The sequence below is a fragment of the Streptomyces sp. NPDC050988 genome, assembly GCF_044456225.1.
Classification (GTDB): Bacteria; Actinomycetota; Actinomycetes; order Streptomycetales; family Streptomycetaceae; genus Streptomyces.
The window spans coordinates 1,003,800-1,061,470 of record NZ_JBITFQ010000001.1; the positions used below are offsets into that span (position 1 = coordinate 1,003,800).

The window sequence follows — 57,671 nt, forward strand, 5'->3', positions numbered from 1 at the left end:
CCAGCGGGTGCAGGGCGAAGGCCTTCACCGCCGTCGCGCGGGAACGCGACTCGGCGGCGGCGAGCACCTCGCGCTCCACCGCCTTCACCGCGCAGACCAGGCCGGTCGCGTGGTCCGGGAGCGGGGCGACGGCGACGGGGTGGGCGCCGTTGGCGTCGACGAGGCAGGGCACCTCGATGACGGCGTCCGTGTCGAGCACCGAGAGGGTGCCCTGGTTGCGGACGTTGAGGATCAGCGTGGTGCGCTCGTCGCGGGCGATGGCCCGCATCAGGGCGAGCGCCACCTTCTCGTAGCCGCCGGAGAGGTCGTCGGCGTCACGCTCGCCCGCGCCGGCCGTCTCCCGGTTCTCCGACATGTACGTGGCCTCGCGCTCGGCGCGCGTACGGTCCCAGGCGGTGAGCGCGGCGGCGTCCGGGCGCTTCATCTCCTCGTAGAAGTGCTCCTGCTGGTCGCGGAGGAAGGCGCCGCGGGTCTTCTCGGCCTCGCTGTAGGCGCGGACCGCTTCCCGGTTGAAGTAGTAGTAGTGCAGGTACTCGTTCGGGATCGCGCCGAGCGACTGGAGCCACTCGGTGCCGAAGAGCTTGCCCTCCTCGAAGGACCCGAGGAGGTCCGGGTCGGCGAGCAGCCGCGGAAGTTCGTCGCGTCCTGCGACGTGCAGGCCGCGCACCCAGCCCAGGTGGTTGAGGCCGACGTAGTCGATCCAGGCCTCACGCGGGTTGGCGCCGAGCACCCGGGCGATACGGCGGCCGAGGCCGACCGGCGAGTCGCAGATGCCGATGACGCGGTCGCCGAGGTGGCGGGACATGGCTTCGGTGACCAGCCCCGCCGGGTTGGTGAAGTTGATGAGCCAGGCGTCGGGCGCGAGCCGGGCCACACGCTGTGCGATGTCCACGGCGACGGGCACCGTGCGCAGGCCGTACGCGATGCCGCCGGCGCCGACCGTCTCCTGGCCGAGGACGCCCTGGTCGAGGGCGACCCGCTCGTCGGCCGCCCGGCCTTCGAGGCCGCCGACGCGGATCGCGGAGAAGATGAAGTCGGCGCCGCGCAGCGCTTCGTCGAGATCGGTGGTGGCGGTCACGGTCGGTGCGTCGGGGACGTCCGCGGCCTGCTCGGCGAGGACGCGGGCGACGGCGGAGAGCCGTCCCGCGTCCAGGTCGTGCAGCACGACGTCGGTGACGCGGCCCTCGCCGCGGTCCCCGAGGAGCGCCCCGTACACGAGCGGCACGCGGAACCCGCCGCCGCCCAGAATCGTCAGCTTCACGCAACTGCCCTTTCGATGTTCGTCGAGGTCATTGAGCCCCTCGATGTCCGTGAACCGGCGCGCACGCCGTTCACGTCAGCACCACGCGCACGCCCGCCTCCTCCAGGGCCGACCGCGTTCCGGCGTCCGCCGGTCCGTTGGTCACCACCACGTCCAGTTCCTCGGGCCCGCAGACCTTGGCCATGCCCGTGCCCGGGAACTTGGCGCGGTCGGCGAGCAGCACGACCCGCTCGGCCGCCTTGATCATCGCCCGCTTGACCGGCACCTCGACGACCGTCGTGTCCATCACCTGCCCGCCGGGGCGCACTCCACTGGTGCCGAGGAAGAGCCAGTCCGCGTGCAGCTGGCGCAGGTTGTCCTCGGTGAGGAAGCCGACCAGTGAGCGGTACTCGCGGCGGACCATGCCGCCGAGCAGCACCAGTTCGATGCCCTCGTCGTCCACCAGCTCCTCGTAGACCACGAGGTTGCTGGTGATCACGGTGATCCGGCGGCCGTGCAGCTGCCGGGCCAGCCGGTACGCGGTGGTGCCGATGTCGAGCAGCACCGACTGGCCGTCCTCGACCATCGCGGCGGCGCGTTCGGCTATGGCGTCCTTCTCGGCCACGCGCACCTCGGCGACCTCGGCGAAGGGCTGGTCGCCCTCCTCGGCGACCGCACCGCCGTGCACGCGGGTGAGCAGCCCCTCCTCCTCCAGTTTGAGCAGGTCACGCCGGACTGTGGCGGGGCTCACGCCCAGCTGCTCCGAGAGGTCGGTGACGGCTGCGGGGCCCCCGTTTCGCAGGGCCCGCAGGATGAGTTGATGTCGTCGCTCTGCCAGCACGCGCTGAACAGTACTCGTCATTCGCAATCATTTCTATGCTCAGTTCTGCTCGACTCTTGCCAAATCAGCCGGAGGCGCGCACGATCCTGTCCACCGAAACACGATCCCGTGCATCGAAAGTGAAGAGTTTTGACGAGAGGATGCGCTCGTGGGTGACGAACGGCCCGACGCGCGGCCCGATGTGCTGCTGACCGGGCTGCTCTTCTACGACCTCGTCCTGACCGGTCTGGGCAAGCCGCCGACCCCCGGCGAGGAGATCTGGACCGACGGGATGGGCACGAGCCCGGGCGGGATAGCGAACCTGGCCGTGGCCGCGGCCCGCTACGGCCTGAAGACGTCCCTGGCCACGGTGTTCGGCGACGACTACTACGGCGCCCACTGCCGTGAGGTCCTCGCGGAGCAGGAGCACATCGACCTCTCGCTCTCCCGTACCGCGGACGGCTGGCACACCCCGGTCACCGTCTCGATCGCGTACGGCCACGACCGCGCCCTGGTCACCCATGGCCAGGAACCCCCGTACTCGCAGGACGCGCTGATGGGCGACCCGCCCGCCGCGCGCACCGCCCTCGTGCACATCGAGGCCGAACCCCGCGAGTGGCTCGCCAAGGCGGCGGCGAACGGTACGAGGATCTTCGCGGACGTCGGCTGGGATCCCACCCAGCAGTGGTCCTCGGCCCTCCTCGACCAGCTCGCCCTGTGCCACGCCTTCGTCCCGAACGACACCGAGGCGATGGCGTACACCCGCACCGACACCGCGGCCGACGCGCTCTCCAAGCTCTCCGAGCTGGTGCCGGTGGCCGTGGTCACGCGCGGCCGTGACGGTGCGATCGCCGTCGACCAGACGACGGGCGAGTACGCCGACGTACCCGCCCTCGCCACCGAGGTGCTGGACGCGACGGGTGCCGGAGACGTCTTCGGCGCGAGTTTCGTCGCGGCCTCCCTCGAGGGCTGGCCCCTCGAAGAGCGGCTGCGCTTCGCGGTGCTGGCCGCCGGACTGTCCGTACAGCGGCACGGCGGGGCTCTTGCCGCGCCGGGCTGGTACGGCGTTCATCAGTGGTGGCGGTCGGTGCCGAACACCGGTACCTCCGAGAACACCGAACTGCGGCGCGCGTACGGCTTCCTGGCCGACCGCATGCCCGCGGACCCCGGCCCGCCCGTCCCCCACGCCCCGGTGACCCCACCCGCCCCCCACGGCATTCCTGATCTCCCCTGATGTCTCCCTTGATGCGAAGACCGAACACATCCGAAAGGCGGTGGGAGCTGTGCGGCTCTCACGAAGGGGCCTGCTCCGCGCGGGTCTGGCCGGTACGGCCGCCACGGCGCTCGGCGGCCTGGCGTCCGGCTGCGCCGTCCCGACCGGTTCGACCGGCCGGAACATGGTCCTGTGGTACTGGAGCGGCGGGCTGAGCGACACCGTCGTCAAGAAGGCCAAGGCGCGCTACGACTCGTCGGTCGACCTGGACGCGATCCAGATCGGCGGCTACTACCGCTCCAAGCTGATCACCACGATGACCGGTCAGGCCCACATCCCCGACATCGCGGGGCTCAAGGGCGAGGACATGGCGTCCTATCTGCCGAACGCGGACCAGTTCATCGATCTGCGGACCCTCGGCGCCGAGAAGCTCAAGAGCCAGTACCTGGACTGGAAGTGGCAGCAGGCGGTCGCACCGGACGGCAGCCTCATCGGCTTCCCCATCGACGTGGGCCCGGTCGTGCATTACTACCAGCCGGCGGTCTACGAGAAGGCCGGACTGGCGTACGAACCGGACGACGTGTCCTCGGAGATGAACACCTGGGACAAGTTCTTCGCGGCCGGTGAGCAGCTCAAGAAGCGCATCCCCGGCACGTACATCCTGACCGATGTCGGCAGCGTCTTCGAGATGTCGATCGGCCAGGGGACCACCCGGTACGTGGACCGGGACAAGCACTTCATCGGTGACGGCGAGCACGTACGCGACTGCTGGGACCGTGCGGTGGAGGCCAAGCGGCGCGGGATCGTCTCCGACCTCGTGACAGGCACCCCCGACTCCATCTCGGCCACCGAGAAGGGCCGGCTGCCCAGCCAGCTGAACGCCTCCTGGGCGGCCGGCGACCTCAAGCTGCAGTACCCGAAGACCAAGGGCAGGTGGCGGGTGGCGAACTGCCCGGGCGGCCCGTCGAACGTCGGCGGCTCGTTCCTGGCGATCACCAAGGCGTGCCGCGAACCCGAGAAGGCCTTCGAGATCATCACCTGGCTGCTCAACGCGGAGAACCAGGCCCAGGGCTTCGTCGACGCCGGACTCTTCCCGTCGACCCCCGCCTCGTACGAGATGAAGAAGCTGCGCGAGCCCGACCCGTTCTTCGGCGACCAGATCACGATGGACGTCTACGGGCCGGCCGCGGAGAAGATCCCGGTCGCCTTCAACAGCCCGTTCGACGTGGCGCTCGGGCAGCCGATCAAGGACGAGATAAAGAACGTCGGCGTCCTCGGCAAGGACCCCAAGAAGGCCTGGAGGGACGCCATGAGCAAGTGCCGGCGCATCGCGGACCACCTGGGGGTGAGTCACTGATGGCTACCGTGCCCCTGGTCGAGAAGCCCCCGGCGCCCGCCGTGGAGCCACCCACCCCCAACCCCAGGAAGAGCATCCTGAGCTACTGGCGGCTGTACGCCGCGATCTCCCCCTTCTATCTGCTCTTCCTCGCCTTCGGCCTGATCCCGGTCGGCTTCTCGCTGTATCTGTCGTTCCACCGCTGGGACGGCCTGGGCTCGATGGAGTACGCCGGGCTGTCGCAGTACAAGTACCTGCTGACGGACACCGACTTCTGGAGTTCGATCGGCAACACGATCATCATCTGGGCGCTGGCCACCTTCCCCATGATCTTCCTGGCGATGGTGACGGCCGTGATGCTCAACTCGGCGGTCCGCTTCAAGAAGATCTACCGCTTCGCGTTCTTCCTGCCCAACGTCACCTCGGTGGTGGCCGTCGCGATCATCTTCGGCTCGGTCTTCTCCACCAACTTCGGCCTGGTGAACGCCCTGTTGCAGGCGGTCGGACTCGACCAGGTGGCCTGGCTGAACACCCCGTGGGGCATCAAGGTCGCCATCGCCACCCTGATGACCTGGCAGTGGACCGGCTACAACGCGATCATCTTCCTCGCCGGACTCCAGACGATCCCCGGTGAGCTGTACGAGGCCTCGCGCGTCGACGGCGCCGGACCCGTCCAGACCTTCTTCCGGATCACACTGCCGATGATGCGGCCCGTGCTGCTCTTCGTCCTCGTGATCTCGACGGTCACCGGACTGCAGAGCTTCTCCGAACCCCAGGTGCTGCTGCAGACCACGGCCAACGAGTCGACGTTCTCGGGCGGTCCCGACCACGCCGGCCGGACGATGGTCCTCTACTTCTTCCAGCAGACCTTCGACAACAACGACTTCGGCTACGGCGCCGCCGTGGCCTGGGGCATCTTCCTCGTCGTCGTCATCTTCTCGATCATCAACTGGCGCTTGGTGCAGCGCCGGGGCGAGGACTAGGGAGGCCCGTCACCATGACAATCACCGATGTCAAGCCCACCGAGTCCGAGCCCGGCAAGGCCAGGCACAGTAAGAACAGGCGCATCGAGGGCACCCGGCGCAGGGGCATCGCCCTCCACGTCTCACTGATCCTCGGCGTGCTGCTCTCCGCGTTCCCGTTCTACTGGGCCGTGATCATGTCGACGCACTCGTCGACCGAGATCTTCTCCTATCCGCCGAAGCTGCTGCCCGGCTCGCACCTCGGCGACAACCTCAGCAAGCTCTTCGACAGCATCGATTTCTTCGGGTCGATGTTCAACTCGCTGCTCGTCGCCACCTCGGTGACGTTCCTCGTGCTCTTCTTCGACTCGCTGGCCGCGTTCGTCTTCGCGAAGTTCAGCTTCCCGGGCCGGGGGGTGCTGTTCGCCATGATGATGATGATCTTCATGGTGCCGGCGCAGCTGCAGGCCATCCCGCAGTTCGTGATCATGGCGAAGCTCGGCTGGATCGGCTCGATGACCTCGCTGGTCGTGCCGGCGGCCGCGAACGCGTTCGGCATCTTCTGGATGCGGCAGTACATGAAGAGCGCGATCCACGACGAGCTGCTCGACGCCTCCAAGCTCGACGGGGCGAGCTTCATGCGCCAGTACTGGCACGTGGCCCTGCCGGTCGTGCGGCCCGGTCTCGCCTTCCTCGGCATCTTCACCTTCATGGGCCAGTGGAACGACTACGCCTGGCCGTTGATCGCCCTCACCAACCCGGACAACGTGACCCTCCAGGTCGCGCTCTCCCAGCTCAACGGCGTCCACGGCACCACGGACTACGGGATGGTCATGACGGGTGCGGTACTGGCCCTCATCCCGCTGCTTATCGTCTTCGCGATCGGCGCCAAGCAGATCATCGCGGATCTCGGCAAGGGAGCCATTCGCTGATGCGACGCGATCACCTGATCGCCCTGCGCCCCTGGGAGGCACCCGAGGTGACCTCCTGGGGGCGGCTGGCCATGAACGCGGTGGACCGGCGCTCCGGTGCGCTGTCCCTGGACGGCTCCTGGCACTTCCAGCTGCTGCCCTCGCCCATGGGCTGCTCGGGCGAGTGGACCCGGATCGAGGTGCCGGGCACCTGGACCACCCAGAGCGGCGACGACCTCCCGCAGTACACCAACGCGCGGATGCCGTGGGGCGAGATCCCGCCCGCCTCGCCCGCCGCCAACCCGACGGGCATATACGAGCGTTCCGTCGACATCCCCGCCGACTGGGCCGGACGCCGGATCGTGCTCCAGGTCGGCGCCGCCGAGAGCGTGCTCCTGGTCCATGTGAACGGCCATCCGGTCGGCATCTCCAAGGACTCCCACCTCGCCGCCGAGTTCGACCTCTCCGACGTCGTACGCCCCGGAGACCCGGCCACCGTGCGGCTCACCGTCGTCAAGTGGTCCGACGCCTCGCACATCGAGGACCAGGACCAGTGGTGGCACGCCGGGATCACCCGCTCGGTGCTGCTGTACGCGACCGACCCGCTGTATCTCGCGGACGTGACCGTGCGGGCCCGGCGGGACGGACGGCTCCGGGTCGACTGCCAGGTGCGCGACGCGGCGGGACCGCTGCCCCAGGGGTGGTACGTCACCGGGGCGCTGGAGGGCCAGCTCCTCGCCCAGGACACCGAGTTCGACCGTTTCAACGCCGAGGACATGCGAGTGTCCGACTTCCTCGGCGAGGCCCGGCTGCGGGGCACCGTCGAGAACGTATGGCCGTGGACCGCCGAGACACCCGAGCTGTACGACCTGACCGTGCGCCTGCACCGGGCCGACGGCTCGGTCGCCGACACCTCCCAGCACCGGGTCGGGTTCCGGGACGTCGAGATCTGCGGCCGGGACCTGCTGGTCAACGGCGAGCGCGTCTACATCCGGGGCGTCAACCGGCACGACTTCCACCCGCTGACCGGCCGCACGGTCACCGCGGACGACATGCGCGCGGACCTGGTCGTCATGAAGCGCTTCGGCTTCAACGCGATCCGCACCGCCCACTACCCGAACGACCCGGCGCTGTACGACCTCGCCGACGAGCTGGGTTTCTACGTCGTGGACGAGGCGAACATCGAGTCGCACGACCACGCCCACGAGATCGCCGACGACCCCCGCTATCTGCCCGCCTTCGTGGACCGGGTCTCGCGCATGGTGCTGCGCGACAAGAACCACCCGTCGGTCATCATCTGGTCGCTCGGCAACGAGTCCGACTACGGCGCCAACCACGACGCGGCGGCGGGCTGGGTCCGGCGCCACGACCCGACCCGGCCGATCCAGTACGAGGGCGCGGCCAAGCTCGACTGGGCCGACCTCACGGTCGCCTCCGACATCGCCTGCCCGATGTACGCGCCGATCGAGGACTGTGTCGCGCACGCCCGGTCCGGGAAGCAGACCAAGCCGGTCATCCAGTGCGAGTACTCGCACGCCATGGGCAACAGCAACGGCACGCTCGCCGACACCTGGGCCGCCATCGAGTCCACCCCAGGTCTTCAGGGCGGCTTCATCTGGGAGTTCTGGGACCACGGCATTCTCCAGCGTGTGAACGACGGAAGACCTGCCGGGCGTGGGGGCGCCGGGCTGTACGAGCACGGAGTCGCCGCGCCCGGCCATCGCTGGGCCTACGGCGGCGACTTCGGCGAGACCATCCACGACGGGGCGTTCATCGCCGACGGCGTGGTGTTCCCGGACCGCACGCCCAAGCCCGTGATGTACGAGCACCGGGAGATCGCGGCGCCGGTCCGCCTCACCTACGGCCAGGGCGTGCTCCTGGTCCACAACCGGCAGCACTTCCGGAGCCTGGAATGGCTCGCCGCCGAGTGGCACCTCGTCCTCGCGGACGGCACCACGGTGACGGCACCGGCCGAGCTGCCCGACGTACTGCCGGGCGAGTCCGCGGCGGTGCCGCTGCCGTTCCCCGTCCCAGAGGGCGAGTCCTGGCTGACGCTGCGGGTCGTCACCGCGGACGACGAGGCCTGGGCGCCGCTCGGCACCGAGGTGTGCCTGCCGCAGGTCCGGCTGGGCGAGGCCGACTCCGACACGACGCCGGAGCCCGCGTCCGACCCGGCCGTCACGCTGGACGCGGACGCGCTGCTGGTCCATCCGCTGCTGACCGCCGCGCCCGTGCTCTCGCTGTGGCGGGCCCCCACCGACAACGACGAACTGGGCGGCATGGCGGCCCGCTGGCGCGACTGGGGGCTCGACGAACTCGTACGCAAGGTCGTGGACGTACGTGAGGAGGGCGCCCAGGTCGTCGTGGTCGCCGAGTACGCGACCGGCGCCGGGCCCGTCCGCCACGAGCAGGTGTTCACCCCGGTCGCCGGCGGCCTCCGGGTCGAGGAGTCGGCCGAACTGCCTCAGGGCCTCGACGACGTGGCCCGCGTCGGCACAGTCTTCGAGACGGTCCCCGGGCTCGATGTCCTGGACTGGTACGGGCAGGGCCCCTGGGAGTCCTACCCGGACCGGAGCACCGGCGCGCCCGTGGGACACCACTCGCTCCCGGTGGACGAGCTGTTCACCCCTTATCTGCGGCCACAGGAGAGCGGCGGCCGGCACGGTGTGCGGCGGTTCACGCTGTCGGCGCCGGACGCCACGGGGCTGACCGTGGAGCTCGGGGTGCCGGGGCAGGTCTCCGTCAACCGGTACCGGGCCGAGGACCTGGCCTCCGCCACGCACCACGACGAGCTGGTGCCGCGGCCCGGCTGTGTCGTGCACCTCGACACCGCGCACAGGGGGCTCGGCACGGCGTCGTGCGGGCCCGACACCTCGGCCGAGTACCTCGTCGCGCCGGGCACCCACCACTGGGCCTGGACGCTGCGCGTGCTCTGATCCCTGCCGCCGGCCCCTCCCGACCGCCGCCCTCTCCTGGTCGCCACCCCCCTCCCGAGTCACCACCCCCCTCTCCCGAGCAGTCCCCCTTCTCACGGAGCAGACGTGTGTACTTCGCATGAGCACGACCCGGCCGAGGCCTGCCCGCAAGCCGGCGCCGGACGACGGAACTTCCTGCGGGCGACCGCGCTGATCGGCGCGGCCACGGCGGCGGTCGCGCTGCCGACGGCCACCGCGCAGGCGGCGCCCTCCTCGGGCACCCGCTGGAGACCCGACCCCGACAGCCGCCGCTTCACGCTCGCGGTGATGCCGGACACGCAGTATCTGTTCGACGGGCCCAGCATCGACAAGGCGCCCGTCGAGGCGTCCCTGCGCTATCTGCTGGAGCACGGGCGCGACGAGAACATCGTGTTCCTGTCCCACCTCGGCGACCTCACGCAGAACGGCGCGAAGGAGGAGTGCGCTGCGATCGGCGACGCCTTCCGGCTGCTCGACCGGCGAGGCGTCGGCTACAGCGTCCTCGCGGGCAACCACGACGTGAAGTCGTCGACGGACGACCAGCGCGGCTCGACCCCGTACCTGGACGTCTTCGGACCGGACCGCTTCAAGGGCAGGTCCACGTACGGGGGCGCCTCGCCGGACGGTTACAACACCTTCCACCTCTTCCGGGCCGCCGGGCGGGAGTGGATGGTGCTCGCGCTGGACTGGCGACTGTCCGCGAAGGGCTTCGCCTGGGCCAAGGACATCATCGCCCGGCACCCGAAGACGCCGGTGATCCTGACGACGCACGAGCTGGTCGACCAGGACGACTCGCTCTCCTCGTACGGACAACAGCTGTGGGACCAGTTGATCGAGGACCACGACCAGATCTTCCTCACCCTCAACGGGCACTACTGGCCCGCGGCTCGGGCAACCCGCAAGAACGCGGCGGGACATGACGTCCACCTGCACCTGACGAACTATCAGAACCGTTACTTCGGCGGTGCGGCGATGATCCGCCTCTACCGCTTCGACCTCGACCGGAACACCGTGGACGTGGAGACGGTCTCGCCGTGGATCCTCGGCCGGGCCGCGAAGGGGCTCAACGAGCTGGAGCGGCAGGAGAGCGAACTCAGCGGTGACACCGACCGGTTCTCGGTCGGAATCGACTTCGAGGAGCGCTTCGCCGGCTTCGCCCCGGTGCCCGCGCGCCCGGCGCGTCCCACGTCGAAGATGCTGATACCGGGCACGGTCGCGTACTGGCGCTTCGACGGCAAGGACGACGGGGCCGCCGTGACCGGCACGGTCCGCGACGCGTCCGGGCGCGGCAACGACCTCTCCCTGGTCACGGTCGCGGGCGGCACGCTCACCTGGTCGTCGGACCACCACCCGGACCAGCCGGGCCACGGGAGCCTGGACTTCCACGGCGGGAAGCCTCCGCTGAAGGGTGCGTACCTGCGGACGGTCGACGGCGCGCCGCTCAACTCCGCCACCTTCAAGGCGGGTTACACCATCGAGGCCTTCTACCGGCTGCCCGCCGACTGGGATCCCGGGCGTGACGCGTGGGCCGGGCTGCTCGGCCGCACCGGCACGGGCGGCGCCGCGGGGAAGACCGTCGACGACCCGGACGAGCCCATCGCCACGCTGTCGCTGTCGAACGACCGCGAGCCCCAGTGGGCCATGCGCCCTCTCAACCAGCAGGGAATCGCGACGAACTGGGGCCAGGAGACACCGCTGGAGACGTGGTGGCACCTCGCCGTCGTCAACGACGGACGGCACACCACCCTGTACGTCCAGGGCTGCCCGGTAGTGCGCAATCCGAGGGCGTCGTCCGTCGGCATCACCTCGGTCGGCCTGCCCTGGATCCTCGGCGGCTACGAGTACGCCGGGAAGATCGACCAGATCCTGCACGGACGGCTCGGTGACGTACGCATCGTCGAACGCGCCCTGCCCGTCACGTCGTTCATGAACCACTGATCCATCGAGCTCCGAGGGACTCACCAGACCATGACCGAGCAGCAGCTGCCCGCCTGGGCAGATCCGTCCGTCTCCCCCGCCGCCCTCGACGCGCAGGGCGTGTCCCGACGTCAACTCATGTGCCGTGCGGGCCTGTTCGGCGCCGCCTTCGCCGCCGGATCGCTGGCGACACCCGCCGTGGCGAGCGCGAAGGGCTTCGGCGGCAACGACCCGCGCCTCGCCTACCTCGTCGGCGACCACCATGTGCACTCCGTCTACAGCCACGACGCGAAGTACACGTTCTCCCAACTGGCCCAGGCGAGCGCCAAGTACGGCCTCGACTGGATGGTGTTCAACGAGCACTCCAACTTCGGGCACGCCCAGTACGGGGCGAAGCTGGAGCACGAGGAGATCCTCAAGGCCCGTGCGGCGAACCCGCGTCAGCTGATCTTCCAGGGCCTGGAGTGGTACATCCCGGGCGCCGAGCACTGCACGATCTTCGCGGCGCCCGGCCGCCACGAGGTGGACCTGCTCACGAAGTTCGAGCTGGCCTACGACGGCAAGCTGCTCGGCTACACGGCGGGCGGCCCCACCCACCCCGACACCCCGCGCAACGAGGCGCACGCCGTCAACGCCATCAAGTGGCTTGCCGCGCAACGCCGTTCGGGCTACGTGGACGACGTACTGGTCTTCGCCAACCACCCGATGCGCCTGGGTATCGACTCCCCGCACGAGATGCGGAACTGGCGGGACGCGGCCCCCGAGATCATGATCGGCATGGAGGGCGCGCCGGGTGCGCAGGGCGGTGCCATCCCCGGCTGGCGCGGTCCGACGTCGATACGCGGCGAGTACGAGAACAAGCCGTCGGCGGACTCCTGGCCCGGCTATCCGACGGACGCCTACGTCACCTACGGCGGCTTCGACTGGATGACGGCGACCGTCGGCGGCATGTGGGACGCCATGCTCTCCGAGGGCAGGCTGTTCACGATCACCACCAACTCCGATGTGCACCGGGTGGTGTTCGACACCTGGAAGAACGGCGACTGGCTGCCGGGGCAGAACTTCGACAACACGGGCCGGCTGCCCGACCCGGTCAACACCACCGAGCCGCAGCCGGGCGGCGACTTCTGGCCCGGCCAGTTCAGCCGCACGCACGTCGGCGTGTCCCGCTACGGCTACCGCGCGGTGATGGCGGGCCTGCGCGCGGGCCGCGTCTGGCTCGACCACGGGCATCTGCTCGACGGTCTCGACGTACGGCTGAAGCGGGACTGCGACCACGGCCGGGGTGTCACGCTCGGCAGTCGGCTGCGGGTGCGCAAGGGCGAGAAGCTGACCCTGAGCGTGACCGTGACGACGGCCTCGCGGCCCAACCCGCACGACATCCTGCCCGAGTTGGCCCATGTGGACGTCATCCGCGGCGCGGTGCGCGGTCCGTCGGCCGACCGGGACGACTGGCGGGCGCCGGCCACCAAGGTCGTGCACACGGCGGACGTGTCCGGCCGCAAGGGCACGTACACCCTGCGCATCCCGCTGACCGCCGGGGACGAGTCCTTCTACGTGCGGCTGCGCGGCAGCGACGGCAACCGGCACGGCGCCGGGTACCTGGGCGCGTCGGTCGACCCGCACGGGCCCATCCCGCACGCGCCCGGCGACGGTGATCCGTGGCTCGACACGTGGTTCTACTCCAACCCCGTCTTCGTGGAGGTCGCCGGCCACCGGTGAGGCCGGTCCGGGGGCTGCACGTACTGGGGCGGCCTGTGCGCCCGTACTACCTGGTCACGAGCTGATCGACGGGCGTACCGTGGGCCGGTGACCACTGACGAGGCGCTGCGGCCCCAGTCCCTCATGCTGTCGTTCCTGGGCGACCAGGTGCTCGGTCGTGACGTCTGCGTGTACTCGGGGAGCGTCATCGACGTCTTCGGGCGCGCGGGCGTCGGCGAGCACGCGACCCGCTCGACGCTGACGCGCATGGTGGGCCGCGATCTGCTCAGGCGGCAGCGCGAGGGACGCCGTATGTACTTCGGGCTGACCGAGCGCTCGGAGGCCGTGCTACGGGACGGCGAGCAGCGGATCTGGGAGGAGGGGGCCGTCAACCGGCAGTGGGACGGCTCCTGGACGCTGCTCGGCTTCTCGCTCCCGGAGTCCTGGCAGCGTCAACGGCACGATCTGCGCGCGCAGTTGACGTGGAGCGGCTTCGGCCCGCTGTTCGGCGGGCTGTGGATCGCGCCCGGCGAGGTCGACGTCTCCGCGCTCGTCACCGAACTCGGCCTGTCCGCCCATGTGAAGATCTTCCGGGCCCACGCGGACGCGGGCATGGACATCGGCGCCATGATCGAGGAGACCTGGGAACTGGACGAACTGGCCACGCGCTACGAGGCGTTCACGCACCGCTGGCAGCACTGGGAGACGACGGAGCCCGCCGCCGACGAGGCGCTCGCACTCCGCCTGCGCCTGTCGACGGAGTGGCTGCAGATCATCCGCGGGGATCCGCGCCTGCCGGTCAAACACCTCCCGGACGACTGGCCCGCCGAACAGGCCGAGAAGACGTTCCACACGGTGTACGCCCAACTGACCCCGCTCGCACGGGAGTCGGCGGACCGGCTACTGGACCTGGTGCCGGTACGACCGGGCGTTTGAGCGCCCTTCAGGGGCGCGGGGAACTGCGCGACAAGCCCCCACCGGCCCGCAGCCGACACACGACCCGTCGTCGCCCGGCACCAGCAGAGCCCTCACACATAAAACCGGGACAAACTCTGCAGCACCGCCGCAGGCTTGGGCGCACCCTCGATCTCGATCGTCCCGTCAACAGTGATCTGCACACCCCCCGGCACGTCCTCGACATCCGCCAGCCTCCCCACGAGCCGAATACGCGAGCCAACCTTCACCGGCGAGGGAAACCGCACCTTGTTGAGACCGTAGTTGACCTTGGTCGTGACGCCCTGCACGTCCAGCAGCTCGGTGAAGAGCGGGATGAACAGCGAGAGGGTGAGATAACCGTGCGCGATGGGCGCGCCGAACGGCCCCTCCTTGGCCTTCTCCTCGTCGACGTGGATCCACTGGTGGTCGCCCGTGGCATCGGCGAACGTGTTGACGCGCTCCTGGGTGACCTCGATCCACTCACTCGTGCCGAGGTCGCTGCCCGCGAGCTTCTTGAGTTCGTCGATGCCGTTCACGGTGATGCTCATAAGTGCCTGTTCCTTGAGGGGAGTTGGGAGGGTCATCGCGTCCCGTACCGCTTACGCACCCGGGACTTGAGGAGCTTGCCGGAGGCCGTCCGCGGCAGTTCGTCCGCGAGCACCACCGACTTCGGGATCTTGTACTTGGCGAGGCGTCCGGCCAGGGACGCGAGGACCTCGTCGGGGTCGAGCTCGACGTCCTCCCGGGGCACGACGACCGCGCGCGGCACCTCGCCCCACTTCTCGTCGGGCACGCCGATGACCGCGCACTCGACGATGTCGGGGTGAGCCAGGAGCTGGTCCTCGATCTCGGCGGGGTAGATGTTCTCGCCGCCCGAGATGATCATGTCCTTGAGGCGGTCGACGATGGTGACATAGCCGTCCTCGTCGATCCGGGCGGCGTCCCCGCTGCGGAACCAGCCGTCGTGGAACACGGCCGCGGTCTCGTCGGGCAACCCCCAGTAGCCGGGCATGACGTGCGGTCCGCGTACGACCACTTCCCCGGTCTCGCCGATCTCGGCGGGGGCCAGGTCGGGCCGTACGACACGGACGTCGCTGAAGAAGTGCGGCACGCCCGCCGAACCCGCCTTGCTCACCGCGTGCTCGGCATCCAGGAAGAGCACGCCGGGCGAGGCCTCGGTCATGCCGTAGCCCTGGAGGAAGGTGAGGCCCCGCTCCTGGTAGGCGGCGATGAGCGGAGTCGGCACGGGTGAGCCGCCGCAGCTGAGCATGCGCAGGGAGGACAGGTCGGCGTCGGCCCAGCGCGGATGGCGGGCCACGTGCTCGAACATGGTGGGCACGCCGAACATGAAGGTGATCCGGTGCCGTTCGATCAGGTCGAAGGTGGCAGCCGGGTCGAAGGCCTCGACCAGGACGCAGGTGCCGCCCTTGAGGAGGACCGGCAGGGTGAGCATGTTCAGCCCGGCCGTGTGGAACAACGGGGCGGAGACCAGGGCGCGTTCGTCGGCGATCAGGTCCTGGTCGACCAGGACGTTGACGGCGTTCCACGTCAGGTTGCCGTGGGTGAGCATCGCGCCCTTGGGCCGGCCGGTCGTGCCCGAGGTGTACATGATGATGCAGGTGTCGTCGGCGGTGACGGGTTCGTCGATCGCCTCGTCGGGGGCCCCGCCGAGCAACTGGTCGTATTCGGCGCCCACTTCGACGTACGTACGGACGTCGCTGTTGCCCGGCAGTCCCGCGACCAGGCCGGCGAACGACGGCCCGTACACGAGGGCCTTGGCCCCGGAGTCCGTGAGCTGGTAGGCGATCTCGGGCCCGGCGAGGCGGGTGTTGAGCGGGACGAAGACCGCCCCGAGGGTGCCCGCCGCGAACAGTGTCTCCAGGTAGGAGGGGTGGTTCGGGCCGAGGTAGGCGATCCGGTCGCCGCGGCGCACTCCGGAGGCGCGCAGGGCGTGCGCGAGGCGGGTGGTCCGCTCGTACAGCCCGGCGTAGGTGACCGTCGTGTCGCCGTGGATCAGGGCGGTGCGGTGGGGGGTCTTGCGGGCCCGGCGTGCGGGCCACGACCCCAGTCCCTCGTTACGCATGTCCGTGCCCCTGTCCTTCGTCGCACATGGGGTGCCTCTGTCCTTCGTTGCACATGGCTGCCCGTTATGGCTTCGTCAGCCCGAGCAGCCGGGCCGCGTTCTCCTTGAGGATCTTCGGCCTGACCTCGTCCTTGATGGAGAGCTTGGCGAAGTCGGCCAGCCAGCGGTCCGGGGTGAGGACCGGGTAGTCGGAACCGAACAGCACCTTGTCCTTGAGGAGCGTGTTCGCGTACTGCACGAGCTGCGGCGGGAAGTACTTCGGCGACCAGCCGGACAGGTCGATGTGGACGCCCGGCTTGTGGGTCGCGACCGCGAGGGCCTCGTCCTGCCAGGGAAACGACGGGTGCGCCAGGATGATCTTGAGGTGCGGGAAGTCCGCGGCGACGTCGTCCACGTGGAGGGGGTTGGAGTACTTCAGCCGGATCCCGCCCCCGCCCGGGACGCCCGCGCCGATGCCCGTCTGCCCGGTGTGGAAGAGGGCGATCGTGCCGGTCTCCTCGATCACCTCGTACAGCTCGTACGCGACCGACCTGTCGTTGGGGAAGAAGCCCTGGATGCTGGGGTGGAACTTGAAGCCCTTCACCCCGTACTCCTCGACCAGGCGGCGGGCCTGCTTCACGCCCGCCTTGCCGCGGAAGGGGTCGATGGAGGCGAAGGGGATCAGTACGTCCGCGTTGGCGGCGGCCGCCTCGGCGACCTCCTCGTTCGGGACGGGCTCGGTGCCGGTGGCGGACTCGGCGTCGACCGTGAAGATCACGGCGGCCATCTTCCGCTCACGGTAGTAGGCGGCCGTCTCCTCAAGCGTCGGCTTCCGCTTGCCCTCGACCTTGAAGTAGGCGCTGGAGGCCTCGTGCAGGTCGTCGTCCAGGGAGGAGGTGCCCTTGGAGGAGACCTCGGCGTGGGTGTGGACGTCGATCGCGACGAGTTCCTCGACGTCGATGGTCGTCATGGGTCACGCCTCCGGGAACTTCGGGGCGGGGATGCCGACCGACTGCGGCTCGGCGCCCAGCGAGGCCGGCCAGACGTGGGCGAGGGAGTCGGGGGTCCAGCCACCGTCAGCGTACGCCGCCTTGATCTCCTGGGGGTGGGACCACAGGGCGACCTTGTCGCCGCCGATGCCGATGGCCTGGCCGGTCACCCCGCGGGCGGCCTCGGAGGCCAGGAACGGGACGAGCACGGCACAGTCCTCGGGGGTGCCGAAGCCCTCGCCCTTGCGGAGGAACTCCGGCAGCGGCTCGCCGCCGCGCATGGCCTCGATGTAGGGCGCGAAGACCGGAATGGTCTCGGTCATCGCGGTCGCGGCCACCGGCACGATCGCGTTGACGGTGATGCCCGCGCGGCCCAGCTCCATCGACCATGTACGGGCCATGGCGGCGATGCCGGCCTTGGCGGCGGAGTAGTTGGTCTGGCCGAAGTTGCCGCGCTGGCCGGCCGGGGAGCCGACCAGGATCAGCGTGCCGCCCTCGCCCTGCTCGCGCATGCGTACGGCGGCGGCGCGGGCGCAGGTGAAGGTGCCCTTGAGGTGGGTGGTGATCACCGCGTCGAAGTCCTCGTCGGTCATCTTCCACAGGACCTTGTCCCGGAGGATGCCCGCGTTGGTGACCAGGACGTCGAGGCGGCCGAACTCCGCCACCGCGCGGCCCACCAGCCGCTCCGCGGCCTCGGTCGTACCGACCGGGACCACCTCGGCCACGGCGGTGCCGCCCGCCTCGGTGATCGCCTTGACGGCCTGCTCGGCGACGGCCTCGTCCACGTCGTTGACGACCACGGAGGCGCCGGCGGCGGCCAGGGCATGCGCATAGGCCAGGCCGAGGCCACGGCCGGAGCCGGTGACGACGGCGACCTTGCCGGTGAGATCGATGCTGGGCACGACGGTCCCTTCGAGAAACGGATCACCTGCGGAAGGCAGGACGGCTACGAGATCGGAGCAGTACGAGATCGAAGCTAAAGACAATCATTGTTATCGTCAATAGTTGTTGCCGACTCGTCCGTGCGGCATGCTGTGAGCAACACGTACGCACCGCCCCCGCGGGGGCCCGGCCCAGGGAGCCCGCCATCGCCGGCCAGCAGCACGCCTCGCCCCCCGCCTCCATCGACGCCCAGGAGCCGTGGATGCGCGGACTGCACGCGGACACCGGCTACCTGCTCTACCGGCTGGGACTGCGGTCGGGGCAGCTGTTCAACACGTTCCTCCAGGAGTCGGGGCTGCGGCTGCGGCACTACGCGCTGCTGCGGTTCCTGGCCACCTCCGAGGGCGCGCTCCAGCGGGAGCTGAGCTCGCGGCTCGGCTACGACCCGAGCGCGATCGTCGGTCTGGTCGACGACCTGGAGAAGCTGGGCTTCGCCGAGCGCCGCCCCTCGCCCGACGACCGCCGCAGCCGCATCGTCGTACTGACCGAGGACGGCCGCGCCTTCCTGCGCGACACCGACGAAGCGGGCCTGCGGGTGACGAACGACCTGCTCCAGCCCCTCGACCCCGCCGAGCGGGACACCCTGCACACACTGCTGCAGCGGGTCGCCGAAGCGGAGCTCGACACATGACCGGCCCAGGCTCATGACCGGCCTCGACTCATGACCGGTCCCGGCCGATGACCGCGCCCTCCGCCCCCGACCGTCTCCTCGCCGTGCTCGCCGCCTTCGACCACGACCACCCGGCGCTCTCCCTCACGGACATCAGCCGCCGGGCCGGGCTCTCCCTCACCACCGCCCACCGGCTGGTGGGAGCGCTCAGCGACTGGGGTGCCCTGGAGCGCGACGCGTCCGGGATCTACCACGTGGGCCTGCGCCTGTGGGAGATCGCGGCGCTCTCCCCGCGCGGTCTCGCGCTGCGGCAGATCGCGTTGCCGTATCTGGAGGACCTGTACGAAGCCACGCACGAGAACGTGCAGTTGGCGGTCCGGGACGGCTCCGAGGTCGTCTACATCGAGTGGATCTCCGGCCGTTCGGCCGTGGGCGTGAAGATCCAGGTGGGCGCCCGCTGGCCACTGCACGCGACCGGCGTGGGCCTCGCGCTCCTCGCGCACTGCGAGGCCGGCTTCCAGGAGACGTACTGCGGCGGACCACTCGCCGGATTCACCCCGCACACCATCACGGACGCGGCCACCCTGCGCCGCGTCCTCGCCGAAGTCCGCCGCGCGGGCGTGGCGGTGAGCATCCGTCAGATCACCGACGACGCCCTGTCGGTGGCCGCACCCGTCCGCGGTGCGGACGGCTCGGTGGCCGCGGCCGTCTCGGTCGTGGTGCCCGAACGCGACGCGCAGACACCGGCGTTGATCCCGGCGGTACGGCTCGCCGCACGCGGCATCTCGCGTGCGCTGGGGTGGCAGCCGGAGCGGTCGTGAGCACACGTCCGGTACGGGATTCGCGACAGATGCCCTGACCTGCCCCCACGTCCTCCGCCCGACCGCCCGTCGTGGCCCGCGGCGACAGCGGCCCGCCAAGTGACTCTTCGGGAGGGGCGGGCTTTTGCGGGTTTGGGTCTGAGCATCAGGTTTCGTACGGAGCTATGACAGATCCGTGTCAACTGTGCCCGGACCGCGCGGAGCCCCTGCTTGGCTGGCGGCAGTCTCCAGCCGTTCCACGTACTTGAGAAATTCCACGTACTTGAGAAAAGGGTGAGTGCTCGACATGGTTTCGCGCCGCACGTTCCTTGGCTCCTCGATAGTTGTGGCCGGTACCACGACGGGCCTGTCCGCCGTGGTACCGGCCGCCCACGCTGGCACGACCGCCGCCGCGGCCGTGCCGCCCGAGGTGATCGTCAGACCCGGCGACACGCGCTACGCCGAGCTGGCAGGGCGCGGCTACAACACCCGCTTCCGGGCCGCCCCGGACGAGATCTGGCTGGTGCACAACGCCTCCCAGGTGGAGAAGGCGGTCGCCCAGGCGATCCGAAAGGACCAGCGGATCACCGTACGCAGCGGCGGCCACTGCTTCGACGGCCTGGTCGACGACCCCCAGTTCCGTCTCCTGGTCGACACCTCGGAGATGAAGCGGGTCTACTTCGACAGCTCGATGAACGCGTTCGCCGTCGAGTCCGGCGCCCGGCTCGGCGAGGTCTACAAGGCACTGTACGAGGGCTGGGGCGTGACCCTGCCCGGCGGCGTCTGCCCCGAGGTCGGTGTCGGCGGGCATGTGTCCGGCGGCGGCTACGGACCTCTGTCCCGGCGCTACGGACTGTCGGTCGACCATCTGTACGCGGTCGAGGTGGTGGTCGCGGGCAGCGACGGCAAGGCTCGTACGATCGTCGCGACCAGCCGTCGCAGCGACCCGAACCGCGACCTGTGGTGGGCGCACACCGGTGGTGGCGGCGGTCAGTTCGGCATCGTGACCAAGTTCTGGTTCCGTACGCCGGGCGCGTCGGGAGCCCCCACCGCGCTGCTGCCCAAGCCGCCCGCCCGGATGCGCAAGTCCCTTGTGACCTGGCAGTGGTCGGACATCACGGAGGCCGGCTTCACCCGGCTGCTGCTCAACCACGGTGCCTGGCACGCGGCCAACAGCGGGCCCAACTCGCCGTACGCCACCATGCACAGCTCCTTCCAACTGCGTTCGTCGCTGGTCGGGTCGTTCGTGCTGGAAATCCGGATGGACGCGACGCTCGCCGCCACCCCGAAGCTGTTCGACGACTACCTGGCCGCGGTGTCGGCCGGTGTCGGTGTCACGCCGACGGTCGACACACGGGAGATGCCCTGGGTGGAGGCAGCGACCGAGCCGACGCCCCCGTTCGGCACGTACTCCCGGCACAAGTCCATCGGCGGGCATCTGCGCAAGCCGCTGACGGCAGCTCAGGTCGGCGTCGTGTACCGGTCGTTGACGGATCCCGAGCACTCCACCGGGGCCGGTCTCGTGTACCTCGCGGCATACGGCTGCAAGATCAACACGGTGTCGTCGGCGGCGACCGCGGTGGCCCAGCGGGACTCCATCTTCAAGGTCTGGTACTCGACCAACTGGTCCGAGCCGTCGGCCGACGCGGCCGAGGTCGAGTGGATCAGAACGCTGCGCAAGGGCGTCCACAGCGCCACGGGCGGCTTCCCAGTCCCGAACGACCAGCAGGACGGCGGGTACGTCAACTATCCCGACGTGGACATCAGAGACCCGTACCAGAACTCCTCGGGTGTGCCCTGGTACACGATCCTCTACAAGGACAACCACCCCCGGCTGCAGCAGGTCAAGAACACGTACGACCCGCTCAACGTCTTCAGGCACGGCCTCTCGTTGAACCCGTCCTGACCCCCCACGCCCTCATTCACCAACCGGAGGACCCTTCCATGACCAGCAGCAACCCCGCCGAGATCAGCTCTTCCCCCACGGCTCGCGCGGGGCGCGGACTGCCCCTGTGGCAGGCCGCGGTGGGCAGTGCCCTCGTCGCGACGGCCGTCAACCTGATCGTCCTGTTCATCGCCGACGCGGCGGGGGCCTCCCTGACCCTGGAGCTCAACGGCAAGGCGGACGACATCGTCGCCGGCGGTGTCATCTTCGCCTCGTTCGTACCGCCGGCGCTCGGCGTCACGGCCGCCGCGTTCGCGGCCCGCTGGAAGCCGGTGCTGCTGCGAGTCGGTCAGATCGTGTCCGGAGCGCTCGGCGTCCTCACCGCTCTCGGCCCCCTCACGAGCGAGACCGACGGCGGCACGGCGGCTTCACTCGCCGTAATGCACGTCGTCGTGGGCGCGGCCGGAGTGCTGGGACTCGAGGCGGTACGGCGCGGGCGTAACGCATAACCCTCCGGCGAAGTGGGCCGGCGCGGCGCCGGACAACGGCACCCGGTGCACCCGGGTGAGCGGGGTCCGGCGCTCGCGCCTGTGCGTGTGCGGCCGCCGGGGTAGGCAACATGGGCAGCTGCCCAGGCCTCGGAGACGGCACGATCGGGCCTCCTGCGCGAGCGGGTGGCAGCGAGGGATCCCTCGCCCGAGGGGCGAACCCGAGCGTGCTCACTCATCCACGTGGGCGGGCCGAAGCAAGGCGTCTCCGCGCCGGCGTGGCGGTCGAAGTCCTCGGTCCGCACCGGCGGTACGCGGTTCGGACGGTGGCGTGACGGCCGCCGCCGGAGGACGAATGTGGCGTGGAGCCTGTGCACTTCTGGACCGGGGTGCTGTCCGAGTGTCGTGTCATCCGAGGACGGGCCCCGACCAGCAGAGGTGGTGTGGCCGCCACGGGTGTTGTGTAGGCGGCGTGCCCATGGAACCGAATGCGGTGCGAGGCGGCGGCACGGCCGCGTCGGCGTCGGCGTCGGCGTCGGCGTCGGCGTCGAGCCATCGGTCACCAGGGGCCCGCGTTGCCGGCCGATCGGATCGCGAACGTGGAGGCCGGGGCGGAGCCGGATGCCGGTTCCTTCCGCCCCGGCCTCCACGTTCGCGATCAGGAAGACACCCGCCGAGGCCGACTCGCGGCAGCCGGTAGGCTCCCTGCCTCATGCGACGAGCCCGCGTCCCATGGGGCCGCGGGCTCGTCGTTTGCGCCGGTGCATGTCGGCGAGAGTCTCTCCGAGAGTTCATGTTATGCGTCGGGCGAAAAGAGACCGCTTTCTTCCCGAGCGATTATTTTCGAATTCACGGAAATACACGGGATCAATTTACGCATGGCCGAATCGGAAACCGACACCGCGGGCCGTGATGATCCAGCTGCTGGATCCGAGTTTACTGCGGAGGCTACTGACATGCGTGTCGATCGTGCGACCCGGCTGGGATCGGGAATCGCCCCAGACCAGGGTCATGATTTGCTTTCGGGAAACGACGCTGCCCGGCCGGGAGGCCAGCAGATAGAGCAGGTCGAACTCCTTGCGCGTCACTTCGACGGGCTCGTCGCCGAGCCGGATCTCACGGGTGCGCGAGTCGATCCGCAGCGGGCCACTGCTGATCACCTCGGTGGTCAGCGGCAGCGGGCGCACCCGCCGCATGACGGCTTCGATACGGGCCATCAGCTCGGGCAGGCTGTAGGGCTTCACCACATAGTCGTCCGCGCCCGCCTTGAGGCTGAGCACGCGGTCGAGTTCCGTGTCGCGGGCCGTGACAACGATGATTCCGACCCCGGACGCGGCCCTGACGAAACGGCAGATCTCGATGCCGTCCAGGTCGGGCAGGTCCAGGTCGATGAGCAGGACATCCGCTTCCCGGTACTTCTGGAGCGCCTTACTTCCGGTGTCCACGCTCACGGCCTGGTATCCGTGCCTGACCAGGCTCAGAACCAGGGACTGGGCCGCGGGCGCCCCGCTCTCGACAACGAGGACACGCAACACCCCTCGCGCCTTGCGGAGCTGAGGCTGGGCCTGGATGGGCGGTAGTTGCTGGGCCTGTATAGGCGGATGTGTCTGGGCATGTTGGCTCACTGGGCGCGACGGCGTTGGCGCGCGGCGATTGGCCAGTTGCTGCGGAATGGCGGGCTCGAGAAATTTCGTGGACTGATTGCTCATCCGATACTCCCCCATGTTATGCCAGATAAGCGGGCATCGAGTCGCGCTCCCAGAAGGCTACAAACCGCTCGATGAAAAGTCAAATAATAGCTATTGACATGCCAGCGAGAATGAGGGAGCCGAACCATCCGGGAAACATGAGGCAATATCAGAAGTGCATATTCGGCCAGAGTGGCCGTGATCGATTGTTGATTGCGGGATTACTCGGGTAATCAGTGCCGCATGCGGTCACCTGGAATTCTTGAAGCGTGAACGGGCTCAGTGCAGGGTACCCAGAAGGCCCATGTGGAAGGGCTGGAGTTCCTCGGTCCGGCCGCTCAGGATCTTCGTGATCCACTCCGGGTCGCCGAGCAGTGCGCGGCCGACGGCCACCAGGTCGAACTCGTCGCGCTCCACCCGGTCGAGCAGCGCGTCGATCCCGGCGACCGAGCCCGGCTTCCCCTGGAACACCTCGATGAACTCGTTGTCGAGGCCGACCGAGCCGACGCTGATCGTGGGCTTGCCCGAGACCTTCTTCGTCCAGCCGGCGAGGTTGAGCTCGGATCCCTCGAACTCGGGCAGGTGGAAGCGGCGGGTCGAGCAGTGGAAGGCGTCCACCCCGGCGTCCGACAGGGGGGCGAGCAGGGCTTCGAGCTCCTGCGGCGATCCCGCGAGCCTGGCCTGATAAGCACCCATCTTCCACTGCGAGAACCGGAAGGTGATCGGGAAGTCCGGGGCGACCGCCCCGCGGCAGGCGGCGACGATCTCCGTGGCGAACCGGGTACGGGCGCCCAGGTCACCGCCGTACGCGTCGGTGCGGTGGTTGGTCTGCTCCCAGAGGAACTGGTCGATCAGATAGCCGTGGGCCGCGTGCACCTCGATGCCGTCGAAGCCGGTCCGCTCGGCGGCGGCCGCCGCCGCGGCGTAGGCGGCGACGACATCGTCGATGTCGGTCCGCGTCATGGCGCGGCCGACGGGCGTGCCGTCGACAGCGATGCCGGAGGGGCCGATGCTCGGGGCCTCGGGTACGGGCGGGGAACCGGCCTTCCGGTCCAGGCCCACGTGCCACAGCTGCGACAGGATCTTCCCGCCCGCGTTGTGCACCGCCTTCGTCACCTCGGCCCAGCCTGCCAGGGCCTGCTCGCCGTAGATGTGGGGGACGCGGTCGCTGGTGCCGGCCGAGTCATGGCCGATGTACGTCCCCTCGGTGATGACGAGGCCGGCGCCGCCCGCCGCGCGCCGCGCGTAGTACGCCGCCACGTCGTCGCCCGGTACGCCACCCGGCGAGAACTCCCGGGTCATCGGTGCCATCACGATCCGGTTGGCGAGAGTGAGGCTGCCCAGGGTGAAGGGGCGCAGCAGGACTTCCTTGGCGCGCTCGGCGGAGGTGGTCGACATATGAAGGGTCTGCTTTCGGTCGGGGCGCGGGGGCGCCTGACGGGATCGGTGGGAAAGAAGAAGAAGGAGGACGCGGAGCGAGAACGTGGGGTGTCAGTCCGTGGTCGTCGCGGGGACCTGGGCAGGCCGCGAATCCCCGGCGGGTTCGGGGGTCTTGGGGGCCGGAGTCCCACGGACGAACCAGGCGAGGGCGAAGGCGACGGCCGAGAGCAGGGCGGTGCCGATGAGGACGCCGTGCAGTCCGCTGGTGAAGGCTTCTTGGACGACAACGCGCACCTGACCGGACATCCCGTCGACCGACGACGGGGTCAACTCGCTGCCGGAGGTGAGCTGTTCGGCCCCGCGCTCGCCCAGCCGGCCACTGAGCTCGTCCGTCATACGGCCCAGGTGCACGGCTCCGAGCGCGGCGACGCCGAGTGAACCACCGATCGTGCGCAGCAGCGTGACCGTTCCGGTGGCGGCGCCCATGTCGCGCGGCGGTGCCGTGTTCATCGTGGTGAGGAGCGTGCTCTGCATCAGGATGCCGACGCCGATGCCGAGCACCAGGGTGAGGGCCGAGGCGACGAACACCGGGGTGTCCGTGTCCAGCAGGAGCAGCAGCAGCGCGCCGACGACCGTGACGGCGCCCCCGGTGATCGGCACCACCCGCTCCAGGCCGCCGCGGTCCATCAGCCGCCCGGTGGTCAGCTGCGCCGCCAGCATGCCCATCATCAGGGGCAGGATCTGCATGCCGCTGACGGTGGAGGTGGAGCCCTGCACGAACTGCATGTACTGGGGCAGGTAGTTGATCACCGAGACCAGTACGGCGCCGACCAGGAAGCTGAGCGTCTGGGCGAGGGCGAAGTCACGGCTGCGGAACAGCCTCGGCGGGATGACGGGTTCGGCCACCCGCTGTTCCACCCGGACGAACGCGGCGACGGCCAGGGCAGCGACGACGGCGAGCAGCACGATCTGCGCCGAACCCCAGTCGTAGCGGGTGCCGGCCCAGGTGGCCAGCAGGGTGAGCGAGAGGATGGCGGTCGTCAGCAGCGCCGTACCGGGGTAGTCGATCCGTCCGCCGGAGCGCTCCTTGGGCAGCCGTACGCCTCTGGCGACCGCGAACAGCGCGAGGACACCGAAGGGCACGTTGACGTAGAACACCCAGCGCCAGTCGAGGGCGTCGGTGATGAAGCCGCCGAGCAGCGGTCCGCCGACGAAGGCGACCGGCAGCATCACGCCGACCATCGACTGGACACGGCCGCGCTCGTGCGCGGGAACCAGCACGCCGATGACCGAGAGCGCGCCGACCATCAGTCCGCCGGCGCCGAGGCCCTGGACGGCACGGAAGGCGATGAGCTGTGGCATGTCCTGGGCGAGTCCGCACAGGACGGTGCCGACCAGGAAGAGCAGCACGGACCACATGTAGGCGCCCTTGCGGCCCTTGAGGTCGCCGAGCTTGCCCCAGATCGGGGTGGCGGCCGCCATCGTGAGCAGGTAGGCCGTGACGGACCAGGAGAAGTGGTCGAGGCCGCCGAGATCACCGACGATGGTCGGCAGGGCGATGCTGACGATCTGTCCGTCGAGGGTGGCCAGGAAGATGCCGAGCATGAGTCCGAAGATGCCGAGGTAGGGCAGCTTCCCGGCGGCCTGCGGGGGCGTGTCCGCGGTGCCGCCGGTCTCCGTCGTGTCGCTGGTCATGGCCGTCTTTCGTCTCAGCCGGTGTACGGGCGAGCGGTGCGGGCGTCCCGAAGTGCCTCTCCCCACCAGGCCAGTTGGTCGAGCAGGGCCTTGGCCGCGACGTCGCAGTCCGGGTCGAGGGGCTTGCCGTCCGAGTCGAACTTGTCGCCGTAGTTGTGGAAGCTCACGGTGTTGCGGATCGTCATGGCGTTCAGTTCGGCGAGGACCAGCCGCAGGTGCTCGACGGCGCGCAGGCCGCCGGAGATGCCGCCGTAGGAGACGAAGGCGACGGGCTTGGCGTGCCACTGCGGGTTGTGCCAGTCGATCGCGTTCTTCAGGGCCGCCGGATAACTGTGGTTGTACTCCGGCGTGATGATGATGAAGGCGTCGGCCGACTCCATGCGCGGGGCGACCGCGCCGAGCAGAGCCATGTCCTCGTCCGGAAGTTGCTCCCCGAAAGCCGGCATGACGGTCGGCAGGGGTGTCTCGACCAGGTCGACGAGGTCGACCTCCATGTCCTTGCGCTGGGCGATCTGGCTCAGCAGCCAGTCGGCCACGACCGGACCGAAGCGTCCGCCCCTCGTGCTGCCGACGAGGGCCGCCACCTGCAGAGGGCTGTCGTTCAGGTCACTCATGCGGAACTCCTGGAAGTGTACGGCGTATCGCTACAGATACAACGTACACATCGGTGTGTACGTTGTCTACTGCTGTTACGTTGTACACAACCCCGGCACCCGGAAGGAACCTCACCCATGGCCACTCGGAGAAAAGAGGAGAAGCAGGTGACGCCGGAGCCGTCCGAGCCCAGGGAGACCGTCTCGCTCTGGGAACGCCTCAACCGCCCCGCACCCGCCCCTCGCTCCACGCTCACCCCGCAGCGCATCGCAGCGGCCGCCGTGGCGATCGCCGACACGGAAGGCCTCGACGCCGTCACCATGCGGCGCCTCGCGGCCGACCTGGGGGCCGCGCCGATGGCGGCGTACCGCTATGTCTCCGGCAAGGACGAGCTGCTGGAGCTGATGGTCGACCACGTCTACGGCGAGCTGTCGCTGCCCGGGGACGCCAAGGACTGGCGGGTCGCCATGCGGGCGCTCGCCCTGCGCACCAGGACCGTGCTCCTGAGGCACTCATGGGTGGCCCGCACGGCGGTGTTCACACTGACCCCGAACCAGCTGGCCGTGCCCGAGCGGGCCCTGGCCGCGCTCGACGGGCTCGACCTGGACGCCGACACGATGATGGCGGTCTTCCGCACCGTCGACTCCTATGTGCAGGGCGCGGTGGGCTTCGAGATCGGCCTCAACGAGCTGATGCGGGAGCAGGGCTGGTCCAGCGCGAACGAGGCGCGCACCGGTCTGGCCCCACGCATGACATGGCTGATGGGCACCGGCCGTTACCCGACGTACGAGCGCTATCTCCGCGAGGCGAGCCGCAAGGACGACCTGGAGTGGCAGTTCGAGACGGGCCTCGAGTCGGTCCTCGACGGGATCTCCGCACGCCTGGGCATCTGAAATTCCGTCACGTTCAAATCCACGACAAATTCATCAGAGAAGTAAGAGATTTCCGGCACGCACCCCACAGAAGGTGAGTTCACTCACGGCCGTGCCGGAGGCGCGGAAATAGCCTCACCACACCGAGAAGTGGTGGGGGAAATGACTCGAGTACTCGCAGGTAGGACCCAGGAAATAACCGTGTGCCGGGGTGCCCGGTGCGAACGTCGCGCGGCCGAGGGCCGGCCCCGCCGGCCCGCCGCACGGGGGCACCGGCTCTGCCCGGACTGCCGGGACCGCCTGATCGCGGAACTACGGCAGCTGCCCCGGCTCCACGAGGAGTGCGGCCGGCTTCTCGGCGGCTCCGACGGGCCGCGCGAGCGCACCTCGGGCGGGCCCCTGCCGGGCCTGCCCTTCAACACCGCCGCGGCGGACGTCCGGTCGGCCATCGCCGGGGTGCTGCGGTCCTGGTCGTCCGTGGTCGTCGAGGAGCGCCGGACCAGCGCTCCGCCGGCGAACGTGGAAACCCTCGCGGCGTTCCTCGCCCGGCACTTCGACTGGCTCACCGCACATCAGGCAGCCGCTGAACTGTCCCAGGAAACAGCCCTGTTGGTGCGTGACGCGCGTCGCGTGATCGACCCTAGCCCACTGCGCCGGGTCCCCATCGGGTCCTGCGTCGAGGCCGACTGCCAGGGCGGCCTGGTGGCCCTCGTACGGCCGCACCGGGCAGACACCCCGCTCGAGATCCGCTGCGAGGCCTCACCCGCCCACCGCTGGTCCGCCGACGAATGGCTGAGCCTGAGCCGGATGCTGACGCACGAGACCCGCGTGCACTGGGTCGGCGCCGCCGACATCGCCCGGCTGTGGAACATCCCGCCCGGCAGTGTGTACCGGCACGCCAGCGAGCAGCGGTGGCGTAGGCGAGCGGAGGGCGGGCGCACCTACTACCACTGCGAGGACATCCAGCGGACACTCGGCGCGCGTTCCGGAATTACGCCCTCCAAAAACGGTGTCTCACCTTCCTCAAGTGCGACTTAACAATTACTTGACGGAGTGTTGTGTCCCGCCTGAAAAACTCCTCTTGACATTCCGAGGATTTCCGAAGAAGCTAATCACTAGTTTCCGCAGCACTGTGTCGACCAACCGGTGCATGGCGTTTCCCGGCAAATTAATGCCGGTTCAGTTATTTCGGTTCCGAATTAACACCCCAGTTACATTCCGAACCCCTCTCCTGCAATTCCTCTCTGAAATGCCCGGAGGACAAGTACATGGATGCTTCGGTCATAGTCGCCGGCGCGGGGCCCACCGGCCTGACGCTCGCCGCCGAGCTGCGTCTGGCGGGGGTCGACGTCATCGTCGTCGACCGGCTCGCCGAGCGGACCGGCGAGTCGCGTGGCCTCGGTTTCACCACACGCACGATGGAGGTCTTCGACCAACGCGGGCTGCTGCCCCGCTTCGGCGACATGGGGACCAGCAACGCCGGACACTTCGGAGGACTGCCGGTCGACTTCGCCGTACTGGACAGCGTGCACCAGGCGGCCAAGACCGTGCCGCAGTCGACCACCGAGACCATGCTCGAAGGCTGGGCCGGTGAACTGGGCGCGGACATCCGCCGCGGCCACGAACTGCTCGCCGTGCGCGACACCACCGACGGTGTGGAGGTCGACGTACGCGGGCCGGACGGCGAACAGCGGCTGACGGCGCACTATCTCGTGGGGTGCGACGGCGGGCGCAGCACTGTCCGCAAGGCCGTCGGCTTCGACTTCCCCGGCACGGCGGCGACCATGGAGATGTACCTCGCGGACATCAAGGGCGTCGAGCTCGAACCCCGGCTCATCGGGGAGACCGTGGACGGCGGCATGGTCATGGTCGGGCCGCTCGGCGACGGCGGGATCACCCGCATCATCGTCTGCGAGCGGGGCACCCCGCCCAAGCGGCGCACCGAGCCCCCGTCGTACGAGGAGGTCGCGGCGGCCTGGCAGCGGCTCACCGGGATCGACATCTCGCACGCCGAGCCGGTGTGGGTCAGCGCTTTCGGGGACGCGACCCGCCTGGTCACCGAGTACCGGCGCGGCCGGGTCCTGCTGGCCGGCGACGCCGCGCACATCCATCTCCCGGCCGGCGGACAGGGCATGAACACCGGCATCCAGGACGCCGCCAACCTCGGCTGGAAGCTGGCCGCCGTCGTCCGGGGCACCGCGCCCGAGGACCTGCTGGACACCTACCACGGCGAGCGGTACCCCGTCGGACAGCGCCTGATGATGAACACCAAGGCGCAGGGCCTGCTCTTCCTGAGCGGCGACGAGGTGCAGCCGCTGCGGGACGTGCTCCGCGAGCTGATCCGGTACGAGGAGGTCAGCCGCCATCTCGCCGGCATGGTGAGCGGCCTGGAGATCCGGTACGACGTCGGGGGCGGCCGCCATCCCCTGCTCGGCCTGCGTATGCCGCATCTGGAACTGGTCGGCGACCGGCGCAAGACCAGCAGCACCGAACTGCTGCGCGCGGCCCGGGGCGTGCTCCTGGACCTGGAGGACAACGCTGTCCTGCGCGACCGGGCGTCCGGCTGGTCGGACCGTGTGGACATCGTCACCGCCGCACCGCACGGCCTGTCCGACGACAGCCCGCTGGCCGGCACCTCGGCCGTGCTGGTGCGCCCCGACGGGCATGTGGCGTGGGCCGCGCCCGGCAGCCACCACGACCTGCCGATGGTGCTGGAGCGCTGGTTCGGCCCGTCGCGGGGCCCGAAGTCCTGACGCCGGCCGTGCTCACAAGGCCGTCCTGGCGCCGATCGTCCTGACAAGGAGAGAGAGATGCACAGCACGCTGATCGTGGCTCGAATGGAGCCCGGATCCGCCGACGACGTCGCGCGTCTGTTCAACGGGTTCGACGACACCGAGATGCCGCACCTGATGGGTACCCGGCGCCGCCAGCTCTTCTCGTACCGGGGCCTCTACTTCCATCTGCAGGACTTCGACAACGAGGACGGCGGCGAGCGGATCGAGCAGGCCAAGACGGACCCCCGGTTCGTCGGGATCAGCGACGACCTCAAGCCGTTCATCGAGGCGTACGACCCGGCGACCTGGCGCTCCCCCGCCGACGCGATGGCCCAGCGCTTCTACCACTGGACCGCACTGTGACCGCGACCGGCGGCCGGCGGGTCGTGATCACCGGCATCGGGGTGACCGCACCGGGCGGTGTGGGCGCCAAGAACTTCTGGAGCCTGCTGACCGACGGGCGCACCGCCACCCGCCGTATCAGCTTCTTCGATCCGTCGCCGTTCCGCTCCCAGGTGGCCGCCGAGGCCGACTTCGACGCGGCGCTGCTCGGGCTCGGCCCGCAGGAGATCCGGCGCATGGACCGCGCCGCGCAGTTCGCGGTCGTCACGGCGCGCGAGGCGGTCGCCGACAGCGGGCTGGAGTTCGAGGGCCTCGACCCGCACCGCACCGGGGTGACCATCGGCAGCGCGGTCGGCGCGACCATGGGGCTCGACGAGGAGTACCGGACCGTCAGCGACAACGGGCGGCTCGACCTCGTCGACCACACCTACGCCGTGCCCCACCTCTACAACTACCTGGTGCCCAGCTCGTTCGCCGCCGAGGTGGCCTGGGCGGTCGGCGCCGAGGGGCCGAGCACGGTGGTCTCCACGGGCTGCACCTCGGGCCTGGACTCGGTGGGATACGCCGCCGAGCTGATCCGGGAGGGCGCCGCCGACGTCATGGTGGCCGGTGCCGCGGACGCCCCGATCTCGCCGATCACGGTGGCCTGTTTCGACGCGATCAAGGCGACCACTCCGCGCAACGACGACCCGGAGCACGCCTCACGGCCCTTCGACGGCACCCGCAACGGGTTCGTCCTGGGCGAGGGTGCCGCCGTGTTCGTCCTGGAGGAGCTGGACGCCGCCCGGGCCCGCGACGCCCACATCTACGCGGAGATCGCCGGGTACGCGACCCGCAGCAACGCCTTCCACATGACCGGACTGCGGCCCGACGGGCGGGAGATGGCGGAGGCCATCCGGGTGGCCATGGACGAGGCCCGGCTGAACCCCGAGGACATCGACTACATCAACGCGCACGGCTCCGGCACCAAGCAGAACGACCGGCACGAGACCGCCGCGTTCAAGCACAGCCTGGGCAGCCATGCCTACGACGTACCGGTCAGCTCCATCAAGTCGATGGTCGGGCACTCGCTCGGTGCGATCGGCTCGATCGAGATCGCCGCGTCCGCGATGGCCATGGAGCACGGCGCCGTACCTCCCACCGCCAATCTGCACACCCCCGACCCCGAGTGCGATCTCGACTATGTGCCACTCACGGCACGCGACTGGCAGACCGACGCGGTGCTCTCCGTCGGCAGCGGCTTCGGCGGCTTCCAGAGCGCCATCGTGCTGGCCCGTCCGGACCGGGCCGAAAGGAGCGCCGGATGAGCGCCGCCGTACGGGTGGCCGTCACCGGGCTCGGTGTAGCCGCGCCCAACGGTCTCGGTGTGGAGGCCTACTGGGCGGCGACCCGGGCCGGCGCCAGCGGCATCGGCCGGGTGACCCGCTTCGACCCAGCGCAGTACCCGGCCCGACTGGCCGGCGAGATCAAGGAGTTCAGCGGGCTGGAGCATCTCCCGGCCCGGCTGCTGCCGCAGACCGACCGCATGACGCAGGTCGCCCTGGCCGGCACGGACTGGGCGTTCGCCGACGCGGGCGTCGATCCCGCCGAGTTGCCCGAGTACGACATGGGTGTCATCACGGCGAGCTCCTCGGGTGGCTTCGAGTTCGGCCAGAAGGAACTCAAGGCGCTCTGGAGCCAGGGCAGTCGGTACGTCAGCGCCTACCAGTCGTTCGCCTGGTTCTACGCCGTCAACAGCGGCCAGATCTCCATCCGCAACGGAATGCGCGGCCCCAGCGGCGTGGTCGTCGGCGACCAGGCGGGCGGCCTCGACGCGGTCGCACAGGCCCGGCGGCAGATCCGCAAGGGCACTCCACTGGTGGTGTCCGGCGGAATCGACGCCTCGATCTGCCCCTGGGGCTGGGTCGCCCAGATGGCCGGGGACCGGCTGAGCACCAGCGACGACCCGGCGCGGGCGTACGTGCCCTTCGACGCGGCGGCGCGCGGGCATGTGCCTGGCGAGGGCGGCGCGCTGCTCGTCCTGGAGGACCTGGAGCGGGCCCGCGAGCGTGGAGCCCGGCAGATCTACGGGGAGATCGCGGGGTACGGCTCCACCTTCGACCCCCGGCCCGGCAGCGGACGTCCGCCCGGCCTGCGCAAGGCGATCGAACTCGCCCTGGCCGACGCGGAGTCGAGTGCCCGCGACATCGACGTGGTGTTCGCCGACGGCGCCGCCCTGCCCGAGCTCGACCGCATCGAGGCCGACGCCATCACCGGTGTCTTCGGAGCCCGCGGGGTCCCGGTCAGCGTGCCCAAGACAATGACCGGACGGCTGTACTCCGGGGCGGCACCGCTGGATCTGGCCGCCGCGTTCCTCGCCATCCGGGACGGCGTGATCCCGGCCTCGGTCGGCACCCGTCTCAGCGACGCCTACGCCCTCGACCTGGTCACCGACCGCCCGCGCCACGCCGCGGTCCGCTCGGCCCTGGTCCTCGCCCGCGGACAGGGCGGCTTCAACTCGGCCGTGGTGGTACGCGCCGTCGACAAGTGACCGCTCCGCACCCCGTCCGCCTCGCTCTCTCTCCTCGAACCGCCCGACGAAAGGACCGTCATGCCCGCTCACGAGTTCACCATCGAAGACCTTCGGCGCATTCTGCGCGACGGGGCCGGCGCCGATGAGGCCGTCGACCTGGACGGCGAAATTCTCGACACGGACTTCGAGTCGCTCGGATACGAGTCCCTGGCCCTGCTGGAGACCAGCGGCCGGATCGAGCGCGAGTTCGGGATCACGCTCGACGACGACACGGTGACGGAGGCGAAGACCCCGCGCGCGCTGATCGGCGCCGTCAACTCCTTCCTGGTGCCCGCCCGGTCCAGCTGACGTTCCGTCAGGAGACAGAGGAGACAACAGACATGACGACTGCCACGTCCGGCAACACGGAGAAGAAGGTCGCCGTCGTCACCGGCGCGACCAGCGGCATCGGCCTCGCGGTGACCCGGCTCCTCGCCGAGCAGGGTCACCGGGTGTTCCTGTGCGCCCGCACCGAGGACGGTGTCACCCGCACGGTCAAGGAGCTGCTCGACGAGGGCCTCGACGTCGACGGCGCCGTATGCGACGTACGCGAGGGCGAGGACGTGAAGCGCTTCGTGCGGCAGGCCGTCGAGCGCTTCGGCCCGATCGACGTCCTCGTCAACAACGCGGGCCGCAGCGGCGGCGGACCCACCGCCGGCATCGCCGACGAACTCTGGTACGACGTCATCGCCACGAACCTGCACAGCGTGTTCCTGATGAGCCGCGAGGTGCTCAACACGGGCGGCATGGCGGCCAAGGAGGGCGGCCGGATCATCAACATCGCCTCCACGGCCGGAAAGCAGGGTGTCGTGCTCGGCGCCCCCTACTCGGCCTCCAAGCACGGCGTCGTCGGCTTCACCAAGGCCCTCGGCAACGAACTGGCCCCGACCGGCATCACGGTCAACGCCGTGTGCCCCGGCTATGTCGAGACGCCGATGGCCCAGCGCGTACGGCAGGGCTATGCGGCCGCGTACGACACCTCCGAGGACGCGATCCTGCAGAGGTTCCAGGCGAAGATCCCGCTCGGCCGCTACTCCACGCCCGACGAGGTGGCCGGCCTGGTCGGCTACCTCGCCTCGGACACCGCCGCCTCCATCACCTCGCAGGCCCTGAACGTCTGCGGCGGCCTCGGCAACTTCTGATCCCTTATCCGTGAGGAGAGTTCACCATGACCGTCCGTGAGGTCGAGCACGAGATCACTGTCGAAGCCCCGGCCGCCGAGGTGTACCGGCTGATCGCGGAGGTCGGGAACTGGCCGTTGATCTTCCCGCCGACCGTCCATGTCGACCACCTCGAACGCGGCGCGCGCGAGGAACGCATCCGCATCTGGGCCACCGCCAACGGCGCGGCCAAGGGCTGGACCTCGCGCCGCACGCTCGACCCCGAGGCCCGGCGCATCACGTTCCGGCAGGAGGTGTCCGCCCCGCCGGTGGCCTCGATGGGTGGTACGTGGATCATCGAGCCGGCCGGCGAGGGCGCGTCCCGCGTGCGCCTGCTGCACGACTACCGGGCCGTCGACGACGATCCGGAGGGCCTGGAGTGGATCGACCAGGCCGTCGACCGCAACAGCCGGTCCGAGCTGGCCGCGCTGAAGAGCAACGTCGAACGCGTCACCGGCTCCGCCGAGCTGACCCTGTCGTTCACCGACAGCCTGGAGATCGAGGGTGCCGCCAAGGACGTCTACGACTTCATCAACGAGGCCCAGCTGTGGAGCGAGCGGCTCCCGCACGTCAAGCAGGTCTCGCTGACCGAGGACTCACCCGGGCTGCAGGTCCTGCGGATGGACACGCTGACCAAGGACGGCTCGGTCCACACCACCGAGTCGATCCGGGTGTGCTTCCCTCACTCCCGGATCGTCTACAAGCAGACGACGCTGCCGGCGCTGATGAACCTGCACACCGGTTACTGGCAGCTCGAGGAGTCGGCCGACGGCGTCACCACCGCCACCTCGCAGCACACGGTGATCCTCAACACGGAGAACATCACCAAAATCCTGGGCGAGGAGGCCGGGATTCCCGAGGCCCGCGAGTTCATCCGCAACGCGCTGGGCAACAACAGCCGGGCTACGCTCGGCCACGCCAAGGCGTACGCCGAAGCGCGGCGCTGAGCGGTGGTCGTACAGGTTGCCGAAGCGCCGGACACCGACGTGGTCGTCGTGGGCGCGGGGCCCGTGGGTCTCCTGCTCGCCGGGACCCTGCGCCTCGGTGGCGCCCGGGTGACCGTACTGGAGCAACTGGCCGAGCCCACCGACGAGTCACGGGCGTCGGTCCTGCACTCCAGGACCATGGAGATCCTCGACGGTCTGGGCCTGCTGGACCGGCTCGGGCCGCCGCCGAGCGCGGGCCCCGGCCACTTCGGCGGCATCCCGCTCGACCTGACCGTGGCGCGCCCGAGCCGGTTTCCCGGCCAGTGGAAGGCACCGCAGACACTGGTCGAGAAGGTGCTGTACGAGTGGGCGGCGGGGCTCGGTGCCGAGGTGCTGCGCGGGCACACGGTGACCGGGCTGACGGTCGCGGAGCACCGGGTCGACATCGCGGCCACCGGTCCCGCCGGCGAGCGGCTGCGGTTCGGAGCGGCCTACCTCGCGGGCTGTGACGGCGAGCAGAGCACCGTACGGCGCCTCGGAGGTTTCGAGTTCCCCGGCAGCGGCCCGGTCAAGGAGCTGCTGCGGGCGGACATCAGCGGAATCGAGATCCCGGACCGGCGCTTCCAGCGGCACCCGAACGGGGTGGCCAACTCCCGGCGCGGACCGGACGGCGTCACCCGCCTCATGGTTCACCAGTACGGCCGTACACCCGCCCCGGACGGCCGGGCCCCGGACTTCGCCGAGGTCTGCCGGGTCTGGGCGCGGGTGACCGGCGAGGACATCGCCGGCGCCCGGCCCGTCTGGGTCAACGCCTTCCACAACGCCCGCAGGCAGGCGGCGAGTTACCGGCGCGGCCGGGTCCTCCTCGCCGGGGACGCCGCGCACGTCCAGCTCCCGGTCGGCGGCCAGGCACTCAACCTCGGTCTCCAGGACGCGGCCGCGCTCGGCGGGAAACTCGCGGCGCGGATCACCGGCCGCGCGGACGACCAGGTGCTCGACAGCTATCACGCCGAGCGGCACCCGGTGGGCGCACGGGTGCTCGGCAACATCGAGGCGCAGGCCCAGCTGCTGTTCGGCGGACCCGAAGTGGACGCCCTGCGCGTGGTGTTCGGGGAACTGCTCGCGCTCGAACCCGCCCGCCGCCACCTCGCCTCGATGATCAGCGGGCTCGACGGCCCGCGCCCCGCCGTCCCGGACACCGGCAAGACAGAACACCCCACGGCCACAGGCCCGTTCACCCGCACGCACAGGAGGAGCACCATGGGCAAGCTCACCGGCAGGACCGCGCTCGTCACCGGGTCCAGCCGCGGCATCGGACGGGCGACGGCGATCCGTCTGGCCCGCGAGGGCGCGCTGGTCGCGGTGCACTGCTCACGCGACACCGAGGGAGCCGACGACACCGTCGCCGCCGTCGAGAAGGAGGGCGGCCGGGCGTTCGCCGTGAAGGCCGAACTCGGCGTGGCCGGCGATGTGCACGCGCTCTTCCTGGAGTTGGAGCGCGGGCTGAAGGAGCGCACCGGCGAGACGACTCTCGACATCGTCGTGAACAACGCGGGGGTGATGGGCGGGGTGGCACCCGAGGACGTCACGCCCGAGCAGTTCGACCGGCTGTTCGCCGTCAACGCCAAGGCCCCGTTCTTCATCGTGCAGCGCGCCCTGCGGCTCCTGCCCGACGGCGGACGCATCATCAACATCTCCTCCGGGCTGACCCGGTTCGCCAACCCGCAGGAGGTGGCCTACGCGATGACCAAGGGCGCCATCGACCAGCTGACCCTGCACTATGCCAAGCACCTGGGCCCGCGGAACATCACCGTCAACAGTGTGGGGCCCGGCATCACCGACAACGGCACCCCGATCTTCGACAACCCGGCGGCCGTCGCGGAGATGGCGCGCTACTCGGTCTTCGAGCGGGTCGGCGAGACCAAGGACATCGCCGATGTCGTGGCGTTCCTGGCGAGCGACGACGCCCGCTGGATCACCGGCTCCTACCTCGACGCCAGCGGCGGCACGCTGCTGCGCTGACCGGGCGGGCCGCCGCCCCGCGGCCCGCCTCCCCGACTGGCCGGCCGTGGCTCGGTCGATGCCCCCATGAGCCACGGCCGGCCTGTGCACGGATTCCTGTCGCCCCGAAGGTGGTCAGCACGTCATGACGGCAGTCTCTCCACGCCCCGGTGCCCCTTCGGCGAAGGGGAGCCGCGCCCACCGGGCGCTTCTGTTCGTGCTCGCCGGGAACATGCTCATCGACGCGCTCGAAGTGTCCGTGGTGCTGGTCGCGCTGCCGGCCCTCGGGGACGATCTGGGGCTCTCGATGTGGGGCACCCAGTGGGTGATGAGCGGCTTCGCGGCCGGTTTCGCGGCCCTGCTGCTGCTCGGTCCGCGCGTGACCGCCCGCTGGGGCAGACGACGCGTGTATCTGGCGGCGCTCCTGGTCTTCGTGGCCGCCTCGGTGGCCGGTGGCCTGGCCGATCAGGGTGCGCTGCTGATCCTGACCCGGGTCGTCAAGGGCATGTGCGCCGCGCTCACCGCACCCACAGGGCTCGCGATCATCGGTACGACCTACCGGGCGGGTGCGGAACAGCGCCGGGCCGTCTCGGTGTACTCGCTGTTCGGCGCCGCGGGGTTCACGGTCGGGCTGCTGTGCTCCGGGGCGCTCACCGCGCTGAGCTGGCGGTGGGATCTCGTCTTCCCGGCGCCGATCGCCCTTCTCCTGCTGGTGTTCGGCTTCCGGCTGATTCCCGCGGACGCGGCGCCGGGGGCCGGTCCGCCGCCGCTTCGGGAGACGCTCGTACGGCTGTGGCGCAACGGTCCTTTCGTGCGCTCCGCGGTCTGCGCGGCGACGCTGAACGGCACGTATCTCGGTCTGCTCCTGCTGCTCACCCACCAGTTGCACGCCCAATGGGGCTGGGACGCCTGGCGGTTGGCGCTCGCGTTCCTGCCGGCCTGTGTGCCGCTGGCCCTTTCGCTGCCCTTCGCCGGGCGGCTGGTGGGGCGTTTCGGGAGCGAGCGGCTGATCGTCGCCGGGGGCTGCGCGGCGACCCTCGGCTGCGTGACCGCGCTGGCGGGCGGAGAGCCGGGCTCGTACATCACCGGGGTGCTGCCGACGCTGCTGCTGGTCGGCGCGGCCTTCGTGCTGTCGTTCGCCGCTCTCAACATGCAGGCCATGTCCGGGATTCCGGCCGACCGGAAGGGCCAGGCGGTGCCGGTCTACCAGACCGCCGTACAACTCGGCGCCGTACTCGCCCTGCCGACCGTGGCCGTACTGGCCGGTGCCGGGTACCGCCCGGCGCTGCTCTTCCTCACCGCCGTGTCGGCGGCCGGCGCGCTCACCGCGGTGTGGACCCGAACTCCCCAGCCGCACAAGGCGACTTGACGACCGCTCCCGAACGCGAACGGAGATCAACGATGCGTGTCCTGCTCACCATCTTTCCCGCGACCTCACACCTGTACTCGGTCGTGCCGCTGGCCTGGGCGCTGCAGAGCGCCGGGCACGAGGTCGTCGTGGCGAGCCACTCGGGCGTGGTGGACCCGGGGGTGATCGGGAACATCGGCGCGGCCGGGCTCACCGCGGTGTCGCTCGGCGCCCCGGACGAGCTGTCCCCGGCGCTCGGCGCGCACACCGGGGACGCCGAGCCGGACCGTCCGTCGCTGGGCTTCGACCCCGCCGAGCCGGAGGAGAGCGGCGGCTGGCGCACGGCGCGATCCATCCTCGCCAGCATGTTCTCGCTGTACTACCCGGCGCCCGAGCGGGAGGGCGGACGCCGCCCGGTCCTGGACAACCTGGTCGACTTCGCCCGCGCCTGGCGCCCCGATCTGGTCCTGTGGGACCCCCTGATGCTCGCGGCCCCGATCGCCGCGCGGGTCAGCGGCGCCGCGCACGCCCGGCTGGTCTGGGGCATGGACAACGTCGCCGTGATCCACGACCGCACGAAGCGCGAACTGGCGGACCCGCGCTCGGAGTTGACCGAGCACCCGTGGCTGAGCTGGTTCGGCCCGATGCTGGAGCGGTACGGGCTCGAACTCGACGACGAGATGCTGCTCGGCCAGTGGACCCTCGACCTGACACAGTCCCGGATGCGGCATCCCCTGGACCTGACGCACATCCCGGTTCGCCGGGTCCCCTACACCGGGGCGGCCGCACTGCCCGACTGGCTGCACGCGCGCCCCGAGCGGCCCCGCGCGGTGCTGACCCTGGGGGTGAGCCGGCGCAAGATCTTCGGCAAGTACAGCGGCTTCCCGATGCGCGAGTTCTTCGAATCCGTGTCCGCCCTGGACGTCGAGGTCGTCGCCACCCTCAACAACGAGCAGCTCGCGGCGGTCGGCAAGGTGCCCGACAACGTGCGCACCGTCGAGTACGTGCCGCTCAACCAGGTTCTGCCGACCAGTTCGGCGATCATCCACCACGGAGGCGGCGGCACCTTCGCCGCGGCCGTGGCCCACCGGGTCCCGCAGCTCGTGGTGCCGCTGGTCATGTGGGACGAGATGGTCACGGCCCGCTATGTCGCCGACATGGGCGCCGGCCTGGTCGCCGACCCCGCCGCGCTGGACGTCGACGGCCTGCACAAGCAGCTCGTGCGACTCCTGGAGGACCCGTCGTTCCAGCTCGGCACACGCGGCCTGTACGAGGAGATGCTCGCCGCGCCGGCGCCCACGGACGTCGTACCGCTGCTGGAACGTCTGACCGCCGAGCGCCGCTGACGGCGACCCACCGACCAGGCACCGAGAGGACTCCGTCAGATGCGCGTACTCGTGATCTGCACCCCTGTTCCCACCCACTTCCTGCCGCTCGTGCCGCTCGTCTGGGCGCTGCGCTCGGCGGGGCACGAGGTCCTGGTGACCGGGCAGCCCGATGTGCTCGGCGCCGTGCGGGCCGCCGGGCTGACCGGCGCGGTCGTGGGCGAGTCGTTCGACGTGGACGGGATGCTGCTGCGGGGGCTGGCCGAGGAGCAGCGGCCGTTGCAGGCACGGCCCCGGCCCGCGCCCGAGGTGCTCGGCGGCTACGGCAAGCTCTGGATGGGGCACGCCAAGTCCGTGCTCGGCCACTACCAAGAGCTCGTCGGGGAGTTCGGGCCCGAGTTGATTCTCTCGGACCCGCTGGAGTACTGCTCACTGATCCTCGGCGCGCGGCTGGGCGTGCCGGTGGTCCACCACCGATGGACGGTGGACGCCATCTCCGGTCCGGCCCGGCGCGTGGTGCGCCCCGACTTCCAGGAGCTGTGCGAGGAGCTGGGCCTGCCCGGCCTGCCGGATCCGGCGGTGCTGCTCGACCCGTGCCCGCCGTCCCTGCGGCTGCCGGACTCCGAGCCGGGCACATCCATCCGGTATGTGCCCTACAGCGGCGGTGGTGAGGTGCCCGGCCGGCTGCGCGCGGACCGGGGGCCCGGTGCCGGACGGCAGCGGGTCGCCGTCTCGCTGGGCAACACCCTCGCCCTGCACGGCGAGCCGTTCGCCCGGGACCTGCTGCACTCCCTCGCGGGCCGGCCCGGCACCGAGATCCTCGCGACGGTGCCCGGGCGGCACCGGGCCGGTATCGGTGCCGTACCGGAAAACGTACGGCTGATCGATCCGCTGCCCCTGCACCTGTTCCTCGACCGCTGCGACGCGATGGTCCACCACGGCGGCGCGGGCACCGCGATGACCGCGACCGCCTTCGGGCTGCCGCAGCTCACCCTGCCCCAGCTGGCGGACCACTTCCCGCTGGGCGACCGGCTCGCCGCGACCGGCGCGGGCCTCACCTTCGACAAGGCCGCCGAGCAGGACGACCCGCAGCTGATCGCCGGAGCCCTGGACACCTTGCTGTCGGACCCCGCGTACGGCGCGGCGGCCCGGCGGCTCGCCACGGAGATGGCCGCGATGCCATCGCCCGCCGATGTCGCGGCCGACCTCGAGCGGCTGTCCCGTCAGGCATGAAAGGCCACCACCCCGAGGCCACTGAGCCGAGAGAGGCGAACGCGCGGTGCTGATCGAGGAAATGGTCATTCCCGGTACTTATCTGGTAACGCCCCGTCAGATACTCGATGAGCGGGGGAACTTCTACGAGGCGATGCGTGACGACACGCTGGAGAAGGCGACCGGTGTCGCCTTTCAGCCCCGCCAGATCAACTATTCGGTGTCGAGGCGCCATACGCTGCGCGGCATCCACAGCGTGAGCATTCCGCCGGGTCAGGCGAAGTACGTCACGTGTGTGCGGGGCGTGCTGCGCGACATCGTGGTCGATCTGCGGATCGGTTCCCCGGCGTTCATGAAGCATCAGGTCAATGAGCTCGACGCGGACTCGGGCAGATCCGTCTATGTGCCCGAGGGCGTCGGCCACGGCTTTCTCGCGCTCACCGACGACGCCTGTATCTGCTACGTCGTCTCCAGCACCTATGTGCCCGGAACGCAGATCGACATCAATCCGCTCGACCCCGAGCTCGATCTGCCGTGGGACTGCCCCGAAGTCCCCCTCATCTCCGACAAGGACGCCAAGGCACCGACCGTGGCCGAGGCCAGAGCCGCCGGCGTTCTGCCCCGGTTCGGCAGGACAGGCACGCCCCGATTCACCAAGGCAGGAACACTGTGAGGATCCTCTTCGTCACCGCGGGCAGCCCCGCGACCGTCTTCGCGCTCGCCCCGCTGGCCACCGCCGCCCGCAACGCCGGGCACCAGGTCGTGATGGCCGCGAACGCGGACATGATGCCGCACATCACGGGCTCGGGACTGCCCGGCATCCCGACCACCCACCGGCCGATCCGGGAGTTCATCACCCGGGACCGGGAGGGCAACCCCGAGTCGATCCCCTCCGACCCCGTCGAGCAGGCGCTGTTCACCGGCCGCTGGTTCGCCCGCATGGGCGCGGAGAGCCTCCCGCGCATGCTGGAGTTCGCGCGGTCCTGGCGGCCGGACCTCGTCGTCGGCGGCACGATGTGCTACGTCGCCCCGCTGCTCGCCGCGCATCTGGGCATCCCGCATGTGCGCCAGGCCTGGGACGCCATCGAGGCCGACGGCATCCATCCGGGTGCCGACACCGAACTGGCCCCGGAGCTGGCCGAGTTGGGGCTCGACCGGCTGCCCGAGCCCGAGCTGTTCGTCGACATCTGCCCGCCGAGCCTGCGCCCGGCGAACGCCGGTCCCGCGCAGATGATGCGCTACATCCCGGCCAACGGGCAGCGCAGGCTCGAACCGTGGATGTACTCGCGCGGTGAGCGGCGCCGGATCTGTGTGACCTCGGGCAGCCGGGTCGCCAAGGACAGTTACGACCGGAACTTCGAGTTCCTGCGCGGCATGGCCAAGGACGTCACCGCCTGGGACGTCGAACTCATCGTCGCCGCCCCCGAAGAGGTGGCCGAGGCCCTCACCGCCGAAGTGCCGGGCCTGCGCGCCGGCTGGGTCCCGCTCGACGTCATCGCACCCACCTGCGACCTGCTCGTGCACCACGCGGGCGGTGTCAGCACCCTGACCGCACTCAACGCGGGCGTCCCCCAACTGCTCATCCCCAAGGGGGCCGTCATGGAACGCCCGGCCCTGCGCATCGCCGAGCGGGGAGCGGCGATCACCCTGCTGCCCGGCGAGGACACGGCCGAGCGCATCGCCGACTCCTGCGAGGAACTGCTCGCACACCCCGGATACCGGGAGCGCGCGGGCGAACTCTCCGCGGAGATCGCCACGATGCCGCTGCCCTCCCACGTGATGGCGGCACTGGAACAGCTCCGCTGAACCGCCGAGGCCCCGACGCCCGAGGCACGAACGCCCGGAGCACGACGAGAAAAGGCATGCACACGTGAATCGAGAGGACTCCTCATGAAGGCGCTTGTGCTGGCAGGCGGTTCCGGAACCCGCTTGCGACCCTTCAGTTATTCGATGCCGAAACAGCTCATCCCGATCGCCAACACCCCCGTCCTGGTACATGTTCTGGAGAACATCCGGGACCTGGGCGTCACCGACATCGGCGTCATCGTCGGCCACCGGGGCCCGGAGATCGACGCCGCCCTCGGTGACGGCTCCCGATTCGGCGTGAAACTCACCTACATCTCCCAGGACGCCCCGCGCGGCCTCGCCCACACGGTGGCCGTCGCCCGGGACTTCCTCGGCGACGACGACTTCGTGATGTACCTCGGCGACAACGTGCTGCCCGAGGGCGTCGCCGCCACCGCCGAGGAGTTCACAGCCCGGCGCCCGGCCGCGCAGATCGTGGTCCACAAGGTGACCGACCCACGCCAGTTCGGTGTCGCCGAACTCGGTCCGGACGGCGAGGTGCTGCGTCTGGTGGAGAAGCCGCGCGAACCGCGCAGCGACATGGCGATGGTCGGCGTGTACTTCTTCACCTCGGCCATCCACCGGGCGGTGGACTCGATCGAGCCCAGCGCCCGGGGCGAGCTGGAGATCACGGACGCCATCCAGTGGCTGCTCGCCTCCGGCGCCGACGTCCGCGCCACCCAGTACGGCGGCTACTGGAAGGACGCCGGCAACGTCGAGGACGTCCTGGACTGCAACCGCTACCTCCTGGACCGGCTGGCGCCGTCCGTCGAGGGTGACGTCGACGACCTCAGCGAACTGCTGGGTGCGGTCGTCGTCGAGGCGGGCGCGCGCGTGACACGGTCGCGCATCGAGGGACCGGTGATCATCGGAGCGGGCTCGGTGGTGGAGGACAGCCACATCGGTCCGCACACGTCCATCGGGCGCGGCTGCCTGGTCAGCGACAGCGCCGTGGAGAACTCCATCGCCCTCGACGAGGCATCGGTCAGCGGCGTCAAGGGCCTGCGCAGTTCGCTGATCGGGCGCTCCGCCTCGGTCGGCACCAGTGAGCAGGGCGTCGACCGGTACCGGCTGGTCGTCGGAGACCACACCCGAGTGGAGGTCACGGCATGAGGATCCTCGTCACCGGAGCGGCCGGCTTCATCGGCTCCCACTTCGTGCGCAACGTGCTGGAGGGCTCGTACAGCGGGTGGGAGGACGCGCAGGTCACCGCCCTGGACAAGCTGACGTACGCCGGCAACCGCGACAACCTGCCCGCCTCGCACGAGCGCCTGGTGTTCGTACGCGGCGACGTCTGCGACCGCAAGCTGCTGCGCGAGCTGGTGCCCGGCCACGACGCCGTGGTGCACTTCGCCGCCGAGACGCACGTCGACCGTTCCCTGGAAGGCGCGGGCGACTTCTTCCGTACGAACGTCCTGGGCACCCAGACGCTGCTCGACGCCGTGCTCGACAGCGGGGTGGAGCGGGTCGTGCACGTGTCCACGGACGAGGTGTACGGCTCCATCGACGAGGGCTCCTGGACCGAGGAGTGGCCGCTCGCGCCCAACTCGCCCTACGCGGCGTCGAAGGCAGGCTCCGACCTGGTGGCCCGCGCCTACTGGCGGAGCCACGGCGTCGACCTGTCCATCACACGCTGCTCCAACAACTACGGACCGTACCAGCACCCGGAGAAGCTCATCCCGCTGTTCGTCACGAACCTCCTCGAAGGCCGCCGGGTCCCGTTGTACGGCGCGGGCGCCAACGTCCGTGAGTGGCTGCACGTGGACGACCACTGCCGGGGCATCCACCTGGTCCTGAACCAGGGCCGGGCGGGCGAGATCTACAACATCGGCGGCGGCAACGAGCGCACCAACCTCGCCATCACCGAGCAGCTCCTCGAACTGACCGGCGCGGGTCCCGAGGCGATCCAGCGGGTTCCCGACCGCAAGGCGCACGACCTGCGCTACTCCATCGAGGAGACCAAGATCCGCGAGGAGCTGGGCTACGCCCCGCGGATCGGCTTCGAGCAGGGTCTCGCCGACACGGTCGCCTGGTACCGGGACAACCCGGACTGGTGGAAGGCCGCCAAGCACGGAACGGACCGGGCCGTTGCCTGACCTCGACAAGGCCGCCGGCGGCACTGTCGTCGTGCTCGGCGGCACCGGGTTCATCGGCCGCCACATCGGTGAGGCCTTCTCCGCACTCGGGGCCCGGGTGCACCTGGTCTCCCCGAGCGCCGAGCCCCGCTCGGGCGCCACGGCCACCGTCCGCCTCGACGTGCTCGCCGCCTCCCCCCGGGAGATCGCGGGCCTGCTGGCCACGGTCGGCGCCGACACCGTCGTCAACTCCGCGGGGCGGGTCTGGCAGGCCGACGAGCCCCAGATGGCCGCCAGCAACGCCGTTCTGGTCACCAAGGTCACCGAGGCGCTCGCCGCACTCCCCCGGCAGCCGCGCAAACCCCGGTTGATCCAGCTCGGCAGCGTCCACGAGTACGGCGCGGGCACTCCGGGAGGAGCCATCGCCGAGGACTGGCCGCCGGCGCCCGTCACCCCGTACGGGCGTACCAAACTCCTCGGCACCGAGGCCGTGTCGCGGGCCGTACGGGAGCAGGACGCGGACGCGGTGGTGCTCCGGCTCGCCAACGTGATCGGCCCCGGGATCTCCGTGGCCAGCCTCTTCGGCCAGGTCGCCCGGCATCTCGCCGGGGCCGCCCGCGCCGACGCCCTCGGCGAGAAGCCGGACGAACTTCGACTGCCGCCGCTGCGGGCCGCCCGCGACCTGGTGGACGTCCGGGACGTGGCGGACGCCGTGGTGGCCGCTGCCGTGGCGCCCGGCGCGCGAGTCAGGGGGCGCGTGATCAACGTGGGCCGCGGCGAGGCCGTGCCGGTCCGGGACCTGATCGACCGGATGATCGCGCTCAGCGGCCTCGAGGTTCCGGTGACCGAGGAGGGCGGCGCGCCGCCGAACCGCAACGACGTCGAGTGGCAGTCCCTGGACATCTCCCTGGCGCGCGAACTGCTCGGCTGGACGCCGCGCCGCCCGCTGGACACCTCATTGCGCGAACTGCTCGCGGCCGTGATGCCGCCCGTCGACGAAAGGACAGGATGATGAGCGACCCCAAAGAAACGGTGCTCGACGCGGTCCGCGCGTACCACGACGTCAGCACCCCGGCACGGGAGTTCGTGCCCGGTACGACGGAGATCTGGCCCTCGGGCGCGGTCCTCGAGGTGGAGGACCGGGTGGCGCTGGTGGAAGCCGCCCTCGACATGCGGATCGCCGCCGGGCGCAGCCAGCGCAAGTTCGAGTCGGCGTTCGCCAGGCGGATGAAGCGGCGCAAGGCCCATCTCACCAACTCCGGCTCCTCGGCGAACCTCCTCGCCGTCTCGGCGCTCACCTCGTCGCATCTGGAGGACCGGCGGCTGAAGCCGGGCGACGAGATCATCACCGTCGCGGCGGGCTTCCCCACCACGGTCAACCCGATCCTGCAGAACGGGCTCGTCCCCGTCTTCGTCGACGTGGACCTGACGACGTACAACGCGACCGCGGACAAGGTCGCCGCCGCCATCGGGCCCAAGACCCGGGCGATCATCATCGCGCACGCGCTCGGCAACCCCTTCGAGGTCACCGCGATCGCCCAACTCGCCGAGGAACACGACCTGTTCCTCATCGAGGACAACTGTGACGCGGTCGGCTCGCTGTACGACGGACAGCTCACCGGCACCTTCGGCGACATGACCACGGTCAGCTTCTATCCGGCGCATCACCTCACGATGGGCGAGGGCGGCTGTGTGCTGACCTCGAACCTGGCGCTCGCCCGGATCGTGGAGTCGCTGCGGGACTGGGGGCGGGACTGCTGGTGCGAGCCGGGCGAGAACGACAAGTGCCTCAAGCGGTTCAAGTACCAGATGGGCACCCTGCCGGCCGGCTACGACCACAAGTACATCTTCTCGCACGTCGGTTACAACCTGAAGGCCACCGACATCCAGGCCGCCCTCGGCCTGACCCAGCTCGCCAAGCTCGACGACTTCATCGACGCCCGCAAGCGCAACTGGCGGCGGCTGCGCGAGGGCCTGGACGGCGTACCCGGGCTGATCCTGCCCGAGGCCACGCCCCGCTCCGACCCGAGCTGGTTCGGATTCGTGATCACCGTGGACCCCGAAGCCCCTTTCGGCCGCGCGGAGTTGGTGTCCCACCTGGAGGACCGCAAGATCGGCACCCGGCGGCTGTTCGCCGGCAATCTCACCCGGCATCCCGCCTACATCGACCAGCCCCACCGGGTGGTCGGCGACCTGACCAACAGCGACATCATCACCGAGCACACGTTCTGGATCGGGGTCTACCCGGCGCTCACCGACGAGATGCTCGACTACGTGACCGCCTCGATCAAGGAGTTCGTGGCCGCGCGCGGCTGAGTCACGGCTTCTGCGCAGACCCGCACCCGAAACGCATGCGAAAGGCGTTGACGTACCCGCGATGAACGAGAAAACAGCGAACGGCAGGACGGCGGGCCGAACGAGGCCCGGACCCGGCGGCAGGCCGGCCCGCGGACTCCGTGGGCGAAGGGCCCGCGGACCCGGTGGGCGCACCGCGCTCGGGCTCGGTGGCCGGGTGGCGCTCGGGCTCGGCGGTGCCGTCGTGCTGCTCCTGGCCGGTGTGCAGGGGCCCGCGGTCGCTGCCCCGCCCGTCGGGAGCAGCCCGGTCGCCGCCTCGGCCGCCGAGGGCTCCCACACCGTCGAACTGCGCTCCACCGCCGAGGGGTTCACGGCGCCGGCGACCACCCGGCCCGGGCTCACCACCTTCAACGCCTCCACCACGCAGCAGGGCAAGGGCTGGATCGGCCTCGTCCGGCTGACGCCGGGGGTGAGCTGGGACGACTTCACGAACGACCTGTTCCGCGCGCTGGGCAACACACCGGCCGAGGTGCCCCAAGGCGCCAAGGACCTGAACCGGGACGCCACCCTGCTCGGCGGGCTGGTCATCCACGACGGGCAGCCCGGCGCCTTCACCCAGCGCCTGTACCCGGGCACCTACCTGCTGTTCGACTACCTCGCGGTGGCCGACGCCCAGCCCCGCTACCGCTGGCTGACGGTGTCCGGCAGCTCCGTGGACCAGGGTCTGACGCCGACCGCGACGGTCGTGTCGAAGAACGTGCCGGGCACCGGTCCCCGCTTCGAGGTCCAGGGCAAGGTGCGGGCCGGACAGCCCGTGCGGTTCGTGAACCGGATCCCGGGCCAGGTCAACGAGTTCCTCTTCGTACGGATCGCGGAAGGTACGACCGAGGCCGACCTGAAGGCGTACTTCGACTCGATGCCGGACGACGGCAGCTTCCCGCCGGGCTCGCCCTTCACCTCGGTCAGCCTGGGCAGCCTCCCGCTGTCCACGGACCGGTCGACGGTGGTGAAGGTCCCGACCGGGACCGGCCCCTACGCACTCATCACCTGGAACAAGGACGCCACCGACGGCATCAAGCTCGTCAAGAAGGGCCTGTTCACGATCGTCGACGTCGACTGAGGGAGTCCTCCCATGCTGTCCCACACCCTTCAATCGCGCGGCGAGGCCGCCCTGGCCGACCGGCTCGCGCTGTCGGCCGCCACCACCGAGGGTTCCCAGCTGGCGACCGCCGACTTCCACGGCTGGCTCGCCGAGCGCGGCCGGGCCAACGCGTTCCGCGTGGACCGCATCCCGTTCGCCGAGTTGCAGGGCTGGTCGTTCGAGGAGTCCACCGGAAACCTGGTGCACCGCAGCGGCCGGTTCTTCACGGTCGAGGGCCTGCACGTCACCGAACGGGACGGTCCCTACGGCGACGGCCCGTACGCCGACTGGTACCAGCCCATCATCAAGCAGCCCGAGGTCGGCATCCTGGGCATCCTCGTCAAGGAGTTCGACGGGGTGCCGCACTTCCTGATGCAGGCCAAGATGGAGCCCGGCAACCCGAATCTGCTCCAGCTCTCCCCCACGGTCCAGGCCACCCGCAGCAACTACACCAAGGCCCACCAGGGCGCGGACGTGAAGTACATCGAGCACTTCGTCGGACCGGGCCGCGGCCGGGTCGTCGCGGACGCCCTGCAGTCCGAGCACGGCTCCTGGTTCTTCCGGAAGTCCAACCGCAACATGATCGTGGAGGCGGTCGGCGACGTCCCGCTCCTCGACGACTTCTGCTGGCTCACCCTCGGCCAGATCGGCGAGCTGCTGCACCAGGACAATGTCGTCAACATGGACTCACGGACCGTGCTGTCCTGCCTGCCCCTGCCGGCGACGGCGTCCGGCGCACTGCTCACCGACATCCAGCTGCTGTCCTGGATCACCGGGGAGCGCGCCCGGCACGACGTGCACGCCGAACGCGTCCCGCTGGCCGGGCTGCCCGGCTGGCGGCAGGACGAGATGACCGTCGAGCACGAGGAGGGCCGTTACTTCAACGTCGTCGGAGTGGCCGTGCAGGCCGGCAACCGCGAGGTCACCAGCTGGACCCAGCCCCTCTTCGAGCCGGTCGGCACCGGCGTCACGGCCTTTCTCACCCGGGAGTTCGACGGCGTACCGCACGTCCTGGTGCACGCCCGGGTCGAGGGCGGCTTCCTGGACACCGTGGAACTCGGCCCCACCGTCCAGTACACGCCGGGCAACTACGCCCACCTCGCGGAGAAGGACCGCCCGCCCTTCCTCGACTCGGTTCTCGACGCGTCGCCCGACCGTGTCCGCTACGGTGCCGTGCACTCGGAGGAGGGCGGCCGGTTCCGCAACGCCGAGAGCCGCTATCTGATCGTCGACGCCGCCGAGCACGACACGCCGCTCGACCCACCGCCCGGCTACGCCTGGGTCACCCCCGGCCAGCTCACCTGGCTCGTCCGCCACGGCCACTATCTCAACGTGCAGGCACGCACGCTGCTGGCCTGCCTCAACGCACTCCCGGTGAGGACACGTTGAGCGCGGGTGCGGCGGCCGGGGCCCCGGTGCGGATCGGAGTGCTGGGCTGCGCGGACATCGCGGTGCGCCGCATGATGCCCGCGTTCGCCGCCTCCCCCGGTCTGGAGATCGCGGCGGTCGCCAGCCGTGACCTCGCCAAGGCCGAACGGGTCGCCGAACGCTTCGGCTGCCAACCCGTCCAGGGATACGCCGAACTCCTGCGACGCGACGACATCCAGGCCGTGTACGTGCCGCTGCCGGCGGCGCTGCACGCCAGGTGGGTGGAGGCGGCGCTCGACGCGGGCCTGCACGTCCTCGCCGAGAAGCCCCTCAGCACGGATTCCGCGACCACCGAACGGCTGCTGTGCCTCGCCGCCGCCCGGGGGCTCGCGCTGATGGAGAACGTGATGTTCGTCCACCATCCCGTGCACGAGGCGGTACGGCGCCTCGTCGCGGACGGCAGGATCGGTGAACTCCGCACCTTTCAGGCGGCGTTCACCATTCCCCGGCTTCCCGACGACGACATCCGGTACGTCCCCGAGCTCGGCGGCGGCGCACTGGCGGACGTGGGGCTCTATCCGCTGCGGGCAGCCCTGCACTTCCTCGGGCCGGACGTCGAGGTCGTCGGTGCCCATCTCGCGAACGGCACGGGGCGCCTGGTCGAGACGTCCGGCGCCGCACTGCTGCGCGCACCCGGCGGAGTCACCGCGCAGATCACCTTCGGCATGGAGCACGCATACCGCTCCGGGTACGAGCTGTGGGGCAGCGAGGGCCGGATCACCGTCGACCGCGCCTTCACCCCGCCCGCCGACCACATCCCCCTGATCACCGTGCAGCGTGGCGCGGACATCGAGGAGATCCGGCTGCGACCCGCCGACCAGGTCGCGGCCACCGTCAGGGCCTTCACGTCGGCGGTGCGGGCGGGCACCTCGCCGAGCGCGGACACGCTACGGCAGGCGGTGCTGCTGAGTGATGTGCGACGAGCGGGAGCATCGGGTGATGGAGCGTCAAGAGCCAGTGTGGACAAGCACGTTGGAAGTCTTTCTGCTGTCTCCGAACCGTCGGTCTGAGGAGGACCGTGCCGAGTTCCCCTCGTACGGACCCGGCGCGCTCGACGAGCTCGACGACGCCGAGCGGCGGCGGGCAGCCGCCTTCCGGCGCCCGGCCGACCGGGATCTGTATGTGGCGGCGCACATCGCGCTGAGGCGGGTGCTCGCCACGTACGTCGGGATCCCCGCACGCGAGCTCGCCTTCGCCCGTGCGGACTGCCCCCGGTGCGGCGGCCCGCACGGCAGGCCCGTACTCGCCGCGCCTGGCTCCGTCCCGCACTTCTCGCTCTCGCACAGCCATGGCACGGCGCTCATCGCCGTGGCCGCCCGCCCGGTCGGCGCCGACGTGGAGCAGCTGCCGACACCCGAGCGGGTGGAGGTCTGCCTGCCCTCCCTGCACCCGTACGAACAGGCGGAACTGCGACGCCTGGAGGGAGCGGACCGGCAGGCCGGCTTCGCCCGCGTCTGGGCGCGCAAGGAGGCATACCTGAAAGGCACGGGCGCCGGAATCGGCCGCTGGATGTCCGAGGTGTACGTCGGCGCCGGCGGCCCGGAAGCCCCGCGAGGGCCGGACGGCTGGACCGTACGGGACGTGCCGTGCCCGGCGGGCCACGCGGCGGCCGTCGCGCTCCACGGCACACCGCCCACGCACACCGTCGTGCGTGAACTGCCCGGGGATCTCCGGTCCCTGACCAGCCACTGATCGGGAGGGCACACGTATGACCATCATGGAGGAGCGGCGGCCGACGGCCACGCACGTCGAGGAGCTGGCCAGGATCAAGAGGCAGGTGCACGAGGGTCCCGGCGAACGCGCGACCTCGGCCCAGCACGCCCGCGGCAAGCTGACGGCCCGCGAGCGCATCCAACTCCTCATGGACGAAGGCTCGTTCAACGAGGTGGAGCCGCTGCGCCGGCACCGGGCGACCGGTTTCGGTCTGGAGGCGAACCGCCCGTACACGGACGGTGTGATCACCGGCTGGGGCGCCGTCCACGGGCGCACGGTCTTCGTGTACGCGCATGACTTCCGCATTTTCGGCGGCTCGCTCGGCGAGGCCCACGCAACGAAGATCCACAAGATCATGGACATGGCCATCGCGGCCGGCGCGCCCCTGGTGTCGCTGAACGACGGTGCGGGCGCCCGGATCCAGGAGGGCGTCAGCGCGCTCGCCGGCTACGGCGGCATCTTCCAGCGCAACACCCGCGCCTCGGGCGTCATCCCGCAGATCTCCGTGATGCTCGGCCCGTGCGCGGGCGGCGCGGCCTACAGCCCGGCCCTGACGGACTTCGTCTTCATGGTCCGCGAGACCTCGCAGATGTTCATCACGGGCCCCGACGTCGTCAAGGCGGTCACCGGCGAGGAGATCACCCAGAACGGCCTGGGCGGCGCCGACGTGCACGCCGAGACCTCCGGCGTCGCGCACTTCGCGTACGACGACGAGGAGACCTGCATCCACGAGGTGCGGTATCTGCTCTCGATGCTGCCGCAGAACAACCGCGACGTCCCGCCCCGCGTGGACCCCGACGACCTGGCGGACCGGCGCACCGACGCCCTGTTGGACCTGGTCCCCGTGGACGGCAACCGGCCGTACGACATGACCAAGGTGATCGGGGAACTCGTCGACGACGGGGACTTTCTGGAGGTCCACGAGCGCTGGGCCCGCAACATCATCTGCGCGCTCGCCCGGCTCGACGGCCAGGTGGTGGGCATCGTCGCCAACCAGCCGCAGTCGATGGCCGGCGTCCTCGACATCGCGGCCAGCGAGAAGGCGGCACGCTTCGTGCAACTGTGCGACGCGTTCAGCATCCCGCTGGTGACGCTGCTCGACGTGCCGGGCTTTCTGCCGGGCGTGGACCAGGAGCACGGCGGCATCATCCGGCACGGCGCGAAACTGCTCTACGCCTACTGCAACGCGACCGTGCCGCGCATCTCCCTGATCCTGCGCAAGGCGTACGGCGGTGCGTACATCGTCATGGACTCGCAGTCCATCGGCGCCGACCTGACCTACGCCTGGCCGTCGAACGAGATCGCGGTGATGGGCGCGGAAGGCGCCGCCAACGTTGTCTTCCGCCGGCAGATCGCCGCCGCCGACGACCCCGAGGCGATGCGCGCCAGGCTGGTCAAGGAGTACAAGGCCGAGCTCATGCATCCGTACTACGCGGCCGAGCGCGGCCTGGTCGACGACGTCATCGACCCCGCCGAGACCCGTACGGTACTCATCCGCTCCCTGGCGATGCTGCGCACCAAGCACGCGGAGCTGCCCTCCCGCAAACACGGCAACCCCCCACAGTGACAGGAGAGTTCGTGACCACCAGCGTTCCGTCCATCCAGGTGTTGAAGGGAGAGGCCGGCGCGGAGGAGCTCGCCGCCCTGACCGCCGTCCTCCTCGCCGGCAGTGCGCGACGTCCCGTTCCGGACGGCGACAACGCCCGTGCGGCATCGCTGCGAGCCGGATGGCAGCGCATGGGCCATACCTCCGGGTACGGCGCGCCACAGAGTTGGCGTACATGAGCGCCGCCCGCCTACGCCTCCGTCAGGCCCGCATACGCAAGGTGTTGATCGCCAACCGTGGCGAAATCGCTGTTCGTGTCGCCCGGGCGTGCCGAGACGCCGGTATCGCGAGCGTGGCGGTGTACGCCGAGCCGGACCGGGACGCACTGCATGTGCGGGCCGCCGACGAGGCGTTCGCGCTGGGCGGTGACACCCCCGCGACCAGCTACCTCGACATCACCAAGGTGCTGCAGGCCGCCAAGGACTCCGGCGCGGACGCCATCCACCCCGGCTACGGCTTCCTTTCCGAGAACGCCGACTTCGCCCAGGCCGTCCTGGACGCCCAGCTGATCTGGATCGGCCCGCCCCCGCAGGCCATTCGCGACCTGGGCGACAAGGTCGCCGCCCGGCACATCGCCCAGCGCGCCGGCGCCCCACTGGTCGCCGGCACCCCCGACCCGGTCTCGGGCTCGGACGAGGTCGTGGCCTTCGCCGAGCAGCACGGCCTGCCGATCGCCATCAAGGCGGCCTTCGGCGGCGGCGGCCGCGGCCTGAAGGTCGCCCGCACCCTGGAAGAGGTCCCCGAACTGTACGACTCCGCGGTGCGCGAGGCCATCGCCGCCTTCGGCCGCGGCGAGTGCTTCGTGGAGCGCTACCTCGACCAGCCCCGCCACGTGGAGACCCAGTGCCTGGCCGACTCCCACGGCAACGTGGTCGTCGTCTCCACCCGCGACTGCTCCCTGCAGCGCCGCCACCAGAAGCTCGTCGAGGAGGCCCCGGCCCCGTTCCTCTCCCCCGAGCAGAACGACCAGCTGTACGCCGCCTCCAAGGCCATCCTCAAGGAAGCCGGCTACATCGGCGCGGGCACCGTGGAGTTCCTGGTCGGCACCGACGGCACGATCTCCTTCCTGGAGGTCAACACCCGCCTCCAGGTGGAGCACCCGGTCACCGAGGAGGTCGCCGGTATCGACCTGGTCCGCGAGATGTTCCGCATCGCCGACGGCGAACACCTCGGCTACGGCGACCCGCAACTGCGCGGCCACTCCTTCGAGTTCCGCATCAACGGCGAGGACCCGGGCCGGGGCTTCCTGCCCGCCCCCGGCACCGTCACCACCTTCGCGCCGCCGTCGGGTCCGGGCGTGCGGCTGGACGCGGGCGTGGAGAGCGGTAGCGTCATCGGCCCGGCCTGGGACTCCCTGCTCGCCAAACTGATCGTCACCGGCGCCACCCGCGAGCAGGCCCTGCAGCGGGCCGCCCGCGCGCTGGCCGAGTTCACCGTCGAGGGCATGGCCACCGCCATCCCCTTCCACCGCGCCGTGGTGAAGGATCCGGCGTTTGCCCCCGAACTGACCGGCTCCGCCGACCCGTTCACGGTCCACACCCGCTGGATCGAGACCGAGTTCGTCAACGAGATCAAGCCGTTCGCGGCTCCCGCGGACACCGAGGTGGAGGACGAGCCGGGCCGTGAGACCGTCGTCGTCGAGGTCGGCGGCAAACGCCTGGAAGTCTCCCTGCCCATCTCCCTGGGCATGTCCCTGGCCCGCACCGGCCTCGCCGCCGGCGCCAAGCCCAAACGCCGCGCGGCCAAGAAGTCCGGCCCGGCCGCCTCCGGCGACACCCTCGCCTCCCCCATGCAGGGCACCATCGTCAAGGTCGCCGTCGAGGAGGGCCAGGAGGTCAAGGAAGGCGACCTCGTCGTCGTCCTGGAAGCCATGAAGATGGAACAACCCCTCAACGCCCACCGCTCCGGCACCATCAAGGCCCTCACCGCCGAGGTCGGCGCCTCCGTCACCTCCGGCGCCCTCATCTGCGAAATCAATTCCTAGGGAGACTCCGTGTTCACCAGGCCCGACCTCCCGAATGATTCCGGCGCCCTTGATGAATCCGCCCCCCTGCCATCGAAGGATGTACGCCGGCTGGACCGGGTGATCATCCGGTTCGCGGGGGACTCCGGTGACGGTATGCAGCTCACCGGGGACCGTTTCACCTCCGAGACGGCATCGTTCGGGAACGACCTTTCGACACTGCCGAACTTCCCCGCCGAGATCCGCGCGCCCGCAGGCACCCTGCCGGGCGTTTCGTCTTTCCAGCTGCATTTCGCCGACCACGACATCCTCACCCCCGGCGACGCGCCCAACGTCCTGGTGGCGATGAACCCGGCCGCCCTGAAGGCCAACATCGCCGACGTACCGCGCGGCGCGGAGATCATCGTCAACACGGACGAGTTCACCAAACGGGCGATGCAGAAGGTCGGCTACGCCACGAGCCCTCTGGAGGACGGTTCGCTGGACGGCTACAGCGTCCATCCCGTCCCCCTCACCACGCTGACCGTCGAGGCCCTCAAGGAGTTCGACCTCACCCGCAAGGAGGCCGAGCGCAGCAAGAACATGTTCGCGCTCGGGCTGCTGTCCTGGATGTATCACCGGCCGACCGAGGGCACCGAGAAGTTCCTCACCGCCAAGTTCGCCAAGAAGCCCGATATCGCGGCGGCCAATATCGCCGCGTTCCGGGCGGGCTGGAACTTCGGCGAGACCACCGAGGACTTCGCGGTCTCCTATGAGATCGCGCCGGCCACCGCCGCGTTCCCCACCGGCACCTACCGCAACATCTCCGGGAACCTGGCCCTGTCCTACGGCCTGATCGCCGCCTCGGCCCAGGCCGACCTGCCGCTCTACCTGGGCTCCTACCCGATCACCCCGGCCTCGGACATCCTGCACGAACTGAGCCGGCACAAGAACTTCGGCGTGCGGACCTTCCAGGCCGAGGACGAGATCGCCGGCATCGGCGCCGCACTGGGAGCGGCCTTCGGCGGCTCGCTCGCCGTCACCACCACCTCCGGCCCCGGTGTCGCCCTCAAGAGCGAGACGATCGGGCTCGCCGTCTCGCTGGAACTGCCGCTGCTGGTCATCGACATCCAGCGCGGCGGCCCCTCCACCGGCCTGCCCACCAAGACCGAACAGGCGGACCTGCTCCAGGCCATGTTCGGCCGCAACGGCGAGGCACCGGTGCCGATCGTGGCCCCCCAGACCCCCGCCGACTGCTTCGACGCCGCCATCGAGGCCGCCCGCATCGCGCTGGCCTACCGCACCCCGGTCCTGCTGCTGTCCGACGGCTACCTGGCCAACGGGTCCGAGCCGTGGCGGATCCCGGACACCGACGAACTGCCCGACCTGCGCGTGCAGTTCGCCCAGGGACCCAACCACACCCTCAACGACGGCACCGAGGTCTTCTGGCCCTACAAACGCGACCCCCAGACCCTCGCCCGCCCGTGGGCCATCCCCGGCACACCCGGTCTGGAACACCGCATCGGCGGCATCGAGAAGCAGGACGGCACCGGCAACATCTCCTACGACCCCGCCAACCACGACTTCATGGTCCGCACCCGCCAGGCGAAGATCGACGGCATCGACGTACCGGACATGAAGGTAGACGACCCCTCCGGCGCGGCCACCACCCTCGTGCTCGGCTGGGGCTCCACGTATGGACCCATCACCGCCGCCGTGCGGCGGCTGCGCGGGGCCGGGGAGGCGATCGCCCAGGCACACCTGCGGCACCTCAACCCCTTCCCCGCGAATCTCGGCACCGTGCTGAAGGGTTACGACACGGTGGTGATCCCCGAGATGAACCTCGGGCAGCTCGCCACCCTGGTCAGGGCGAAATACCTGGTGGACGCCCACTCCTACAACCAGGTCAACGGAATGCCGTTCAAGGCCGAACAGCTTGCCACGGCTCTCAAGGAGGCCATCGATGGCTGAGACGACCACCAAAGGCCCGGG

Annotated in this window: 50 protein-coding genes (2 of these 50 cut by a window edge); 40 read left to right on the forward strand and 10 right to left on the reverse strand. The window is 70.2% G+C overall.

Features of this window, described 5'->3' with window-relative positions; all coding sequences use genetic code 11:
- Both ACIBEI_RS04485 and ACIBEI_RS04490 read right to left on the reverse strand, forming a co-directional pair.
- Positions 1-1,261 carry the 5' portion of a 6-phospho-beta-glucosidase gene (locus ACIBEI_RS04485; protein ID WP_398884908.1) on the reverse strand. Its footprint begins 77 nt before the window's first position, so the window shows 1,261 of its 1,338 coding nt (coding positions 1-1,261); it begins with the start codon at positions 1,259-1,261; its stop codon lies beyond the left edge, outside the window.
- Between the two features lie 70 nt (positions 1,262-1,331).
- Positions 1,332-2,081: a DeoR/GlpR family DNA-binding transcription regulator gene (locus ACIBEI_RS04490; protein ID WP_055614767.1), complete on the reverse strand. Its 750-nt coding sequence runs from the start codon at positions 2,079-2,081 to the stop codon at positions 1,332-1,334.
- Between the two features lie 148 nt (positions 2,082-2,229).
- Here ACIBEI_RS04490 and ACIBEI_RS04495 point away from each other — a divergent pair, with 148 nt between their 5' ends.
- From ACIBEI_RS04495 to ACIBEI_RS04530, 8 genes are all read left to right on the forward strand, one after another.
- A complete protein-coding gene (locus tag ACIBEI_RS04495) occupies positions 2,230-3,294 on the forward strand; it encodes a carbohydrate kinase family protein (RefSeq protein ID WP_398884911.1) in 1,065 nt (354 codons plus the stop codon).
- A 49-nt stretch (positions 3,295-3,343) separates the two neighbouring features.
- The gene (locus ACIBEI_RS04500; RefSeq protein ID WP_398884913.1) at positions 3,344-4,630 is read left to right on the forward strand and encodes an extracellular solute-binding protein; all 1,287 of its coding nucleotides are present in this window, start codon (positions 3,344-3,346) and stop codon (positions 4,628-4,630) included.
- Positions 4,630-5,592 carry a carbohydrate ABC transporter permease gene (locus tag ACIBEI_RS04505; RefSeq protein WP_398884914.1) on the forward strand — a complete coding sequence of 321 codons (963 nt, stop codon included), beginning with the start codon at positions 4,630-4,632 and terminating at the stop codon, positions 5,590-5,592. The genes ACIBEI_RS04500 and ACIBEI_RS04505 overlap by 1 nt, the downstream gene beginning before the upstream one ends.
- Before the next feature lie 14 nt (positions 5,593-5,606).
- Positions 5,607-6,503 (forward strand): carbohydrate ABC transporter permease, encoded by an 897-nt coding sequence (locus ACIBEI_RS04510; protein WP_398884916.1) that lies wholly within the window; start codon positions 5,607-5,609, stop codon positions 6,501-6,503.
- Positions 6,503-9,418 carry a glycoside hydrolase family 2 TIM barrel-domain containing protein gene (locus ACIBEI_RS04515; protein WP_398884918.1) on the forward strand — a complete coding sequence of 972 codons (2,916 nt, stop codon included), beginning with the start codon at positions 6,503-6,505 and terminating at the stop codon, positions 9,416-9,418. The genes ACIBEI_RS04510 and ACIBEI_RS04515 overlap by 1 nt, the downstream gene beginning before the upstream one ends.
- A gap of 105 nt (positions 9,419-9,523) precedes the next feature.
- The gene (locus ACIBEI_RS04520) at positions 9,524-11,374 is read left to right on the forward strand and encodes a LamG-like jellyroll fold domain-containing protein (RefSeq protein WP_398884920.1); all 1,851 of its coding nucleotides are present in this window, start codon (positions 9,524-9,526) and stop codon (positions 11,372-11,374) included.
- A 30-nt stretch (positions 11,375-11,404) separates the two neighbouring features.
- On the forward strand, positions 11,405-13,075 hold the full coding sequence (locus ACIBEI_RS04525; protein ID WP_398884922.1) for a PHP domain-containing protein: 1,671 nt from the start codon (positions 11,405-11,407) through the stop codon (positions 13,073-13,075).
- A gap of 87 nt (positions 13,076-13,162) precedes the next feature.
- The gene (locus ACIBEI_RS04530; protein WP_398884924.1) at positions 13,163-13,990 is read left to right on the forward strand and encodes a PaaX family transcriptional regulator C-terminal domain-containing protein; all 828 of its coding nucleotides are present in this window, start codon (positions 13,163-13,165) and stop codon (positions 13,988-13,990) included.
- 92 nt (positions 13,991-14,082) lie between these two features.
- On the opposite strand, the gene ACIBEI_RS04535 is transcribed toward ACIBEI_RS04530, so the two are convergent.
- The 4 genes from ACIBEI_RS04535 to ACIBEI_RS04550 form a co-directional block, all read right to left on the reverse strand.
- On the reverse strand, positions 14,083-14,538 hold the full coding sequence (locus ACIBEI_RS04535) for a MaoC family dehydratase (protein WP_398884926.1): 456 nt from the start codon (positions 14,536-14,538) through the stop codon (positions 14,083-14,085).
- Between the two features lie 32 nt (positions 14,539-14,570).
- Positions 14,571-16,073, reverse strand: coding sequence for an o-succinylbenzoate--CoA ligase (gene menE / locus ACIBEI_RS04540; RefSeq protein WP_398884928.1), 1,503 nt, complete (start codon positions 16,071-16,073; stop codon positions 14,571-14,573).
- 64 nt (positions 16,074-16,137) lie between these two features.
- Positions 16,138-17,013, reverse strand: coding sequence for an amidohydrolase family protein (locus ACIBEI_RS04545; RefSeq protein WP_398885125.1), 876 nt, complete (start codon positions 17,011-17,013; stop codon positions 16,138-16,140).
- A gap of 12 nt (positions 17,014-17,025) precedes the next feature.
- The gene (locus ACIBEI_RS04550; protein ID WP_398884930.1) at positions 17,026-17,943 is read right to left on the reverse strand and encodes an SDR family NAD(P)-dependent oxidoreductase; all 918 of its coding nucleotides are present in this window, start codon (positions 17,941-17,943) and stop codon (positions 17,026-17,028) included.
- A 242-nt stretch (positions 17,944-18,185) separates the two neighbouring features.
- Between ACIBEI_RS04550 and ACIBEI_RS04555 the strand changes: the two genes are divergently transcribed.
- The 4 genes from ACIBEI_RS04555 to ACIBEI_RS04570 all read left to right on the forward strand — a co-directional run bounded on the left by ACIBEI_RS04555 (position 18,186) and on the right by ACIBEI_RS04570 (position 21,787).
- The gene (locus ACIBEI_RS04555) at positions 18,186-18,614 is read left to right on the forward strand and encodes a MarR family winged helix-turn-helix transcriptional regulator (protein WP_398884932.1); all 429 of its coding nucleotides are present in this window, start codon (positions 18,186-18,188) and stop codon (positions 18,612-18,614) included.
- A gap of 47 nt (positions 18,615-18,661) precedes the next feature.
- Positions 18,662-19,414, forward strand: a complete 753-nt coding sequence (locus ACIBEI_RS04560; RefSeq protein WP_398884934.1) for an IclR family transcriptional regulator — start codon at positions 18,662-18,664, stop codon at positions 19,412-19,414.
- Positions 19,415-19,700: 286 nt separating this feature from the next.
- The gene (locus ACIBEI_RS04565) at positions 19,701-21,299 is read left to right on the forward strand and encodes an FAD-binding oxidoreductase (RefSeq protein WP_398884936.1); all 1,599 of its coding nucleotides are present in this window, start codon (positions 19,701-19,703) and stop codon (positions 21,297-21,299) included.
- A gap of 38 nt (positions 21,300-21,337) precedes the next feature.
- Entirely contained in the window at positions 21,338-21,787 is a 450-nt protein-coding gene (locus tag ACIBEI_RS04570) for a DUF6069 family protein (RefSeq protein WP_359711793.1), read from the forward strand.
- Positions 21,788-22,638: 851 nt separating this feature from the next.
- On the opposite strand, the gene ACIBEI_RS04575 is transcribed toward ACIBEI_RS04570, so the two are convergent.
- From ACIBEI_RS04575 to ACIBEI_RS04590, 4 genes are all read right to left on the reverse strand, one after another.
- The gene (locus tag ACIBEI_RS04575) at positions 22,639-23,475 is read right to left on the reverse strand and encodes a response regulator transcription factor (protein ID WP_398884938.1); all 837 of its coding nucleotides are present in this window, start codon (positions 23,473-23,475) and stop codon (positions 22,639-22,641) included.
- 258 nt (positions 23,476-23,733) lie between these two features.
- Positions 23,734-24,852: an NADH:flavin oxidoreductase gene (locus ACIBEI_RS04580; protein WP_398884940.1), complete on the reverse strand. Its 1,119-nt coding sequence runs from the start codon at positions 24,850-24,852 to the stop codon at positions 23,734-23,736.
- Positions 24,853-24,945: 93 nt separating this feature from the next.
- Positions 24,946-26,529 carry an MDR family MFS transporter gene (locus ACIBEI_RS04585; protein ID WP_398884942.1) on the reverse strand — a complete coding sequence of 528 codons (1,584 nt, stop codon included), beginning with the start codon at positions 26,527-26,529 and terminating at the stop codon, positions 24,946-24,948.
- 14 nt (positions 26,530-26,543) lie between these two features.
- Positions 26,544-27,143, reverse strand: coding sequence for an NADPH-dependent FMN reductase (locus ACIBEI_RS04590; protein WP_269647247.1), 600 nt, complete (start codon positions 27,141-27,143; stop codon positions 26,544-26,546).
- 117 nt (positions 27,144-27,260) lie between these two features.
- Here ACIBEI_RS04590 and ACIBEI_RS04595 point away from each other — a divergent pair, with 117 nt between their 5' ends.
- The 28 genes from ACIBEI_RS04595 to ACIBEI_RS04730 all read left to right on the forward strand — a co-directional run.
- Positions 27,261-28,016 carry a TetR/AcrR family transcriptional regulator gene (locus tag ACIBEI_RS04595; RefSeq protein ID WP_398884944.1) on the forward strand — a complete coding sequence of 252 codons (756 nt, stop codon included), beginning with the start codon at positions 27,261-27,263 and terminating at the stop codon, positions 28,014-28,016.
- Positions 28,017-28,157: 141 nt separating this feature from the next.
- Positions 28,158-29,033: a hypothetical protein gene (locus ACIBEI_RS04600; RefSeq protein WP_398884946.1), complete on the forward strand. Its 876-nt coding sequence runs from the start codon at positions 28,158-28,160 to the stop codon at positions 29,031-29,033.
- Between the two features lie 230 nt (positions 29,034-29,263).
- Positions 29,264-30,748: an FAD-dependent monooxygenase gene (locus tag ACIBEI_RS04605; RefSeq protein WP_398884948.1), complete on the forward strand. Its 1,485-nt coding sequence runs from the start codon at positions 29,264-29,266 to the stop codon at positions 30,746-30,748.
- A 57-nt stretch (positions 30,749-30,805) separates the two neighbouring features.
- Positions 30,806-31,132, forward strand: a complete 327-nt coding sequence (locus ACIBEI_RS04610; protein ID WP_398884950.1) for a TcmI family type II polyketide cyclase — start codon at positions 30,806-30,808, stop codon at positions 31,130-31,132.
- A complete protein-coding gene (locus tag ACIBEI_RS04615; protein ID WP_398884951.1) occupies positions 31,129-32,418 on the forward strand; it encodes a beta-ketoacyl-[acyl-carrier-protein] synthase family protein in 1,290 nt (429 codons plus the stop codon). Before ACIBEI_RS04610 ends, ACIBEI_RS04615 begins: the two co-directional genes overlap by 4 nt.
- On the forward strand, positions 32,415-33,641 hold the full coding sequence (locus tag ACIBEI_RS04620; RefSeq protein ID WP_398884953.1) for a ketosynthase chain-length factor: 1,227 nt from the start codon (positions 32,415-32,417) through the stop codon (positions 33,639-33,641). Before ACIBEI_RS04615 ends, ACIBEI_RS04620 begins: the two co-directional genes overlap by 4 nt.
- Before the next feature lie 60 nt (positions 33,642-33,701).
- Positions 33,702-33,971, forward strand: a complete 270-nt coding sequence (locus tag ACIBEI_RS04625) for an acyl carrier protein (RefSeq protein ID WP_398884955.1) — start codon at positions 33,702-33,704, stop codon at positions 33,969-33,971.
- A 32-nt stretch (positions 33,972-34,003) separates the two neighbouring features.
- Entirely contained in the window at positions 34,004-34,804 is an 801-nt protein-coding gene (fabG, locus tag ACIBEI_RS04630; RefSeq protein WP_398884957.1) for a 3-oxoacyl-ACP reductase FabG, read from the forward strand.
- Positions 34,805-34,830: 26 nt separating this feature from the next.
- Entirely contained in the window at positions 34,831-35,769 is a 939-nt protein-coding gene (locus ACIBEI_RS04635; RefSeq protein WP_398884959.1) for an aromatase/cyclase, read from the forward strand.
- A gap of 3 nt (positions 35,770-35,772) precedes the next feature.
- Positions 35,773-37,770: an SDR family oxidoreductase gene (locus ACIBEI_RS04640; protein ID WP_398884961.1), complete on the forward strand. Its 1,998-nt coding sequence runs from the start codon at positions 35,773-35,775 to the stop codon at positions 37,768-37,770.
- A 124-nt stretch (positions 37,771-37,894) separates the two neighbouring features.
- The gene (locus ACIBEI_RS04645) at positions 37,895-39,118 is read left to right on the forward strand and encodes an MFS transporter (RefSeq protein WP_398884962.1); all 1,224 of its coding nucleotides are present in this window, start codon (positions 37,895-37,897) and stop codon (positions 39,116-39,118) included.
- 32 nt (positions 39,119-39,150) lie between these two features.
- The gene (locus ACIBEI_RS04650; protein ID WP_398884964.1) at positions 39,151-40,443 is read left to right on the forward strand and encodes an activator-dependent family glycosyltransferase; all 1,293 of its coding nucleotides are present in this window, start codon (positions 39,151-39,153) and stop codon (positions 40,441-40,443) included.
- A 39-nt stretch (positions 40,444-40,482) separates the two neighbouring features.
- Positions 40,483-41,655, forward strand: coding sequence for a nucleotide disphospho-sugar-binding domain-containing protein (locus tag ACIBEI_RS04655; RefSeq protein WP_398884966.1), 1,173 nt, complete (start codon positions 40,483-40,485; stop codon positions 41,653-41,655).
- A 46-nt stretch (positions 41,656-41,701) separates the two neighbouring features.
- Entirely contained in the window at positions 41,702-42,307 is a 606-nt protein-coding gene (locus ACIBEI_RS04660) for a dTDP-4-dehydrorhamnose 3,5-epimerase family protein (RefSeq protein ID WP_269647260.1), read from the forward strand.
- On the forward strand, positions 42,304-43,440 hold the full coding sequence (locus ACIBEI_RS04665) for a nucleotide disphospho-sugar-binding domain-containing protein (RefSeq protein WP_398884968.1): 1,137 nt from the start codon (positions 42,304-42,306) through the stop codon (positions 43,438-43,440). The genes ACIBEI_RS04660 and ACIBEI_RS04665 overlap by 4 nt, the downstream gene beginning before the upstream one ends.
- A gap of 84 nt (positions 43,441-43,524) precedes the next feature.
- Positions 43,525-44,592, forward strand: coding sequence for a glucose-1-phosphate thymidylyltransferase (locus tag ACIBEI_RS04670; protein ID WP_398884970.1), 1,068 nt, complete (start codon positions 43,525-43,527; stop codon positions 44,590-44,592).
- Positions 44,589-45,575: a dTDP-glucose 4,6-dehydratase gene (rfbB, locus tag ACIBEI_RS04675; RefSeq protein WP_398884972.1), complete on the forward strand. Its 987-nt coding sequence runs from the start codon at positions 44,589-44,591 to the stop codon at positions 45,573-45,575. Before ACIBEI_RS04670 ends, rfbB begins: the two co-directional genes overlap by 4 nt.
- Entirely contained in the window at positions 45,568-46,566 is a 999-nt protein-coding gene (locus ACIBEI_RS04680) for an NAD-dependent epimerase/dehydratase family protein (RefSeq protein ID WP_398884974.1), read from the forward strand. Before rfbB ends, ACIBEI_RS04680 begins: the two co-directional genes overlap by 8 nt.
- Positions 46,566-47,870 (forward strand): lipopolysaccharide biosynthesis protein RfbH, encoded by a 1,305-nt coding sequence (gene rfbH, locus ACIBEI_RS04685; protein WP_398884975.1) that lies wholly within the window; start codon positions 46,566-46,568, stop codon positions 47,868-47,870. The genes ACIBEI_RS04680 and rfbH overlap by 1 nt, the downstream gene beginning before the upstream one ends.
- Positions 47,871-47,931: 61 nt before the next feature.
- The gene (locus ACIBEI_RS04690; RefSeq protein ID WP_398884977.1) at positions 47,932-48,969 is read left to right on the forward strand and encodes a hypothetical protein; all 1,038 of its coding nucleotides are present in this window, start codon (positions 47,932-47,934) and stop codon (positions 48,967-48,969) included.
- Positions 48,970-48,981: 12 nt separating this feature from the next.
- Positions 48,982-50,379, forward strand: a complete 1,398-nt coding sequence (locus ACIBEI_RS04695; protein WP_398884979.1) for an NDP-hexose 2,3-dehydratase family protein — start codon at positions 48,982-48,984, stop codon at positions 50,377-50,379.
- On the forward strand, positions 50,376-51,428 hold the full coding sequence (locus ACIBEI_RS04700; protein ID WP_398884981.1) for a Gfo/Idh/MocA family protein: 1,053 nt from the start codon (positions 50,376-50,378) through the stop codon (positions 51,426-51,428). Before ACIBEI_RS04695 ends, ACIBEI_RS04700 begins: the two co-directional genes overlap by 4 nt.
- Positions 51,391-52,110, forward strand: coding sequence for a 4'-phosphopantetheinyl transferase family protein (locus ACIBEI_RS04705; protein WP_398884983.1), 720 nt, complete (start codon positions 51,391-51,393; stop codon positions 52,108-52,110). The genes ACIBEI_RS04700 and ACIBEI_RS04705 overlap by 38 nt, the downstream gene beginning before the upstream one ends.
- Positions 52,111-52,126: 16 nt before the next feature.
- The gene (locus tag ACIBEI_RS04710) at positions 52,127-53,698 is read left to right on the forward strand and encodes an acyl-CoA carboxylase subunit beta (protein WP_398884985.1); all 1,572 of its coding nucleotides are present in this window, start codon (positions 52,127-52,129) and stop codon (positions 53,696-53,698) included.
- 11 nt (positions 53,699-53,709) lie between these two features.
- Positions 53,710-53,916, forward strand: a complete 207-nt coding sequence (locus tag ACIBEI_RS04715) for an acyl-CoA carboxylase epsilon subunit (protein WP_398884987.1) — start codon at positions 53,710-53,712, stop codon at positions 53,914-53,916.
- Between the two features lie 32 nt (positions 53,917-53,948).
- Entirely contained in the window at positions 53,949-55,721 is a 1,773-nt protein-coding gene (locus ACIBEI_RS04720) for an acetyl/propionyl/methylcrotonyl-CoA carboxylase subunit alpha (RefSeq protein ID WP_398885127.1), read from the forward strand.
- A gap of 66 nt (positions 55,722-55,787) precedes the next feature.
- Positions 55,788-57,650: a 2-oxoacid:acceptor oxidoreductase subunit alpha gene (locus ACIBEI_RS04725; RefSeq protein WP_398885129.1), complete on the forward strand. Its 1,863-nt coding sequence runs from the start codon at positions 55,788-55,790 to the stop codon at positions 57,648-57,650.
- A protein-coding gene (locus tag ACIBEI_RS04730) for a 2-oxoacid:ferredoxin oxidoreductase subunit beta (RefSeq protein ID WP_398884988.1) crosses the window boundary here: on the forward strand, positions 57,643-57,671 show its start. Its footprint extends 1,057 nt past the window's final position; only the first 29 of its 1,086 coding nucleotides appear in the window; the start codon lies at positions 57,643-57,645; its stop codon lies beyond the right edge, outside the window. The genes ACIBEI_RS04725 and ACIBEI_RS04730 overlap by 8 nt, the downstream gene beginning before the upstream one ends.

What these genes read in the sequence shown, in the direction of transcription:
- ACIBEI_RS04625 (WP_398884955.1), top strand. Translation starts at nt 33,702, where the DNA reads ATGCCCGCTCACGAGTTCACCATCGAAGACCTTCGGCGCATTCTGCGC.
- ACIBEI_RS04535 (WP_398884926.1), bottom strand. Translation starts at nt 14,538, where the DNA reads ATGAGCATCACCGTGAACGGCATCGACGAACTCAAGAAGCTCGCGGGC.
- ACIBEI_RS04580 (WP_398884940.1), bottom strand. Translation starts at nt 24,852, where the DNA reads ATGTCGACCACCTCCGCCGAGCGCGCCAAGGAAGTCCTGCTGCGCCCC.
- ACIBEI_RS04565 (WP_398884936.1), top strand. Translation starts at nt 19,701, where the DNA reads ATGGTTTCGCGCCGCACGTTCCTTGGCTCCTCGATAGTTGTGGCCGGT.
- ACIBEI_RS04560 (WP_398884934.1), top strand. Translation starts at nt 18,662, where the DNA reads ATGACCGCGCCCTCCGCCCCCGACCGTCTCCTCGCCGTGCTCGCCGCC.
- ACIBEI_RS04605 (WP_398884948.1), top strand. Translation starts at nt 29,264, where the DNA reads ATGGATGCTTCGGTCATAGTCGCCGGCGCGGGGCCCACCGGCCTGACG.
- ACIBEI_RS04595 (WP_398884944.1), top strand. Translation starts at nt 27,261, where the DNA reads ATGGCCACTCGGAGAAAAGAGGAGAAGCAGGTGACGCCGGAGCCGTCC.
- ACIBEI_RS04610 (WP_398884950.1), top strand. Translation starts at nt 30,806, where the DNA reads ATGCACAGCACGCTGATCGTGGCTCGAATGGAGCCCGGATCCGCCGAC.
- ACIBEI_RS04585 (WP_398884942.1), bottom strand. Translation starts at nt 26,529, where the DNA reads ATGACCAGCGACACGACGGAGACCGGCGGCACCGCGGACACGCCCCCG.
- fabG (WP_398884957.1), top strand. Translation starts at nt 34,004, where the DNA reads ATGACGACTGCCACGTCCGGCAACACGGAGAAGAAGGTCGCCGTCGTC.
- ACIBEI_RS04635 (WP_398884959.1), top strand. Translation starts at nt 34,831, where the DNA reads ATGACCGTCCGTGAGGTCGAGCACGAGATCACTGTCGAAGCCCCGGCC.
- ACIBEI_RS04570 (WP_359711793.1), top strand. Translation starts at nt 21,338, where the DNA reads ATGACCAGCAGCAACCCCGCCGAGATCAGCTCTTCCCCCACGGCTCGC.
- ACIBEI_RS04695 (WP_398884979.1), top strand. Translation starts at nt 48,982, where the DNA reads ATGCTGTCCCACACCCTTCAATCGCGCGGCGAGGCCGCCCTGGCCGAC.
- ACIBEI_RS04600 (WP_398884946.1), top strand. Translation starts at nt 28,158, where the DNA reads ATGACTCGAGTACTCGCAGGTAGGACCCAGGAAATAACCGTGTGCCGG.
- ACIBEI_RS04505 (WP_398884914.1), top strand. Translation starts at nt 4,630, where the DNA reads ATGGCTACCGTGCCCCTGGTCGAGAAGCCCCCGGCGCCCGCCGTGGAG.
- ACIBEI_RS04515 (WP_398884918.1), top strand. Translation starts at nt 6,503, where the DNA reads ATGCGACGCGATCACCTGATCGCCCTGCGCCCCTGGGAGGCACCCGAG.
- ACIBEI_RS04650 (WP_398884964.1), top strand. Translation starts at nt 39,151, where the DNA reads ATGCGTGTCCTGCTCACCATCTTTCCCGCGACCTCACACCTGTACTCG.
- ACIBEI_RS04670 (WP_398884970.1), top strand. Translation starts at nt 43,525, where the DNA reads ATGAAGGCGCTTGTGCTGGCAGGCGGTTCCGGAACCCGCTTGCGACCC.
- rfbB (WP_398884972.1), top strand. Translation starts at nt 44,589, where the DNA reads ATGAGGATCCTCGTCACCGGAGCGGCCGGCTTCATCGGCTCCCACTTC.
- ACIBEI_RS04655 (WP_398884966.1), top strand. Translation starts at nt 40,483, where the DNA reads ATGCGCGTACTCGTGATCTGCACCCCTGTTCCCACCCACTTCCTGCCG.
- ACIBEI_RS04620 (WP_398884953.1), top strand. Translation starts at nt 32,415, where the DNA reads ATGAGCGCCGCCGTACGGGTGGCCGTCACCGGGCTCGGTGTAGCCGCG.
- ACIBEI_RS04555 (WP_398884932.1), top strand. Translation starts at nt 18,186, where the DNA reads ATGCGCGGACTGCACGCGGACACCGGCTACCTGCTCTACCGGCTGGGA.
- rfbH (WP_398884975.1), top strand. Translation starts at nt 46,566, where the DNA reads ATGAGCGACCCCAAAGAAACGGTGCTCGACGCGGTCCGCGCGTACCAC.
- ACIBEI_RS04710 (WP_398884985.1), top strand. Translation starts at nt 52,127, where the DNA reads ATGACCATCATGGAGGAGCGGCGGCCGACGGCCACGCACGTCGAGGAG.
- ACIBEI_RS04645 (WP_398884962.1), top strand. Translation starts at nt 37,895, where the DNA reads ATGACGGCAGTCTCTCCACGCCCCGGTGCCCCTTCGGCGAAGGGGAGC.
- menE (WP_398884928.1), bottom strand. Translation starts at nt 16,073, where the DNA reads ATGCGTAACGAGGGACTGGGGTCGTGGCCCGCACGCCGGGCCCGCAAG.
- ACIBEI_RS04575 (WP_398884938.1), bottom strand. Translation starts at nt 23,475, where the DNA reads ATGAGCAATCAGTCCACGAAATTTCTCGAGCCCGCCATTCCGCAGCAA.
- ACIBEI_RS04510 (WP_398884916.1), top strand. Translation starts at nt 5,607, where the DNA reads ATGACAATCACCGATGTCAAGCCCACCGAGTCCGAGCCCGGCAAGGCC.
- ACIBEI_RS04590 (WP_269647247.1), bottom strand. Translation starts at nt 27,143, where the DNA reads ATGAGTGACCTGAACGACAGCCCTCTGCAGGTGGCGGCCCTCGTCGGC.
- ACIBEI_RS04525 (WP_398884922.1), top strand. Translation starts at nt 11,405, where the DNA reads ATGACCGAGCAGCAGCTGCCCGCCTGGGCAGATCCGTCCGTCTCCCCC.
- ACIBEI_RS04690 (WP_398884977.1), top strand. Translation starts at nt 47,932, where the DNA reads ATGAACGAGAAAACAGCGAACGGCAGGACGGCGGGCCGAACGAGGCCC.